We start from the raw sequence: 56,040 nt of genomic DNA, 5'->3' as shown, positions 1-56,040 counted from the left end.
GCACACCACCTTCCAGCATGCCTTGCAGCACCGGCGCGGTCATGAAAGAGTGACGGCCGTTGTTGATCATGTCTTCGTAAACCTTGGACTCGCGACGGCCCAGTGACGACGTACGTGCCTTTTCGGTGGCGATGTAGCTCGAAATCGGTGCAGCGCCGTCCAGGCGTTGCAATGCCAGCAGGTGACCACCGTCGTCCACGATGGCAATCGAAACCGCCCATTGGTGATTCTTGGCTTCCAGCTCGGCTGCGGCCAGTACCTTCTTCACATCATCTGCCGTCAGCACGGTTTTTTGCTGCATACCACTCTCCTCGAAGATCATTTCAGTGAGCCGGAAGTATAGCGCCACGGCCCTTGGCATGACCATGCCGCTACCGTCCTGGCACCTGCCCGCAAAAAGCAAAAGACCCGCTCAAGGCGGGTCCTTCGATGATTCACGGCGTTGCTGGATGCGGACGGCCGAAGCCCTCAGGGCCGCAGGCTAATGTCCAGCAAACTCAGGCTCCGTCGCTGAACTGGTCGCGGCGATCGCCAACCTTGGCGCCGTCGGTGAACGGATCCACCTTGCGTGCGCCGTCGGTGTACGGGTCAACCTTGCCAAGCTTGGCACCATCGGTGTAGGGATCAACCTTGCCGATCTTGGCGCCATCGGTGTAAGGGTCTGCCTTGGCGATACCGGCTGCGAAGGCGGAGGCGGAGAGTGCGGAGAGGGCGGTCAGGGCTGCGATCGCCACCAGGCTGTTTTTGATCTTCATGGGCGGATCCTCTTGGGAATTAGGTCGTGCTGGAGGGGCGCTGGATGATGAAGCATTGCGGAATCTTGTCATCACGGCGTCACAGCAGCAGTATAGGTGGAAACCCTAATAAGGATATGAGAGCCGGTTTGACCTGTTTCTTCAAATTTTTTGACCCCACCGATAACTATGGAACCTTGTCCGGATTGCCGCCTACAGTGTGCCTCCCAAGGCTGCGCCTGAAAAACAAAAGGGCCCCGCAGGGCCCCTTTCACCAACCTGCGCGAGGCAGGTCGTTCATGCTTATCGCCAGTGGCGTCCGTGTCCCGGGCCGTAGTAGCCCCGCCCATAATAGCCGCGGCCGTAGTAGCGCGGGCCGTAATAGCCTGGCCCTGGACCGTAGTAGACCGGCGCCGGCCGCACGATGACTGGCGGCGGTCCATAGTAGACAGGGGCAGGCGCCATGACCACGGGCGGCGCGGCGATATAGGCTGGCGGCGGATAGTACGCCGGGCCGCCGACCACGACGCCAGGCACCCCAATCGCCACGCCAACGCTCACATGGGCCATTGCCGCACCGGATGCCAGCGCCCCAAGCAAAGCGAGTCCTGCGAGCCACCAACGTTTCATGATCCTTGCCTCTTGCAATGCGTTATTCGATAAGAGGTATTGTAGGTTCCTGGGAAATTGCAGGTGAAACCGAGAACGTTACATTGTTACCAGGAGTAACAACCAGCACATAAACACGTTGCCTCCGCCCACTTGGCAGCCTACTGCGCAAATCCCGCGCGGAGCTTGCATCACCGCGCCCAACCGACCACAATATCGGGCTTGCCGTGCGGCCGTGGAGAAATTGGTAGACTCAGCAGACTTAAAATCTGCCGCCTTTACGGGCTTACGGGTTCGACCCCCGTCGGCCGCACCAGCACCACCCTCCCAGCATCCACGCTCCCCTGCTCCGGCCTTGCGCGCTCAGGCCACCGCCGCGCACAACAGCGCGCCGCCGCACACCAGGAACACAAACAGCAGGCCTGCCAGCACCAGAGGCTTGCGCCCGGCTCGCAGCAAGGTGCCGATGCGGGTGTGCAAGCCAATTGCGAGCATCGCGCAAGCCAGCAGCCAGTTATCGAAGGCCAGCAGGGCAGGCTTCCAGTCCTGGGGCACAAGGCCCGCCGAATGCACGGCCATCACCGCCACAAAACCCACCGCAAACCACGGGATCGCCTTCAGGATGGCACCCCACGGACGCCCGCCTGCCGCCTTCTCGCCCTTGCCGTCTTCCTCCAGCCCGATGCCGGCCTTCGGCCACAGCGCCAGCACCAGCAACAGCGGGCCCAACGCCAGCACGCGCACCATCTTGGTCACCACGGCGGCATCCGCGGTGGCATCGCTGACCATCTTGCCCGAGGCGATGACCTGTGCCACTTCGTGCAGCGTGGCGCCAGTGTAGATGCCAAATGTGCGCTCGCTGATGGCAAGGTGCCAGTGCTGCGTGGCCAGCTCAAACAGATAGGGATACAACAGCATGCCGGCCGTGCCGAACAGCACCACCGTGGCCACGGCCACGGCCGTCTGGCGATCGTCGGTGCGCACCACCGAAGCTACCGCGATGGCCGCCGCGGCGCCACATACGGCGCTGCCCGCGCTGACGAGAATGGCTTCCCGGCGGCTTAGTCCCAGCAGTGAAGAACCGATCCAGATCCCCAGCAGCATGGTCGCGACCAGCATGGCCAGCGGCACCAGCACACCTGCCAGGCCCAGGTCGGCGATAGCGCCAAAGGTGAGGCGCAGGCCATACAACGCCACGCCGAGGCGCAGCAGTTGCTGGCGCGCCAGCTGCATGCCCGGCGCAAGCGGGGTGAGCCAGCGTTGCGGCAGCGTATTGCCCGCCACCATGCCGGCGAACATGGCCAGCGTCAGCGCGCTCATGCCGAGGTGCGAGACCACCGGGTGCGCCGAGAACACCATGGCCAGCCAGGCGATGAAACCCAGCGGCACCAGCGTCAAGACCCGGGTCGGCCACGAAGGCGGTTCGGTGCCGAGATTGGCAACTGCGGACGATTGAATGGAAGACATGGCGGGGGTCCTGCCCGTAACGCCGGAGGGCTTCGGGGCGCATATTGAATATGTCCGAAGCGTACTTAGCAGGCAGAAATCTGTAAAACAGGTAATATCGCTATACATTACCTGCTTTACAGATATGACCCATCGCCCGCTCCGCCTGACCCTGCGCCAACTCTCCGTTTTCGTCGCGGTGGCGCAGCACGGCAGCACCGTGGCTGCAGCCGATGCGCTGGCCATGTCGCAATCCGCGGTCAGCGCCGCGCTGGCGGATCTGGAGGCCACGCTGGGCGGCGCCCTCTTTGACCGGGTCGCGCGCCGCCTGAGCATCAATGAGACCGGCCGGCTGTTTTTCCCGCGCGCGCTGTCGCTGCTGGACCAGGCACAGGAACTCGAGCGCTTCACCGTGCAACCCGGGGTGCAACTGCGCATTGCCGCCAGCAACACCATCGGCAGCTATATCCTGCCGGGCCTGCTCGCGGGTTTTCGACATGCACAGAGCGGGCCCTGCGCGCTCGACATGCGCATCGGCAACACGCGCGAGGTCCTGCAGGCGTTGCTGCATTTCGAAGCGGATATCGGGCTGATCGAAGGCACATGCCACGAGCGCGACCTGCGCAGCGCCCACTGGCGGGACGATGTGATGGTGGTGGTGGTCAGCCCGTCACACCCGCTGGCAAGCGACCCAGGCAATCTGGCCGCCTTGCGCGACGCCGACTGGGTCGTGCGCGAACCCGGCTCGGGCACGCGCGAGATCATCGAACAACGGCTGGCACCACTGCTGGGCGAGTTGCGCTTCGCGCTGGAACTGGGCAACTCCGAAGCGATCAAGCGTGCCGTGATGAGCGGCTATGGAGTGAGCTGCCTGTCGCTGCAGGTAGTAGACGACGAATTGCAGCGCGGCACACTGGTGGCGCTGCGCGATGGCCTGCCCGATGTGGTGAGACCACTGCACCTCGTGGTTCACCAGGACAAATACCCTACGCAGGGCCTGCTGGCTTTTACGGAGTATCTTCGCCGCGATGCCGCGGCGACCAGCCAGTGAGCTGCACAGGCCTCTGCATGCCCGCACTCATGCGGGTTGGGGATCCGCTTTGCCTGCATGCTTGGCGGTATAGCGATCGAGCAGGTGGAACAGCAGCGGGTTCAGCACGATGGACAGCAACGCGCCAGCCAGGATCAGGGCGTGGCCACGCTCGGGCAGGATCTTCAGATAGACGCCGAGACCCGCGAGGATGAAGGAGAACTCGCCGATCTGGGCCAGGCTGACCGCGATGGTCATGCCGGTACGGGTGGAATGCCCGAACACCCGAACGATGCAAAGCGCAGCGAGCGATTTGCCCACCACGATGATGAACAGCGTGGCCAGCACACCCCAGGGGTCGTTGATCAGCACCATCGGGTTGAACAGCATGCCGACCGAAACAAAGAACAGCACTGCGAATGCATCGCGCAGGGGCAGCGACTCCTCTGCCGCACGGTGACTGAACTCCGACTCCGCCAGCACCATGCCGGCAAAGAATGCACCGAGCGCAAACGACACGCCGAACAGCGAGTACGCGCCAAAAGCCACGCCGAGTGCCGTTGCCAACACCGCCAGACGGAACAGTTCGCGGCTCCCGGTCCAGACGATGCGCTCCAGCATCCAGGGAATAAAGCGACGGCCGATCACCAGCATCACCGCGACGAAGGCGGCCACCTTGCCCAGGGTAGCGAACACGGCGAACACGATGTCGCCCGAGTCCGGTGCGGCCGCGCCTGACGCCGTGGCGTCTGCGGACGGCGTGAGCAGGCCCGCCAGCGCCGGCAGCAGCACCAGCGTCAGCACCATGGCCAGGTCTTCCACGATCAGCCAGCCCACCGCGATCCGGCCCTGCGGCGACTCCACCAGTTCGCGCTCCTGCAAGGCCTTGAGCAACACCACGGTGCTAGCCACCGAAAGTGCCAGCCCGAAGACCAGGCCTGGCCCCCATTCCCAGCCAAAGCCCCAAGCCGCGCCCATCCCGAGCAAGGTAGCAATGCCGATCTGTACCACGGCCCCGGGAATGGCGATCGTTTTCACCGCCATCAGGTCTTTGAGCGAGAAATGCAAGCCAACCCCGAACATCAGCAAAATCACGCCAAGCTCCGCCAGTTCGGGCGCCAGCGCCTGGTCCGCGGTGTAGCCCGGCGTATACGGGCCAACCACGATGCCCGCGCACAAGTATCCGATCAGCGGCGGGAGCTTTAGCCGGTTGGCCAGCGCACCCAATATAAACGCCAGGACGAGACCGCCGACGATGGTGCTGATGAGCGGGGTAGCGTGATGCATGCGTTTTGGGTTCCTCGTGCTTGGCCATGGCGGCGGTGACTGGACAACCCGCCCGCCCCCAGCGGCCGTATGGCGGGGACCACAAGGCGACCTCTGGGCCGCGCTGCGGCGTTGAACGCCAGGCACAAACCGAGAGGTACCGCACTGATTGAGGGAAAACGGGAACGGGAGTTTTACGGCAGCCTGGAGGCGAAAAGCGCGGCATGAGTCCAAGCGGACGACGATGGCACGCTGTTCAGGTCGGATATCCCCTGAACGCCCCGTGAAGACTACAACATGGAATGTAACACGATCACCACAATGGCAAAGCGCGGAATCGGGGCAGGATGTGCCCCCATCCCCGCAGAAGTGCGCCGCCGCCCTGCCATCCCGCCGCCTTGAAATCCTACCGCCCGGCCAACTGGAACGTCGCTACGGTATCGCGCAGCTTGTCGGCCTGCTCTTCCAGCGATTGCGCAGCCGCTGCCGCCTGCTCCACCAAAGCTGCGTTCTGCTGCGTGACCTGATCCATCTGCCCGACGGCCTGGTTGATCTGCTCGATCCCGGTGCTCTGCTCGCTCGACGCCGCGGCAATCTCCCCGATGATGTCGGAGACGCGCCGCACAGCCTGGCGAATCTCGCTCATGGTCTTGCCCGCACCCTCGGCCTGCGCCGAGCCCTGGCGAACCGTGTCCACCGAGGCGTCGATCAAATCCTTGATCTCCTTCGCCGCGCTGGACGAACGCTGGGCCAGGCTGCGTACCTCGCCGGCCACGACCGCAAAACCGCGGCCCTGCTCGCCGGCGCGTGCGGCCTCGACCGCCGCATTGAGCGCGAGGATATTGGTCTGGAAGGCGATACCTTCGATCAAGGTCGTGATCTCCGCGATACGGGTGGAACTGGTGCTGATTGCACCCATGGTTTCCACCATCTGCTGCACGGCCGTGCTGCCCTGCTCCGCCACCTCGGCGGCATTGTCCGCCAGGCCGCTGGCCTGGCGCGCATTGTCGGCATTCTGGCGTACGGTCGTGGTCAACTCTTCCATGCTGGCGGCAGACTGCTCCAGCGATGCCGCCTGCTGCTCGGTACGCGTAGACAGATCTGCGTTGCCCGCCGCAATCTGATGGGCGGCCGTGCTGACCGAGTCGGTCGACGAGCGGACTTCACGCAGTGCCAACGCCACACGCTCCATCAACTGGTTGAAGGCAATCGCCGTGCGCCCGATCTCATCCTCATGGCACACCGAAGCACGGCGATCGAGGTCGAGCGACTCGCTCACATAGCGCAGGGTCTGCTCAATCTCGGCCAGGCTGTTGTGAATGCGGCGGTAGAGCGAATAGCCAAGCGTACCGGTGACCAGAAAGCCGCAGGCAATGATCGCCGAGAAGACTGTCAAGGCCAGTCCGTACGCCTTCCCGTTGGTCGCCACAACGTGCTCGCCCAGACCCGCGTTGTACGCCACGTGCTTGTTGATGGCGGAGTGCAGCGCCGAGACCGCGACAAAGAGCGAGCCCCCCATCAGCATGCCACGCGCACCTTCATCGTCGTTGGCGGCGAAGCGCTCCAGGAAGCGCTCCCGCTCCGCGCGATATTGCCTCGCCGCGGCGCGGTCCGCCTCCAGCATCTGGCGGTCGGTCTCATCGGAAATATCGCTGCGCTCGTAGGTTGCGACTGTGCTGTCGAAGATCTCGTCCGCCTTCGCCAAATTCTTCACGGCGTCCGAGCGGCCGATTGCATTCGGCGACAAGGCATAGCGGTAGAGCGACACGCGCATGGTGCTGACGGTGTCGCGCAGGTCGCTCAGCATGCGAACGCTGGTGAGTGTGTTGTCATTGAAGTAGGTAAAACGCTCCTGCGACTCGCGGAGTTGCCAGATGCCGCCGACTCCGACGGCAAGCATGGCAACCAGGGCCAGCGACAGGGTGCCTAACAGGCGTTGAGTGATGTTCATGGCGCAATGTCGGCGCGCGCGAGGGCGGCACCGATTCTCCAATAAAGGTGGACGATGAAATGACGCCCGTGGGTAACGAGAACGGGGTCAGGCAGTCTGTTTTGGAAGCGCGCTTGCAACAATCTCGGAATCCGGTGAGCCGTCTTTTGGACGACCCTCACATCCGCCTTTACGGCAGCCGCTGGAATAGCTGAAACAGAATTGGGAAATACAACAAAAATAAGCGACGATATTAGGACTTGTCCTAAAAATCGAAGAGGATGAACGACAAAAAAGCACCGAGACGGGCAATCTCGCGGAAATTTGAGGGGAAAAGGAGAAGGGGAAGGAGGAGGGAACTGCCGGCGCAAATGGCGCCGGTGATCGGATCGCCAGAAAGCAAAAAGCGCCACCGGTTAGGGTAGCGCTAAGTGCTTGAAAATACTGGAGGCGGGGGTCGGAATCGAACCGGCGTACACGGCTTTGCAGGCCGCTGCATGACCACTCTGCCACCCCGCCGGGTGACGGCTGCTGGATTGTAGCCGCATTCGCCAGACCCTGCCGGGCTGCGCTTGCGCACTACCATCACAAACAAAAAGGGAAGCGGTGCTTCCCTTTGGGATTGGAGCGGGAGACGAGGCTCGAACTCGCGACCTCAACCTTGGCAAGGTTGCGCTCTACCAACTGAGCTACTCCCGCATTGACTACTTTGACTACTCTGCGTGCCAACCTGGAACCACAAAACAAACAGTGTGGACTTCCAAATTTAACCGAAACCTGGAGCGGGAGACGAGGCTCGAACTCGCGACCTCAACCTTGGCAAGGTTGCGCTCTACCAACTGAGCTACTCCCGCAGGATCCTGCTAACTTCTTACTTAAAACACAGCTTCCGTGCCGATACAGCTCACATCTCGCTATATTCTTGCTGCTTTTCGCTTCGTTCGGTTTGTTTCGTCAGAAGCGAGAACAGGATTATTGCAAATCAGCGGCGTGGTCGTCAAGCATATTTTTCATCGAACCATCACTTTTGTGCGGTGGCCTCGCCACTCAGGCCACTGCGCTCGCGAATCTGCGGCCACGCCAGCTTCATGTAATAGAACATCGACCACAGAGTCAGCACCGCCGCCACGTAGATCAGCCATGCGCCCAGCACGGAAGCATCGACGATGCCGAACAGGCTATCGTTGAAGAGCAGCAGTGGGATCGCGATCATCTGGAAGGTGGTCTTGAGCTTGCCGAGGAAATTCACCGCGACGCTCTTCGACGCCCCGATCTGCGCCATCCACTCACGCAGCGCGGAGATGGTGATCTCCCGGCCAATGATCACCAGCGCGATCAGGTCGGCCACCCGGCCCAGCGCCAGCAGCGACAGCAGCGCGGCCGCCACCATCAGCTTGTCGGCAACAGGATCGAGAAAGGCGCCGAACGAAGACGTCTGGTTCCAGCGCCTGGCCAGGAAACCGTCCAGCCAGTCGGTGACCGCGGCCACGATGAAGAAACCGGCTGCCGTCATGTTCTTGGCATGCATGGGCAGCCATGCTTCAGGCAGGTAGTACACGCCCACCACGAGGGGAATCATGGCAACACGGAGCCAGGTCAGCAGGATCGGTATATTCAGCGGCATGGGGGCTCGGAACGAAACGACGGCAATGGGCAACGCCGAGATTGTCGCCTATTTCAACGATGGTCGAGCATTTCCTGCCACACGGGCGTCGGATTTGGCCGGATCAATGTAGCTGCCGATAGATTTCCTCGGCCAGCGCGTGCGAGATGCCATCGACGCTAGCCAGTTCGTCGATGCTGGCCGCGACCACCCCGCGCAAGCCGCCAAAGCGCGTGAGCAGCTTCTGCCGGCGGCGGGCGCCGACGCCCTCGATCTCCTCCAGCCGCGAGGTGTTGCGCACCTTGGCGCGGCGCGCGCGCATGCCAGTAATGGCAAAACGGTGCGCCTCGTCGCGAATCTGCGCCACCAGCATCAGCGCCGCACTGCCCTGCCCCAGCTCCAGCGAAGGACGGCCATCGGCGAAGATCAGCGTCTCCAGCCCGACCTTGCGGCCCTCGCCCTTGGCCACGCCGACCAACAGCCCGATATCGAGGCCAAGCTCCTCGAACACCTGGCGCGCAACCTCCACCTGGCCCTTGCCGCCATCGATCAGCACCACGTTCGGCACCAGCGCCAGCGCACCGGACGCCCCCGCCTCGCCGCCTTGCTCACCACCCTCGGGGACGGGCTCCTGCGCCTGCTCCAGCATCTCGACCAGCTTCTGGTAGCGGCGGGTCAGCACCTGACGCATGGCGGCGTAGTCGTCGCCAGGCGTGATGTCCTGGATGTTGTAGCGGCGGTACTCGGCGTTCTGCATCTCATGATGGTGGAAGACCACGCAAGACGCTTGCGTGGCCTCGCCAGCGGTGTGACTGATGTCGAAGCATTCGACCCGCAGCAAAGCGAGGTCTTCCATGTCGATGCCGATCGTCTCGGCCAGCGCCCGCGTGCGGGCCTGCTGGCTGCCTTGCTCAGCCAGGCGGCGCGACAGCGCCAGCTCGGCGCCTTTCTGCGCCATCTCGAGCCAGGACCGGCGCTGCCCCTGCGGCTGGCGCACCAGCGTGACCTTGCGCCCCGCCTGCATCGACAATGCCTCCAACAGGGCCTTGTCTGGCGGCAGGTGGCTCACCACCAGGATCGGCGGCACGGCCTGGTCCAGATAGTGCTGCGCCATGAAGGCGGACAACACCTCGGCCGCGATGCGCTCGACCGGTATGCCGGCTGGGCCGCCGGGCCCTGCCGCGCCTTCGCCACCTGACTCGCCCGGCTCGATCGGCGCGCTGGCACCGGCATCCTCATCCTGGTGCCCGACAATCATCGCGCCCTCTTCGACGTGCGCGGGGAAGTAGGCCTTGTCGCCAAGATGGCGGCCGCCGCGCACCATCGCCAGGTTGACGCACGCACGGCCACCCTCCACCGCTACCGCAAGCACGTCGATGTCGCTGGACTGCCCGACCTCCTCCACGGCCTGCCGCTTGAGCACGGTGGACAGCGCGCCGATCTGGTCGCGCACCGCCGCCGCCTGCTCGAACTCCAGCCGCCCGGCGTGCTCTTCCATCTTCGCCTGCAAGCCTTCGAGCACCTCGTTCTGACGGCCTTGCAGGAAGCGTGCCGCGTTGCTGACATCGCGCGTGTAATCCGCCTCGCTGATGGCGCCCACGCAAGGCCCGGTGCAGCGGTGGATCTGATGCAGCAGGCATGGCCGCGTGCGATTGGTAAAGACAGTGTCCTCGCAGGTACGCAACTGGAACACGCGCTGCAGGATCTGCATGCTCTCCCGCACAGCGCCAGCACTTGGGAAAGGCCCGAAATACTGATGCTTGCGGTCGGTGGCGCCGCGGTAGTAGGCCATGCGCGGGAAGCGATGGCTGGTCAGCTTGACGAACGGATACGACTTGTCGTCGCGGAACAGGATGTTGTAGCGCGGCGCCAGCGCCTTGATCAGGTTGTTCTCCAGCAGCAGCGCCTCGGCCTCGGTGCGCACCACCGTGGTATCGATGCGCACGATCTTGGCCACCATCATGGCAATGCGCGGCGACAGCAGCGTCTTGTTGAAGTAGCTGGAGACGCGCTTTTTCAGGTCGCGCGCCTTGCCCACGTAAAGGACATTGCCCTGGGCGTCGAAGTAGCGGTAGACCCCGGGCAGGCCGGGCAATTGCGCAATCACGGCCTTGGCGTCGAATGGCGCGTCCGACACAGGTTCGGCAGGGGCCGCCAAGGACGCCTTGGCCGGCTGCTCGGGCAACCCATCCGGCTGGGTGGAGGCGGACGCGCCCTGATCGTGGGTTTCAGGTTCCTGCTGGGACATCGGTAGCGAATTGACCGTGGGTTGGCTGGTGGCGCGCATGCCCGGCAGGGCCAAGGCGCAACAAGCTCTAAAATCGCAAGTTTAGAGCAAATCCTTGCGGAGTCCCGCCACCATGCCCACTCAGCCCGATCGCGCCATCCGCTCCTGGGACATCTTCTGCACCGTCATCGACAACTATGGCGATATCGGCGTTTGCTGGCGGCTGGCACGCCAACTGGCCCAGGAACACGGCCACGCCGTGCGCCTGTGGGTGGACGACCTGGCCAGCTTCGCGCGCCTTGCGCCAGGCCTCGACGTCACCGCACCAGAGCAAGTGCTTGCCGGCGTGACGATTCGCCCGTGGCGGCGCGCGGACCAGGAAAGCGCCGAGGAAAGCGCCGCGCGCTTCGCGGGGGTCACGCCGCACGATGCGGTGATCGAGTCCTTCGCCTGCGACCTGCCGGCCACATTCCTGGCCGCCATGGCTGCATGCGAGCCCAAGCCGGCCTGGATCAATCTCGAATACATGAGCGCCGAGCCCTGGGTCAGGGAACACCACGGCATGGCCTCGCCCCACCCGCGCCTGCCGCTGGTCAAGTATTTCTTCTTCCCCGGCTTCGAGCCCGGCACGGGCGGCCTGCTGCGCGAAGCCATGCTCGGCATGCAGCGCGAGCATCTGCGCACCAGCCCCGCGGCCCAAGTGGCGCTCTGGCATCGCCTTGGCTTCCAGCCCATCGACGGCGCCCTGAAAGTCAGCCTGTTCGCATATGCCAACGCTGCGTTGCCGGCGTTGCTCGCGCAATGGCGGGATGGCCCAGACCCCGTCCAGTGCCTGGTTCCAGCCGGCCTGGCGGCGCAACAGGCAAGCGAATGGTTCGGAGCGGCCGGTTGCATGCCCGGCAGCGCCTTCGAGCGCGGCAACCTGACCATGCAGGTGGTGCCCTTTGTGCGCCAGGAGCACTACGATGAACTGCTCTGGCTATGTGACCTGAACTTCGTGCGTGGCGAGGATTCGTTCGTGCGCGCGCAGTGGGCTGGCCGACCCTTTGTCTGGCATATCTACCCGCAATCCGACGCGGCGCACATGGTCAAGCTCGATGCCTTCCTGGCTTTGTTCCGGCATCGGCTGGAACAAAGCGGCCAGATTGAGGTTGCCAATGCACTTTCCACCTTCTGGCACAGCTGGAATAAGGATGGTGAATCACCTGACTGGTCGCGCCTGCGCGCCCATCTGCCCGTGCTGGGTGCCGCCACCGAGCAGTGGCAGCGCAGCCTGCAGCACCTTGGCGACCTGGCCGCAAATCTCGTGGCCTTCTGCGAAAATCGGGTAAAATAATGGGTTATTTTGATGGTGACCAGGCCGGAAGACGGAAACGCCCCGCGCAAGCTTGCGCGCAGTGTGTCGGCAGAGCGCCTTCGCCATACCGAATTCCGAGACATTCTTTTTCAGGAAATAGTTCAGATGAAAACCGCACAAGAACTCCGCGTCGGCAACGTATTCATGATCGGTACCGACCCGATGGTCGTGCAGAAGGCTGAGTACAACAAGTCGGGCCGCAACTCCGCCGTGGTCAAGATGAAGTACAAGAACCTGCTGACGGAAGCCCCGGGTGAATCCGTCTTCAAGGCTGACGACAAGTTTGAAGTCGTGATGCTGGAACGCCGCGAATGCACCTACTCGTACTTCGCCGACCCGATGTACGTGTTCATGGATACCGACTTCAACCAGTACGAAGTCGAGCAGGACAGCATGGGTGACTCGCTGAACTACCTCGAAGACGGCATGACCGTCGAAGTGGTGTTCTACAACGACAAGGCCATCTCGGTGGATATGCCGACCACGCTGGTCCGCGAGATCACCTACACCGAGCCGGCCGTCAAGGGCGATACCTCGTCGGGCAAGGTGCTCAAGGGCGCCAAGATCAACACCGGCTTCGAGCTGCAAGTGCCGCTGTTCTGCAGCATCGGCGACAAGATCGAAATCGACACCCGTACCGGCGAATACCGCAGCCGCGCAAACTAAGCGCAGCTGATTCGCCGTCATCCGCAGCGCGGGTGGCGCAATGGAAAAAGGGCAGCTTCGGCTGCCCTTTTCTATTCCCTGCCACTTGCCGGCCTTCGGCGCATGCAGCGTCAGGCAATCAAGCTGTGGCGCTTGAGCACGCCCATGGCGGCGGCGTACTCCGCCTCTTGCATCAGCTTGTTCCAGTCCAGCGGCTTGCGGCGGCCAAACAGGCGGCGGATACGGCGTTGCGAGGTCTTGCCGATACGCACATCGAGCTCATCCAGCAGCTGGTCGGCCCGCTCCGGATGGTTGCAGATCAGCACCATGTCGCATCCGGCGCCCAAGGCAGCACGCGCGGCCTCGGTCACCGTGCCTGCCACGCTGGCCCCTTCCATGCTCAGGTCATCGCTGAAGATCACGCCTTCGAAGCCCAACTGGGTACGCAGCACGTCCTGCAGCCAGTAGCGCGAGAAGCCGGCCGGGTGCGGGTCGACCTTGGGGTAGATCACGTGCGCCGGCATCACCGACGACAGCGTCATCCCCATCCACTCGTAAGGGCGCGCATCCTGCGAGAGGATCTCGTCAAGGCCGCGCTCGTCCACCGGTACGGCCACATGCGAATCCGCGGCCACAAAGCCGTGGCCCGGGAAGTGCTTGCCGCAATTGGCCATGCCGGCAAGCAGCAGGCCGTGGGTCAGGTGGTTGGCGAGCATGGTCACCACACGCGGGTCAGCATGGAAGGCGCGGTCGCCGATCACGGCGCTGAGCCCGTAGTCCAGGTCGAGCACGGGAGTGAAGCTCAGGTCGATATCGCAGGCGCGCAATTCGGCCGCCAGCACGTAGCCGCAGGCCACGGCCGCCTTGGTTGCCGCCAGCACATCCTGGTCCCACAACGCGCCAAGCCGGGCCATAGCCGGCAGGTGCGTGAAGCCATCGGTCTTGGCGCGCTGCACACGGCCACCCTCGTGATCGATGCAGATCAGCACATCGTCGCGCACGGTGCGGATCTCATGCGTCAGTGCCTGCAGTTGCGCGCGCGACTCGAAGTTGCGCGCGAACAGGATCACGCCGCCGGTCAGCGGGTGAGAGATGCGGCGGACATCGTCCGCATCGAGTTGCTTGCCTTTGACATCGAGTACAACCGGACCCGGCCGTTTACCGGAAATCTTCTTGATCATTTGAATTCTTCACTAGGCTGGGAGGCAAGCGGCAGGCTGACGCCAGCGCCGCCCGGCTCGGCAATCGCAAAAGCGACCGCATAATCGTGTTCGTCGCTGACACTGACCCGCACCACGAGGCCGCGCTCCCGCAGCCAGGCGTCGAGCTCGCCGTGGCAATGCGGATACGGCTCGCCGGAAGGCAGGTTCAGCAGTTCCATCGCGCGCCAGGTCATCGGCCAGCGCATGCCCAGGCCAATCGCCTTGGAGAAGGCCTCCTTGGCGGCGAAACGCGTGGCCAGGAAAGCGAGCCCGCGTTTTTCCGAGCGCGCCTTGCGGGCGTGGTACTTCTGGAGTTCCTGCGGACCGAGCACCTTCTCGGCAAACCGGCCGCGCGTGCGCTCCATCACGCCCTGCACGCGATCGATCTGGATGATGTCGGTGCCGATGCCGTAGATCACGCTGCGGCGTCCGGGCGCGGATAGGTGGTGCCCAGCCGCGCGGCGACCATGATGGCCTTCATCTCGCGCACGGCATTCTGCCAGCCGACAAAGACCGCGTGCGCGACGATGGCGTGGCCGATATTCAGTTCCTTGATGCCATGCAACGCGGCCACCGGCTGCACATTGGTGTAGTGCAGGCCGTGGCCGGCGTTGACCACCAGGCCAAGCCGCACGCCGGCATCGACGCCTTCGGCGACGCGGCGCAGCTCGGTAGCCTGCTCCTCGGCCGAATGCGCATCGGCGTAGCGCCCGGTGTGCAGTTCCACCACCGGCGCGCCGCAAGCGGCAGCGGCTTCGATCTGCTCGACCTGCGCATCGATGAACAGCGAGACGCGAATGCCCGCGTCGGCCAGTTGGCGGCAGGCGGCCTTGACCTGCTCGAAGCGCCCGGCTACGTCCAGGCCGCCTTCGGTGGTGACTTCCTCGCGCCGCTCGGGCACCAGGCAGACATCCTGCGGACGGATCCCGCAGGCGATGTCGAGCATTTCCTGGGTGATCGCGCACTCCAGGTTCATGCGCGTGGCCAGCAGCGAGCGCAGCGCGTGCACGTCAGCGTCGCGGATATGGCGGCGGTCTTCGCGCAGGTGCAGCGTGATCAGGTCGGCGCCGGCCTGCTCGGCCTGCAGCGCTGCCTGGATCGGATCGGGATAGACCGTGCCGCGCGCATTGCGCAGCGTGGCCACGTGGTCGATATTGACGCCAAGGTCGATGACGCCGGGATGCGCGTGGAAGATCATGCGGGTGGGCTCTAAAGGCTCGGAAACAAATCAGAGATAGTGCAGGTCGATCAAAATCTGGCGCGTCTTCAGCGGCGCGCCTTGCAAATAATAATGCAGCAGGAAGCGCATCAGGGCACGACTTTGCGTGACAGTTTGCGTACGGCTATAGTCGTCCTGCGACATGTCGAGCAGCGTCTGGCCGGAAACCACCGGCCAGGATGATGGATCGCTGGCCTGCGCGCGACGCACGCCCCGTTCGGGCTGGTAGACGTAGTCCAGCTCCGGCTCGACCGTCTCGCCGGAATTGGCGCACTCATCGAAAGCCACCGCAAAGCCGGTTTCCTGCAGCAGCACACGCTCGAATCCGCGCAGCACCAGTCCGGCCGGCTCGCCGTGCGAGAGCTGGGTCAGCGTGGCCATGTACTGGCGAAACAGGGTAACGTGGGCGTCTTCGCGGGCGCAAAAGCGCAACAGCAATTCGTTGAGATAAAAACCCGAGAGCAAGGCGTCGCTTGCCAGCGGCAGCATGCCGCCAACCCACTCCGCGCGCGTCAGCGTCTTGACCTCGCCGCGGCCGCTCCATGACAGCGAGATCGGCTGGAAATGCTGGAGTACCGGGCGCAGCGCCGAATGCGGCCGCTTGGCGCCCTTGGCCACCATGGCGACGCGCCCGTGGTCACGCGTGAACACGTCGAGGATCAGGCTGGTTTCGCGGTAAGGCCAGGCATGCAGCACGAAGCCGGGCTGGTTGGCGACGCGCAGCTCGGTACGCGCCGGCACAATGCGCAACGCGCGATCCATCATCGCGCGTTGCTCCGCCACTGCCATGCCAGGCACAGCATGGCTGCCCAGCAGTTCGGCGGCTTCTTCCACCACCGGGTCAATGCGGCGGGCCTTCAGGGCAGGCCCGCCCGCTCTATCACTCATAGCCGTAGGCGCGCAATCCAGCTTCGTTGTCGGCCCAGCCGCTCTTGACCTTGATGAACATCTCCAGGTAGACCTTGCCGTCGAACAGCTTCTCCATGTCGATGCGGGCCTCCGTGGAAATGGTCTTGAGCTTGGCACCCTTGTTGCCGATGATCATGGCCTTGTGCCCGTCGCGCTCGACCAGGATGGTGGCAAAGATGCGCCGCAGCCGGCCTTCGGTCTCGAATTTCTCGATGATGACCGTGCTGGTGTAGGGCAACTCGTCACCGGTCCAGCGGAACACCTTCTCGCGGATGATCTCCGAGGCCATGAAGCGCTCGCTGCGATCGGTCATGGAGTCGGCGTCGTACATCGGCTCGCCTTCCGGCAGGTAAGGCCGGATGATGGCGAGCAGGCGTTCGATGTGATCGTGCGTCTTGGCCGACATCGGCACCACTTCCGCGAACTGGAACTGGTGCCCCATCTTTTCCAGGAAGGGCATCATCACCTCAGCCCGGTCCGCGCCAAGGCGATCCAGCTTGTTGGTGACCAGCAGCACCGGCACTTTCTTGGGCAGCAGCGACAGCACCTTCTCGTCGTCGGCGCCGTAGTAGCCGGCCTCGACCACAAACAGCACCAGGTCCACCGACGACAGGGTCGAGGTAACGGCGCGGTTCAGCGAGCGGTTCAGCGCGCTGGCATGGCGGGTCTGGAAACCCGGCGTATCGACGAAGACGAACTGGGCGTCCTCGGTGGTCTGGATGCCAACGATGCGGTGGCGCGTGGTCTGCGCCTTGCGGGAGGTGATGCTGACCTTCTGGCCAACCAGCGCGTTCATCAGCGTGGACTTGCCGACGTTGGGACGCCCGACAATAGCCACGGTGCCGCAACGAAAGGCTGCGCTTGGGGTACCCGCGGCGTCTTGCTGCGGATTGGTAGATTCGGTCATTCCTTCAACCTGAGAGACAACTGGGGATCGGGCGGCACCGGCTGCTTGCGCGTCTTGCCGGTACGCTCGGCCCGGCTGCGCTTGAGCAACTGGGGCACGAGCTTTTGCACCTCGTCGAGCGCCAGCTTGGCGGCGGCTTGCTCGGCGGCACGGCGCGACGCGCCGGTACCGAACACCCGCACTTCCAGTTTAGGCACGGTGCACTCGACTTCAAACTGCTGATTATGCGCGGCGCCATGGGTGGCGATCACGTTATATTGCGGCAGGGCTATCTTGTGGCCTTGCAGATACTCCTGCAACAGCGTCTTGGCATCCTTGCCCAGCGTGCGCGGATCCACCTGCTCGAGGATGGGGATGTAGAGCTTGCGGATCAGCGTGCGCGCGCCTTCGAAGCCGGCATCGAGGAATACGGCGCCGACGATGGCTTCCAGCGCATCGGCAAGAATCGAAGGGCGGCGGAAACCGCCGCTCTTCAATTCGCCCTCACCCAGGCGCAGCGCCTCGGACAACTGCAGCATCTGGGCAATTTCATACAGCGCCTGCTGCTTGACCAGGTTGGCGCGCACGCGGGAGAGATCGCCTTCGTCGAGCTTGCTGAACATGCCGTACAGCATATCGGCCACGGCGCAGTTCAGCACCGAATCGCCCAGGAATTCCAGGCGCTCGTTGTGCAAGGCACTGTGGCTGCGGTGCGTCAGCGCCTGCTGCAGCAATTCTGGCTTGCTGAAGCGGTAGCCGAGGCGTTGCTGCAAGGCATCGAGGTTCATGTCAGTACTGCGTTCCCGAATAGGTAATCATAAGGCTCAGAGGCCCGTATAACGGCACCTCGTTACGGTAGGAAAAACCCACCGAGCGGATCGTGCCATTGTCGTCCTCGTGAATGTCCAGATCGTCGCTGCGCACAGCGGTGATACGGTCAATCTGTGCCTGCTTGGCGAAATAATCGGCCACTTCGCGCTTGTTGGATGCCTGTTGCTTGGCATAACTGATGGCGCGCTTGATCGAAAAATACTCCAGCAAGCTTGGGATCGCCCTGACCGCCGGGATCACGATGCCTCCGACGATCAAGATGACGATCAGCAAGCTGCCAAGGGAGAATCCGCGCACCTTATACCGCCCTGTCAGACGCGCCCTCCCCCTCTTTGAACCAACCTCCCGACGCGATTGATCCGACTGCTCGGCTTGTTCTGCCTGTTCTGCCAGTGCCGGTTGACCAGCCTGACCCTTCTGACCACTCTGACCCTGTTGACCCATGTTGCGCTTTCCCTCGCTTGATTGGAGTGATTTATTCGCGCCGCGGAAGGCTTACTTGAACGCCCCCACGCGTCCGATATTGCCGAGGTTCATCCAGATCAGGAATGCCCGGCCGACAATATTCTGATCGGGCACGAAGCCCCAATAACGTGAATCCAGGCTGTTGTCGCGGTTATCGCCCATCACAAAATAGTGACCTTGCGGCACCTTGCAGGTCAGCCCTTGCTGATTGTAAGTGCAGTTTTCGCGGAACGGAAAATCGGGGTCCGCGCCGGAGACAAACGGCGGCCGGTCGGCGTCGTTGAGGATACCGTGCTCCGGGCCGTCGGGCAGCTTCTCGCGGAAGTGCTTCGAATACGAAAGCCGTTCTTCATCCAGGTAATCGGGCAGCGGGCTGTAATCGGCGGCCTTGCCGTTGATGGTCAGGCGCTTGTTCTGGTAGCTCACCACATCGCCCGGCACGCCGATCACACGCTTGATGTAGTCGAGGGACTGATCCTTCGGGTAGCGGAACACCATCACGTCGCCGCGCTTCGGGTCGCCGACCGAGAGGATCTTCTTGTTCACCACCGGCAGCCTGATGCCGTAGTCGTACTTGTTGACCAGGATAAAGTCGCCGATCAGCAGCGTCGGGATCATCGAACCGGACGGGATCTTGAACGGCTCGACCACGAAAGAGCGCAGCACGAACACGGCCAGGATCACCGGGAAGAAGCTTGCCGAATACTCCAGCCACCAAGGCTGGCGCAGCTTTTCCTCGGCGAGGCGGCTACGCGACGTGTCGATCTCGCCAACGCCGTAGCGTCCCTGGAGATCAGCTTTGCGCGCATCGAACTCGGCCAGCGCGGACTGGGCGGAAAGCCGCCGCTGCTTCTCGAACACCAGTTTGTCGGCCACCCAGGCAATGCCCGTAATAACCACAAGCACAAAAAGGATCAGTGCAAAATTCATGTCGGCTAGATCGTCGTGTTGTTTTGATAGGGTCCGCGTCAACCACTGCCAGGAGCCTGCCGGCAGTGCCGGCGCGGCCCAGCCGGCTTACTTGTCGCCCACCTGCAGAATCGCGAGGAAGGCCTCCTGGGGAATCTCGACCGAACCCACCTGCTTCATGCGCTTCTTGCCTGCCTTCTGCTTCTCCAGCAGCTTCTTCTTGCGCGAGATATCGCCGCCGTAGCACTTGGCAAGCACGTTCTTGCGCAGCGCCTTAACGTTCTCGCGCGCGATGATGTTGACGCCGATGGTGGCCTGGATAGCTACGTCGTACATCTGGCGCGGGATGATCTCGCGCATCTTGGACACGACTTCGCGGCCACGGTACTGCGAGTTGGAGCGGTGCACGATCACGGACAAGGCATCGACCTTGTCGCCGTTGATCAGGATATCCACCTTGACCACGTCGGCGGCGCGATACTCCTTGAACTCGTAGTCCATCGAGGCGTAGCCGCGCGACACGGACTTCAGCCGGTCGAAGAAGTCCATGACGATTTCCGCCATCGGAATCTCATACGTAAGCTGCACCTGCTTGCCGTGATAGCTCATGTTGATCTGCGTGCCGCGCTTCTGCGTGCACAGCGTGATCACCGAGCCGACGTAGGCCTGCGGCATGTACAGGTTGACCGTGACAATGGGCTCGAGGATGTTCTCGATGCGGCTCGGGTCCGGCATCTTGGCCGGGTTCTCGACGATCAGCTTGGTCTTGTCGCGCATGTCGACCTCATACACCACCGTCGGTGCGGTGGTGATGAGGTCCATGTCGAATTCGCGCTCCAGGCGCTCCTGCACGATCTCCATGTGCAGCAGGCCCAGGAAGCCGCAGCGGAAGCCGAAGCCAAGCGCCTGCGACACCTCGGGCTCGTACTGCAGCGATGCATCGTTGAGCTTGAGCTTTTCCAGCGATTCGCGCAGCGCTTCGTACTGGTTGGCTTCCACCGGGTACAGGCCGGCGAACACCTGCGGCTTGACTTCCTTGAAACCAGGCAGCGGCTCGGCCGCCTTGCGCGCCATGGTGGTGATGGTGTCACCCACCTTGGCGGCCTTCAATTCCTTGATGCCGGCGATCACGAAGCCCACCTGCCCTGCCTGCAGCGATTCGCGCGGCAGCGACTTTGGCGAGAATACGCCGACCTGCTCGACCAGGTGCTGCGAGCCCGTGGCCATCAGCAGGACCTTGTCCTTGGGCTTGAGGGTGCCGTTGACCACGCGCACCAGCATCACCACACCCACGTAGTTATCGAACCACGAATCGATGATCAGGGCCTGCAGCGGGGCCGCGGGGTCGCCCTTGGGCGGCGGCACGCGGGCGATCATCGCCTCGATGACGTCCTGCACGCCGAGGCCGGTCTTGGCCGAGCAAGGTGTGGCGTCATGCGCGTCGATGCCGATCACTTCCTCGATCTCGCGGATCGCGTTTTCGGGATCGGCCGACGGCAGGTCGATCTTGTTCAATACCGGCACCACTTCCACGCCGAGTTCGATCGCGGTATAGCAGTTGGCGACGGTCTGCGCTTCCACGCCCTGCGATGCATCGACCACCAGCAGCGCGCCTTCGCAGGCGGACAACGAGCGGCTCACTTCATAGCTGAAGTCGACGTGTCCCGGGGTGTCGATGAGGTTGAGGTTGTAGATCTTGCCGTCACGCGCCTTGTAGCTCAGCGCGGCGGTCTGCGCCTTGATGGTGATGCCGCGCTCCTTCTCGATATCCATCGAGTCAAGCACCTGCGCTTCCATCTCGCGATCGGACAGGCCTCCGCAGAGTTGGATGATGCGGTCGGCCAGGGTCGATTTACCGTGGTCGATGTGGGCGATGATCGAGAAATTGCGGATATGGTCCATCTGATGCTCAGGGGTGCGCCGTTTCAGGTCACGATGTGCCCGCGTGGGCACGCCGGGCGGCGCAGCAATTATGAACGGCCTGGAACTGGCGCCCTGCGGGGCGCACGCCGATCCCGGCCGCAGGTTGGTGACGCAGACTTTGCGCCAAAGTGCGATTTTACCGTATTTTCAAGGACTTCCGTATTGCGAAATGGACCACGGCGCTGGCCCCGCAGCCAAACCAGGATTCGCCAGGCGCACTTATGTGCCATCTAACGTCCCATTTCCCACCCGTTAGCCGGCTCGCGGCCCTACATGTGCGGCCAACCACGCTCGCACCCGCTTTTCGTCGAGAAAGTAATGGCACAGCTCCACGTCCGGGCCGGCCGGGGAACCGGCCATCAGCACGGGCACCAGCTCGTCGAAACGGGCTATGGCCGCCGGATCGGCATCCACGTCCACCTCGTGCAAGACAAAGGAAAAATCGCGCCGGAGTGGCTCCAGCGCGATTTTCATGTCCTCGCACAGATGGCAGTAGGTCCTGCCATACAGTGTGAGATGGGCCATGACGGCGGCGCAGGTCAGCGCGAGGACATCGTGCCCGGCCTCAGAGTCAGCACCTGGGTGGCATCCCCGCGGCGCACGAACACCGCTGCGATCTTGGCTTTGTCGAGTCCCTTGACCAGTTCGTTGAACTGCTTAGGGCTGGTCACATCGCTGTCGCCCAGCCGCAGGATGATGTCGCCCTGGCGAATGCCGGCGCGCATCGCCGGACCATCCGCCTGCTCGACCTCAACCCCCGACTTGATCTTGAGCTCCTTGAGCTTTGCATCGGGAATCTCGTTGACGATCAAGCCAAGCGCATTGGGCTTGGCCGCCGGCGGAGTGCTATCGTCGCGCGAGCCATTGCCACGGGTTTTCACCTTCGCATCCGCATCCAGCTCGGCCACGGTGATGGACACCTCGCGCGTCGCGCCCTTGCGCCAGAGCTGCAGCGGAACACGCGTGCCCGGCTTGATGTCGCCAACCATGCGCGGCAGATCCGACGCCTTCTCGATGTCGCGGCCGTTAAACTTGAGGATGATGTCACCGGCCTCGATCCCCGCCTTCTCGGCGGGGCCGCCGGGCTCGACGCTGCCGACCAGCGCGCCCCGGGCACGGCCCAGGCCGAGCGAATCGGCAACTTCCTTGGTCACATCCCCGATTGCCACCGCGATGCGTCCGCGCGTGACCTTGCCGGTCGCCTTGAGCTGCTCGGTGACCCGCATGGCTTCGTCGATCGGGATGGCGAAGGAGATACCCATATAGCCGCCGCTGCGGCTGTAGATCTGCGAGTTGATGCCGATCACCTCGCCACGCAGGTTGATCAGCGGACCGCCAGAATTGCCGGGGTTGACCGCCACATCGGTCTGGATGAACGGCAGGTAGTCGCCGGTATCGCGCCCCTTGGCGGAGACAATGCCGGCAGTCACCGTGTTATCGAGACCAAAGGGGGAACCAATGGCCAGCACCCATTCGCCAGCGCGAACCTTGTCCGAATCGCCGAGCGTCAGCTTTGGCAGACCGGTCGCGTCGACCTTGAGCAAGGCGACATCGGTGCGCTTGTCCGAGCCGATCAGCTTGGCCTTGAATTCACGCTTGTCGGGCAGCGTGACGTAGATGGTTTCTGCATCGGCAACCACGTGGGCATTGGTCATCACATAACCATCCTGGCTGATGACAAAACCCGATCCCACGCCACGACTCTGCTCCTCGCCTTGCGGCGGCTGGCCACGGCGCGGGGCACCCGGCGGCGTAGGTGCACCTGGCATGGGCACGCCAAAGAAACGGCGGAAGAACTCTGCCATTTCGTCATCTTCCGTCCCACCCGGCGTGCCGCGCGCGCGCACGCGCTCGGTAGTACGGATGTTCACGACAGCCGGACCGGCCTTTTCCACCAGATCGGTGAAGTCGGGCAGGTTATAGGACGGCGCGGCGGCCTGCGCGTGACTCAGCTCCGCGACAAAGGGCGCAAAGGCGAGAATGGCAGCCATGAGCACGGTCCGAGCCAAGGCTGGAGATCTTGGTGACATCGTCGACTCCCGGGAAATCAGCGAAAAGAGGAAGAAAGCACAGGCAGCAGGGTTGCCGATCGGCGGCGGCCCACAGGCGGTGTTCACGCCTGCGGCAACGCCGCGATCCGGCCTAGTGGGCCTTCGGTGGTTTGTATTCTACCGCCGAGGCAAACTGCCTCACTGTGGCCGGCGGGACTTCGCCCACCACGGTGATCCAGAAATCGGCTACGCGGCGTACCACGACCTGCGTGGCACCCAGCGAGGCAACGCCTTCGCGGCGCACGCGCTGCTCGGAAACCGGCTCGATAAACACCGACAGGCCGGTCAAGCCATCGCTGTAGACGACCTGGAGCACTTCAAAGACATTGCCGCGCGGGTTGGCCTGCGGCGCGCGCAGTTCTCCCAGCGGGCGGCGAACTTCGCGGATCTTCAGGAACCCCTTGACCGGAACCGCGATGCTCCAGCCTTCATCGGCAATATTGGCCGGATGATTGGTCACCTCATAGTGAGTCCAGGAGCCGGAGTTCTTGATGGCCGTGAGAATGCGCTGCTTTTCCGATGGCACGCCGATATCGACTTGCGAGAAAGCAACCTGTTCCAGCACTTTGCCGCCCTCGCCCAGGGTCTGTGCACGCATCAGCAAGCCGGAATTCTTCTCCGCCCAAAGCCGCACGGCGTAGCGCGCTGCGTCATGCGGCTCGAGTGAAAAGACCTCGCACTCGACGCCAGCCACGCGCTCGCCCGGAAGCTTGCGCATATCGTAGATATCGAGCACATCGCTCTTGTTGGTGGCCAGCAGCGCCGGGAAACGATCCTTGGCCTCCTGCTTCTCCACCACCACCAGCTTGGCCTCGGGAATCAGGCTGTGGACGATGTCGTTCTGGCGCAGCACCTCGCGCGGCTTGCCGTCAAGGGTTTCAAGCCGTTCATACTCGTTGTTGACGAGATCGCTGTAGTGCTGGATACGCGATGCATGCATCACGCTGCCACGCTGATAAATCAGCGTGCCGACATAGTTCTCGCGCTGGGCCGCGCGATGGATCTTGTTGAGCCAGGCCGTTGCGTCGCGACGGGCCAGCGTATTGTCCGGCGGCTGCGCAGTTGCCGCAGCCGCAGTCAGACACAAGGCCAGAAAAAAGGACCTGCGAAGGGCCCTGATTCTGTGTGCGCCCGCTACGTTGGCGGGCGACCATCCTTTATGCATGTCCGGCATTATTCCTGCGAATTGTCCTGAGAGAAGTTTGCGCTGTTAGCCACCTGGCGCATGGTCGGCACTACCGCATCGGTGGCAACCGAGACGCGGTGAGCGCGAAGATATTCATCCAGACGGGGATCGCGGATCATCTGCGCGTTATCGGCGGAGACAGTCACGATGCCGCCAGCCTTGGGCGCTGCAGGTTGTTCGACACGCGCCACTACCGCATCCGGCGTGCCGAGATCGGCGGCGCCGCGCATCTGCGGCACGACCACCCAGCTGACGGCGGCCACTGCAGCGGCAATCGCGGTGCTCGGCATGACGCGCCGCACCCACGACGGCTTGAACAGCAGGCGATGAGCCGACGACGCCTTGGCGACGGCGGGCACCAGCACATGCGGCTCACTGTCCAGACGAGCGGAAAACCGGGAAAGAAAGTCATCGGTCGAGCCGGCATGCGTCAGTTCTTCCGAACGCAGGGCATCGCCAATCAATTGATAAGAGGCCCAACTCGCCATGCCTGCCTCACTTTTCGCAAGGTCCAGCACTGCGTTTACTTCGTGCGGCGCCAGCTCGCCATCCATCAGCACGGAGATTTGCTCCGCTGCTTCCACTTCATGAACCGACTGCTTATGAGCCTGACCCATTTCCCACCCCTAGAAAAACCATTGAACAACCGACAATCCCGTCTACTGCTTTGTCGTTTTTCGATGCAGGAATAGGCTGCAACGCTGGCCGCACGACATTTATTTACTGCTTACCACTCGATATCGCCACCTACTACCACCGCTTGCCCTCTGCTGTTCCCAGGAGCGGGCGCAATTTATCGGCAATCGCCTCGCGCGCCCGGAAGATGCGCGACCGGACTGTGCCGATCGGGCAACCCATGGCTTCCGCGATCTCCTCATAACTGAGGCCCTCGATCTCGCGAAGGGTGATGGCGGTGCGCAATTCCTCGGGCAGTGCTTCCATCGCGCGGTTGACCGTCTCGGCCACCTGGCGGGTATGAAGCATCGACTCCGGCGTATTGATATCTCTTAGTTGCTCACCGTCCGCAAAAGTTTCAGCCTCTTCGGCATCGATATCACTGGAGGCTTCCGGACGGCGTCCCTGGGTCGCCAGGTAGTTCTTCGCCGTGTTCACCGCGATCCGGTACAACCAGGTGTAGAACGCCGACTCGCCGCGAAATTGCGGCAATGCACGATACGCCTTGATAAAGGCGTCTTGTGCCACATCCTCCACTTCCGCGGAATCCCGCACCAAACGCGAAATGAGCCTGATGATCTTGCGGTGGTATTTCACCACCAACAATTCAAAGGCCCGCTTATCGCCCTGCTGGACGCGTTCAACGAGGAGCTGATCGGCTTCGCGTTCGCTCACGAATATTTCACCTGCAGTGTATCTCTTGGTATCGTCTTCACGACAAACGTTGTATTTTACCTACGTTGCGGGCCGCACGGTCAGTGCGTTGCAACGCATATTGTGAAGAATGGTTGAAATGGCCGCGCATCAGCCGGCCTCGCTGGCCGCCGGGTCTTCGCGGCGCGCAACCCGAATAGTGCGCCTCAGGGCGCGCAAAGCGCTGGCACCGGCAAATGCGCGATTGACCACCAGCACACGTGGCGGCTGTCCGGCTACCGGTTCCAGGGCCAGCACGAGCGCCAGCTCGCCTAGTTCCCAGCTGGATTCCACCCTCGCTATCACGCGGCTGCCGTCCGGCATATTGACCAGGATGCCAGGCCGGCCGGTACGGTCCCGCCCTGGCGCAAGGCCTCCGTAGGTACAGGCAGCGCCGCGCCAGAGCTTGGGCCAATGCCAGGCCAGCCAGCCGCACAACCCGGCCAGGCCAGCCACCAACAGCCACTGCGTTAAATCCCAGCCTTGCGCCGAGCGCCCCAGTTCCTGCACGCCTTGCCGGGCTAGCAACGCGAACGTTGCCAGCTCGCAGGCCAGGAACAGCACCAAGGCCCACCGCAAGGGATGGGCCCTGAGACGCAAAGGGGAAGCCACCCGGCGGCCGCCGGGTTCAGGCGCGACGGAAGACAAGCGTGCCGTTGGTGCCGCCGAAGCCGAAGTTGTTTTTCACCGCCACGTCGATCTTCAGGTCACGTGCCGTATTGGCCACGTAATCCAGGTCGCACTCGGGATCCTGGTTGAAGATGTTGATGGTCGGCGGCGACACCTGGTGGTGCAGCGCCAGCACGGTGAAGACCGACTCAAGCCCGCCCGCGCCACCCAGCAAGTGGCCAGTCATCGACTTGGTGGAGTTGACGGCCAGCTTGTAGGCGTGATCGCCAAAGGCCAGCTTGATCGCCTCGGTCTCGTTCTTGTCACCAAGCGGCGTCGAGGTGCCGTGCGCATTCAGGTAGCCGACTTCATCCGCATTGATGCCAGCATCCCTGAGGGCGTTGACCATGCAGCGGCGGGGGCCGTCCATATTGGGCGCGGTCATGTGGTAAGCATCGCCGCTCATGCCGAAGCCGATCAGCTCCGCATAGATCCTGGCACCACGCGCCTTGGCCGACTCGTATTCCTCGAGCATGACCACACCGGCGCCCTCGCCCAGCACGAAGCCATCGCGATCCTTGTCCCAGGGGCGGGAGGCGGCTGCGGGGTCATCGTTACGGGTCGACAGCGCACGCGCTGCGGCGAAACCGCCGATGCCCAGCGGCGAGACGGTAGATTCAGCGCCACCGGCCAGCATCACGTCTGCGTCCCCAGCCTGAATCAGGCGGGCCGCGAGGCCAATGCTGTGCAGACCGGTAGTGCAAGCCGTGACCGCGGCCAGGTTGGGGCCCTTGAGTCCATGGATGATGGACAGGTGGCCCGAGATCATGTTGATGATCGAGCCAGGCACGAAGAACGGGGAGATCCGGCGCGGACCGCGATTGGTCAGCTCCGCATGGGTATCCTCGATCATCGGCAGACCGCCGATGCCCGATCCGACCAGCACGCCAATGCGATCGGCATTGGCTTCGGTCACTTCGTAGCCGCTATCCTTCAGCGCCTGCGAACCCGCTGCGATGCCATAGTGGATAAAGGTATCCATATGGCGGGCTTCCTTGGCCGGGATGTAGTCCTCGGCGTTGAACCCCTTGACCTCGCCAGCGAAGTGCACGGCAAGCGCGGAATGATCGAATTTGGTGACGGTGGCAATGCCAGACTTGCCGGCAACCAGGTTGGCCCAGCCTTCGGCAACCGTGTTTCCGACCGGAGACACAAGGCCAAGCCCAGTGACGACGACGCGACGACGGCTCACTATGATTTCCTACGGGTACGTGAAGCAAAACCGGATTGGGAATCGATGCCGGCCAACGGCCAGCAACTGGCTGCACCGACACCGGCGCAACGCATCCAATTGTGCTTCTTCGAACAGACGAAAGCCACAGAAAACAACGCGGCGGACCCATAGGCCCACGCGCCTGCCTTCTGTGGCTCGGAATTCAGATACGACAGGCTTAAGCCTTGACGTGTGCAGTGGCGTAATCGATTGCCTGTTGCACGGTCGTGATCTTCTCGGCTTCCTCATCAGGAATTTCCATGCCGAATTCATCTTCCAACGCCATCACCAGCTCAACCGTGTCGAGCGAGTCAGCGCCCAGGTCGTTCACAAACGACGATTCGGTCTTGATGTCTGCCTCGGCCACGCCGAGTTGCTCTGCCACGATTTTCTTGACGCGTTGTTCGATATTGTCCATGTAACCCTCCAGGGAAGTTCGACAAAAAGTGGGCGCATTTTAGCAGGTTTGGGCCATAAAAATGCCCCCCGCCATCTATTGCAAGAACTGCGCCCGATCAGTTTTAAAAATAACCACTTCACACAGCTTCTGCCGGCTTCTCCCTCGAACCCGGCCGCTGCACAAGGTGATCAATTCATGTACATGCCACCATTCACATGGAGCGTTGTACCAGTGATGTAGGCCGCCTGCGGACCTGCCAGGAAGGCCACCGCATGTGCGATGTCTTCCGGCTGGCCGAGCCGGCCCAACGGGATCTGCGTCTTCAGTGCCGCATGCTGCTCTTCCGACAGAACCTTGGTCATGTCGGTATTGATAAAGCCCGGCGCCACGCAATTGACGGTGATGTTGCGGCTGCCGATCTCGCGCGCAAGCGCCCGGCTCATGCCTTCCACGCCGGCCTTGGCCGCCGCGTAGTTCATCTGGCCCGGGTTGCCGGTCGAGCCGACCACCGAGGTGATGTTGATGATACGGCCACCGCGGGCCTTCATCATCGGGCGCAGCACGGCGCGCGACAGGCGGAACACCGCCGTCATATTGGTCTCGATCACCGCGCTCCAGTCTTCGTCCTTCATGCGCATGGCGAGCTGGTCCTGGGTAATGCCGGCATTGTTCACCAGCACGCCCAGGCTGCCATGCGCCTTGACCAGTTCATCGATCAGCGCTTCCGACGCCGCCGCATCATTGACGTTGAGCACGGCGCCGCGGCCCTTGCCGCCAGCTGCCGCCAGGTATTCGCTGATGGCTGCTGCACCCGCCTCGCTGGTGGCGGTACCCACCACCGTGGCGCCCTGGGCAGCCAGTTCCAGTGCGATGGCGCGGCCAATGCCGCGCGATGCGCCGGTTACCAGCGCGACCTGGTTTTCCAGAAATTTTGTCATTGCGTTGGTCCTTGTTTACTTCAGCAGCGCCAGCGTGTCCTGCAGCGAGGCCGGATCGAAGATCGCTCCGCCCACCAGGCTGCCGTCGATGCGCTTGGTCATGCCGGCCAGCACCTTGCCGGGGCCGCACTCAATCACATGAGTCACGCCTTCAGCAGCGATCTTCTGCACGCACTCGACCCAGCGCACCGGGGCTGCGGCCTGGCGGACCAGCGCGTCCTTGATGGCTTGCGGGTCATTGACGATGGCCACATCGACGTTGTTCACCAGCGGAATCGACGGTGCGGAAAACACCATGCCGGCCATGCGCTCGCGCAGGCGGTCCGATGCGGGCTTGAGCAGCGACGAGTGGAACGGTGCCGACACCGGCAGCGGCAGCGCGCGCTTGGCGCCGCGTGCCTTGGCCATTTCGCAGGCCTTCTCCACGGCACCCTTGTTGCCAGCGATCACCACCTGCAACGGAGCGTTGAAGTTCACGGCCTCCACCACGCCGGCACCGGTCGCCGACGCTTCAGCGCAAGCGACGCGCACGTCATCGTCGGACAGCCCCAGGATGGCCGCCATGCCGCCCTCGCCAACCGGCACGGCTTCCTGCATGGCTTGTGCGCGGAAGCGCACCAGCGGCACCGCATCAGCGAAGGGGATCACTCCGGCTGCCACCAGCGCGGAATATTCACCCAGGCTGTGCCCCGCCACCACGGCCGGCGCCGGACCGCCGACGTCGAGCCAGGCGCGGTAGATGGCCACCGCGGCGGTCAGCATCACCGGTTGCGTGTTGGTGGTGAGGTTCAGGTCCTCGGCCGGGCCTTCGGCGATCAGTTGGCCCAGGTCCTGCCCAAGCGCAGCGGATGCCTCATCCAGCGTGGCACGAACTACCGCATTGCCGGCAAAGGCGTTGAGCATGCCAACTGCCTGCGAGCCTTGCCCTGGGAATACAAAGGAGAATTTCATCGCAATCGAATCGTAAAGATGAACAGCGCCGGGTCGGCGCAGCGGCATGGCACCGCCGCGCCGGCCCGAATATTACATGCGCAGCAGTACCGCGCCCCAGGTGAAGCCGCCGCCCACGCCTTCCATCAGCACGTGATGCCCTGCGCCGATGCGGCCATCGCGCACCGCCACGTCGAGCGCCAGCGGGATCGAGGCAGCCGAGGTGTTGCCGTGCTCATGCACCGTAGCCACCATGCGCTCGGCGGGCAGGCCAAGCTTCCTGGCCGTACTTTGCATGATGCGTATATTGGCCTGGTGCGGGATCAGCCAGTCGACCTTTTCCGCCGGGAACTGCGCGCCCGCGAGTGCTTCTCGCGCGACCTTGTCGAGCACGGTGACCGCCAGCTTGAACACAGCCTGGCCATCCATGTGCAGGAAGGGGTTGCCGGTGATATTGCCGCCCGAGACGTTGCCCGGCACGCACAGGATATCCACGTGGCTGCCATCGGAGTGCATCGCCGACGACAGGATGCCGGGCTCCTCGGAGGCCGACAGCACGACTGCGCCGGCACCGTCGCCGAACAGCACGCAGGTGGTGCGGTCGTTGAAATCCAGGATGCGGGAAAACACTTCCGAGCCAATCACCAGCGCATTGCGGTGTGAACCGCTGCGGATGAATTTCTCGGCGGTGGCCAGCGCATAGACAAAGCCGGAGCACACCGCTTGCAGGTCGAACGCCGCGCAGTTGTTGGTGATGCCAAGCTTCTGCTGCACGAGACAGGCGGTGCTGGGGAAGACGAAATCGGGCGTGGAAGTGGCAACGATGATCAGGTCGATGCTCTGGCGATCGATGCCGGCAGCCTCCAGCGCGCGCTCCGCTGCCTTGACGGCGAGGTCGCTGCTGGTGACATCCGGCTCGGCCCAATGGCGGGCCGAGATGCCACTGCGCGAAAAGATCCATTCGTCGCTGGTCTCGATGCCCTTCTCAGCCAGTTGCGCCGCGATATCTTGGTTAGTGACGCGCCGCGGAGGCAAATAGCTCCCGGTCCCGATGATTTTTGCGTAGCTTGTCATGTAATGTCGGATCGATCGTCTGGCCACGGGTCGTCGCCCGCGGCATCTACATCAAGACCTCAGGCGGCGTGCGGGCTTGGACTGGAATCCTCGGCGCCTGACTGCGGGCCGGTAGCCGGAGTGCTGTTACCTGACTTGTTGGCGAAGGCCTGAATGGTGCGTTCGATCACACCATTCCTGGCCGCATCATACCCGCGTTTGATAGCCCACTCAAAAGCGTGCGCATCGGCGGAACCATGACTTTTGACGACCAACCCGCGCAGGCCGAGCAGGGAGGCGCCGTTGTAGCGCGCCGGGTCCAGGCGCCGGGACAATCGCTTGAGCACCGGCAAAGCCAGGACCGCCAGCAGCTTGGTGAACCACGAACGCGTGAATTCTTCCTTGATCATGTTGGCGATCATCTTGGCCAGCCCTTCGCTGCTCTTTAGCGCGACGTTGCCGACGAAGCCATCGCACACCACGATATCGGTGGTGCCCTTGAAAATGTCGTTGCCTTCCACGTTGCCGTAGAAGTTGAGTTCCGAAGCGCGCAGCAGCTCACCCGCGCGCTTGACCACATCATTGCCCTTGATCACTTCTTCGCCAATGTTAAGCAGGCCGACGCTCGGGCGGTCTTTGTGATCCACCACGGCAACCATGGCCTCTGCCATGCGCGCGAACTGCAGCAGGTGCTCGGGCTCGCAGTCGGCATTGGCACCGAGGTCGAGCACCGTGGTACCCCAGCCCTGCTCATTGGGAATGGTGGTAGCGATAGCCGGCCGCTCGATGCCTTCGAGCGTTTTCAGCACATAGCGCGACACCGCCATCAGGGCGCCGGTATTGCCTGCCGAGATGCATGCGCCAGCCAGCCCCTCCTTCACCTGGGTCACCGCCACGCGCATCGAGGAATCCTTCTTCCTGCGCAGCGCCACTTCAACGGGGTCATCCATGGTGATGACTTCGGACGCGGTCACAATGCGCACGCGCGGATGGTCGAGCGCGTGCAGCTTCTTGAGCTGCGGCTCGATGCTGTCCCGCAAGCCGACCAGCACCACTTCGGCGTCGCTATGGCTTGAGAGAAAACTGATCGCCGCCGGTACGGTCACGGAGACACCGTGATCGCCACCCATGCAGTCGATAGCTAGTTTGATCGTCATTGTTTCCTGGTGCAGAAGCGCTGGTCGGCGTGACTTGAAATCCTGGCTCCCGAGCCGGGCAGGCATGACCCTGACCAGCCGGTGGCAACCCGACGGCACTCCCGGAGCGCTCCAAGGCGAGATCTGGCGCCGCCCTCGCCACCGCGCATGGCATCTAGCCATGCACTCAGCTTGAGCCGGCGGCGCAAATCGGCCCGATGGAAGCCTGCGCTACGGTTTGCGCTGCGAGCGCGCAACAAAAAAGCGGCAACGATTTTGCCGCTTTTTTGTTCTTGACCTACCAACGTGCGCGTACGAGACGCAAAGTCACGCCGAACGATCTGTCAGTCGTTCTTGGTCTTGATGACCTTGCGGCCACGATAGTAGCCGTTCGGGCTCACGTGGTGACGCAGGTGGGTTTCGCCTGTGGTCGGCTCCACTGCCAGCGCTGCCGTGGTCAGGTGGTCGTGCGAGCGATGCATGCCGCGCTTGGAGGGCGACTTCTTGTTCTGTTGAACTGCCATGATGACTCCTTCGAGAATTTTTCAATGGTAACACACGCATCCCGCACGAGGCGTAGCCGGGCCCGGCCGGATGCTGATCCTGGTGCCTTCGAACGTTGCCAGATGCCGGCGAACCGGCTTCAGTGCTTCGTTTTCAGGCCGGCCAGCGCCGCAAAGGGCGAAGGCCGTTTTTCTTCTTCCGGCAGAACCTCTGGTTCAGGTTCCGCCTGTCCGTCCACCCCGGTCACGAGGCTTTCGTGCACCGTGGGGCAAACGTCATGCTTGGGCGCCACCGGCAAAGCCAGCAGCACTTCATCTTCAATCAGCGTCAGCAGGTCAAAGCGCTTGGAGCCAACAATCACATCGAGCTCGTCGTCATCCATGGGCGCCGCATCGGCATCCGCCTCGCTGGCGACCACCTCGAAACACATGTCCGTGGCGATCGGCTGCTCGTAGACCTGCAGGCAGCGCTGGCAATCCAGCCAGACCCGGCCATTCACGGCCAGCTCAATGAACAGGCGCTCCACCGCGGGCTTGCCGGGCTCGTTCGCTTCTTCCTCGACAAAGCCGGAAAGCGCGTAGCTGAACACCTCGTCCGGCGCCGACGCTGGCGCTTGCGCCGCAGTCTCGGCTATGATGCGCGGCAAATCGCGTGCAGCAACTTCGCCGGTGGCGTCGTCGCCGGCGCGGCAAAACGCAAAGAGATCGAGCGCGCGCAGGTCAATCGGCTGGGTCATGTCTTATCGTGCCGTCATGCCGGGAGGCATCCCGGAGGATCGCGGCTTCGACGCATTTTTTACGTACACCTGACATATACCTGTATACGCACCGTCGAAACGTGACTCGGAAGCTACACAACACCGGAAAAAACACGGTATTGCGCCGGACTTGCTTGGCTAAACGCGAGATTATACGTCGATTCTGCTGCCGCGGTCAAAATTTTGGAAGACGGCCATTCGTCGCTTTCCCTTTTCGCTCAATTACTTATGCTGCAAACTTCTCGCCCCACCCTGATCCTGGGTTCCAGCTCACGTTATCGCCGCGAATTGCTGGAGCGCCTGCGCATTCCTTTCGAGGTGGCCATTCCCGACATTGACGAAACCCCACAGCCAGGCGAAAGCCCCGAGGCCACCGCGCTGCGGCTCTCCCACGCCAAGGCACAGGCCATTGCCGAGCAGCATCCCGGCACCCTGGTCATCGGCTCCGACCAGGTCGCCACGCTGGACGGCAGGCAGATCGGCAAGCCCGGCTCCCATGAAAAGGCCCTGGCGCAATTGCAGTGGATGCGCGGCCGTACCGTCACTTTTCACTCCGCGTTGTGCCTGCTTGACAGTCGTAACGGCGAGGTTCAGCTGGCTGATATCCAGACGCGCGCGACTTTCCGCGACCTTCCCGACCAGGAACTGGATGCCTACCTGCGCATCGAGCGCCCTTATGATGTCGCGGGCAGCGCCAAATCCGAAGGATTGGGCATCGCCCTGCTCTCGCATATGGAGTCCGACGATCCCACCGCGCTGGTAGGCCTGCCCCTGATCGCGCTGACCAATATGCTGCGCCAGGCCGGCTACCCTTTCTTCCAGGACTAAGGGCTTCGCCCACCCTGCGCCAAGCCACAGAAGACAAATGAGAATCCAAGCATGAGCGGCACCCTGTACCTGATCCCCAACACCTTGGGCAAACGCGACGAGTTCGACCCGCTCGCGGATGTCATTCCGGCTGGCGTGCAGCAAATCACGGCCAGCCTGGACTACCTCGTAGCGGAAAATGCCAAGACGGCACGCGCCTTCCTGAAGAAACTCAGTGAAACCTGCCCGCTGGCCAAGCCAATCCAGCAGATCGAGATCCGCGAACTCAACGTCAATACGCGCGAAGGCGAACTGGCCGCCCTGCTGGCACCGATCCGCGAAGGGCGCGACGGCGGCTTGCTATCGGAAGCCGGCGTGCCGGCGGTGGCCGATCCCGGCGCCAACCTGGTGCGCCTGGCTCACACCAAGGGCGTGCGCGTGCGCCCGCTGGTGGGTCCGAGCTCGATTCTGCTGGCCGTGATGGCGTCCGGCCTCAATGGCCAGAGCTTTGCGTTCAACGGCTACCTGCCGGTGGATGCCGGCGAGCGCGCCAAGCGCCTGCGTGAGCTGGAGCAGCTATCGCGCAAAGCGCGCCAGACCCAGGTCTGGATCGAGACGCCGTACCGCAATGGCCCCTTGCTGGAAGCCATGCGCCAGCATTGCGCAGGCACCAGCCTGTTGTCGATCGCGGTAGACCTGACCTTGCCAAGCGAGACGATCGTCACGCTGCCCATCTCCGATTGGCGCCCGGAGCGGCTGGCACTGAACAAGCGCCCGGCCATTTTCTCCTTGCTGGCAGCCTGAGCGACGGTCGGCAAACGAGGAAGCAAACGAAAAATGGGGCGTTTTCGCCCCATCCCGAGTCCAGCTCGGCCGGCTTAATGCATGGCCTGCACGCGCGTGCCGAACAGCATGGTCTTCATCGCCGCCGCGCCCATCGCCGCGCCGAAACGCTTGGCTACCCGCTCCGCAATATTCTCCTTGACGGTGTAGTCGACGATGTCCTCTGCCTTGAAGAGATCCCGCGCCACGTAGTCCGCGTTACCCAGGCCGTCGGCCAAGCCCAGTTCAACGCTGCGCTCGCCGGACCAGAACAAGCCGGAGAACAGGTCCGGATCGTCTTTCAGGCGGTCACCTCGGCCTTCCTTGACCACGTCGATGAACTGCTGGTGGATCTGCTTGAGCATGGTTTCGGCGTATTGCTTCTGCCGCGGCACCTGCGGGGAGAACGGGTCGAGCATGCCCTTGTTGGCGCCGGAGGTATAAAGCCGGCGCTCGACGCCCAGCTTGTCCATGAGCCCGGTGAAGCCAAAGCCGTCCATCAGCACGCCGATCGAGCCGACGATGCTAGCCTTGTCGACATAGATCTTGTCGGCCGCCGCCGCCACGTAATAGCCGCCCGAGGCGCAGATCTCCTCCACCACCACGTAGAACGGCTTGGCGGGATAAAGCGTCCGCAGGCGCCGGATCTCGTCATTGATCATGCCGGCCTGTACCGGCGAGCCGCCGGGCGAGTTGATCTTGAGGATAATCCCCGCGGCATTGGTATCGGCAAACGCGGCTTGCAGGGCTGCGTTGATCGATTCAGCGCTGGCCGGCGTCCCGGCAGCAATCTCGCCGTCGAGCGACACCATTGCCGTATGGCGACCGCTCGTGGCAATGGTGCCGTCGCCCTTGAAGTCGAAAACGGCGAAGAAAATCAGCGCTAGCAGGGCGAGCCCGGCGAAGCGGAAGAAAATCCGCCAGCGGCGCGCCGCGCGCTGCTCGCGCAGCGTCGCCATCAGCACCTTCTCCAGCACATCTCGCTCCCAGCCTGTCCCCGTGGGGACCGGGCCGACGTCACGACCGGCCATGCGCGCCTTGCGCTGGCCGGCTTCTTTCTGCGAAGCAGCATCTCCGGCGCGCAACTCTTGCTCCAGCGGGTAATCGGCCTGCGAAGCGGTTTCCAGCCGGTCATCCCCCGCCCCGGGCGCCCCCGCGCTGGCCGAAGCCACCGGTTCCTGCGCCTTGCCGGATTCGTCCTGCGGCGGTTTTTGCTGTTCAGTCATGCAGTTGGCTCTTGATTATGAATAGATAGGCGGGCCGGGGCACCGGACCTGCCGGCTGCCCGCTAGCCCGCGGATGCTTCGTATGGCCTTTCCGGCAGCCAGTACACATTGCCGTCGCGCTCTTCGACACGCAGCTTGGACAATGAAGCGCCCCGGCAGGGCCCGCCCACGCACAAGCCACTGTCCGGCGCATAAACCGCGCCATGTGTGGCGCACATCAAGTATAGGCCCGAGGACTCGAAAAACTGTCCCTCCTGCCAATCGAGCTCCATCGGCACATGCGCGCACTGGTTCAGGTAGCCGTGGACAGCCCCCTCGAAGCGCACGACAAACGCACTCACGGGGCGCCCACCCACTTCGACCACAAAACGTACCCCGGCGCCGCCGTCAGCCAGGTCCTCGGCTGCGCACAGGTGACGCTCGCCAGTCACCCCCTGGCCCGTTGCGTCAAGCATGCGCCAGCAGCCAGTCTTTCAGCTCAGCGATGGACGACGCGCAATGCAGCGGCGCCATCGCGCGCAGGGCGTCCGCGGGATGCGCGCCGTAGCCTACGCCGATGCCCGCCGCGCCGGCATTGGCCGCCATCTGCAGGTCATGGGTGGTATCGCCGATCATCACCGTGCGCTCCATGTCCTGCCCCAGTTCGCGGGTCAACTCTTGCAGCATGGCCGGGTGGGGCTTGGAAAAGGTCTCGTCGGCGCAACGCGTGCCGTCGAACAGGCGTACGAGCCCAGTTGCTTCCAGGGCGCGCTGCAGGCCGACGCGGGTCTTGCCCGTCGCCACGCCGAGGAAATAATGCTCGGCGCGCAGGGCTTCCAGCATCTCGCGCACCCCGTCGAACAGCACCAGTTCGGCGTCGCGGGTCAGGAAGTGGAAACGGTAGCGCTCGGCCAGCCGGGGATAGTCGGCGGGGTCGAGCGTGGGCACGGCGTACGACAGCGCATCCTTGAGCCCCAGCCCGATTACGTGGCTGGCGGCGCTGTCGTCGGGCACCGGCAAGCCGAGGTCGCGGCTGGCCAGCTGGATGCATTTGGCGATGGTCGGGGTGGAATCCATCAGGGTTCCATCCCAGTCGAACACGATCAGGTCGAAGCGTTGCCTGGCCATGATTATCCTTGTTAGCGCCTTAGTCAGCGGCGCGCAGGTTACGAGCTTGCTGCAGGAACGCTTCGCACTCCGGCGGCATGGGTGCAACGACAGTGGTGATTTCTCCACTTATCGGATGCGTAAATGTCAGGCTGTGCGCGTGCAGGAACATGCGCTTGAGCCCAGGATTGGCGCCGCTGCGGGCCAGCGCCTTGTTGAGGGCGTAATCGCCGTATTTCTCGTCGCCCAGGATCGGGAAGCCAGAATGCGCCAGATGGACCCGGATCTGGTGGGTCCGCCCTGTCTTCAACTCGGCCTCGAGCAAGGTGTAGCCCGGCATGACCTCGAGCCGGTTGAACACGGTATGCGAGGCAATGCCATCTTCCTGCACCCGCACGCGGCGCTCGCCTTCCGGGGTGGTGTACTTATATAGGGGGAATTTCACGTGCTGCCGGGCATTCTCGAAATGCCCCGCCACACAGGCGAAGTAGCGCTTGTCCAGCGCACTGCCGCGCATCTGCTCATGCAGGTTCACCAGCGCGGTACGCTTCTTCGCCAGCACCAGCAGGCCGGAGGTCTCGCGGTCGAGACGGTGCACAAGCTCAAGGAACCTGGCCTGCGGGCGGGCGCGCCGCAATTGCTCGATCACGCCGAATGCTACGCCGGAGCCGCCATGCACGGCCACGCCGGCAGGCTTGTTGATCACCAGCAGGTATTCATCCTCGAAGACGACCGGAAAGCTGGCCGGCGGCACGAACTTGCCGGCATCGGGTGCCGAAGCCGCCACACGCATAGGTGGAATCCGCACCACGTCGCCCAGCTGCAGGCGATAGGTGGCGTCGACCCGCCCCTTGTTCACACGCACCTCACCCGACCTCAGGATGCGGTAGACATGGCTCTTGGGCACCCCTTTCGAGAGCTTCAGGAGGAAGTTGTCGATGCGCTGGCCATCGGCTTCGTCGCCAATCGTTACGTACGCCACCTGGGGCCCGGCCGCGGCGGGCCGCACCTCTTTTTCAATTTGATGGCGTAACTCATTCATTTTCAATATAATTTCCTCGCTGTTCCGGCCAAAGACCGGCAGCGCAAGTCAGGTGTAGGCGATTCGTCGTATTTTACACTTCGGGTTGCCGCCAACCCTGCCAGCCTCCCGCTTCTTTGCGTACCACGCGAGCCCGGGGCTGGTAAATGGCAGCAAAAACGCAGCACGCACGGTATCGCCCGCGCAGGAAGTCGCCCAAAGGCAACTTCGGCGCTGACGGCGGTCACGTGGGAGTAGTGTTCAGGTAGAACAGAATTTGATAGTGGGTGCCCACCCGGCATCCACTCTGGTGAGAGAAGTCCCGCCCGCACCGGGAAACGGTGCCGCCGGCATGCTTCCAACGCCGCCTGACTGGTTATACCGGCGCCCGGTCGCAGAACTCCAAGAAGCAGTAGGTGCGCCCGCCAGGAGATGTCAGGAAGCGAAGCAGCATTGCCGTGACGACAAACTTGCTCTTTGACGCGTCTAGCCCTTCCGCGGCCGGCCGCGGTGCGATGGCGCCTCTTTACGCCCGCACTGCCGCCATGCCAGCCGGAAACCCGCTGGGTCGCTGCGCAAAGCAGCACACCGGCGTTCTCTCCGACCATGCGGACGGCGCTTTCGACGTCGTTACCTCTCTTTCACCCGTGCCCAGCCGGCCGCGCTCATTTGCGCGACGGCGCTTTCGGCAATTCTCGCGCCCTCACTCGCTCCCTCGCGTGCTCCACGGAACGAACGCCGCGGGCACCGCATGCCGGTGCAATCCGCGGCATTGAGTGAGGTAATGCGATGAAACGCATGCTTTTCAACGCGACGCAGCAAGAGGAACTGCGCGTCGCCATCGTCGATGGTCAGAAGCTGATTGACATCGACATCGAAGCCGCCGGGCGCGAACAGCGCAAGGGCAACATCTACAAGGGTGTCATCACCCGGATCGAGCCCTCGCTGGAAGCCTGCTTCGTCAACTACGGCGAAGAACGCCACGGCTTCCTGCCCTTCAAGGAAGTAGCACGCGCCTTTTTCAAGGAAGGCGTGGACGTGCGCAACGCGCGCATCCAGGACGCGTTGCATGAAGGCCAGGAACTGATCGTCCAGGTAGAAAAGGAAGAGCGCGGCAACAAGGGCGCGGCGCTGACCACCTTTATCTCGCTGGCCGGCCGCTATCTGGTGTTGATGCCCAACAACCCGCGCGGCGGCGGCGTATCGCGCCGCATCGAGGGCGAGGACCGCCAGGAACTGCGCGAGACCATGGGCCAGCTGGCCGTGCCCGAGGGCATGAGCATCATCGCCCGCACCGCCGGCATCGGCCGCTCGGCCGAAGAACTCCAGTGGGATCTGAACTACCTGCTGCAACTGTGGAAGGCCATCGACGGCGCCGCCGGCGACAACAAGGCCCCGCTGCTGATCTATCTCGAGTCCAGCTTGGTGATTCGCGCCATCCGCGATTATTTCCAGCCGGATATCGGCGAGATCCTGATCGACACCGACGAAATCTACGAGCAGGCCCGCGCCTTCATGAGCGTGGTCATGCCCGACAACATGAACCGCGTGAAGAAGTACCGGGACGACGTCCCCCTCTTCTCGCGCTTCCAGATCGAGCACCAGATCGAGTCGGCTTATTCGCGCATGGTGATGCTGCCCTCGGGCGGCGCCATCGTGATCGACCATACCGAAGCCCTGGTGTCGGTGGACGTGAACTCGGCCCGCGCCACCAAGGGCGCCGACATCGAGGAAACCGCGCTGCGCACCAACCTCGAAGCCGCCGACGAAATCGCCCGCCAGCTGCGCCTGCGCGACCTGGGCGGCCTGATCGTGATCGACTTCATCGACATGGAAGCCAGCAAGGCCCAGAAGGACGTGGAAACGCGCCTGAAGGATGCCCTGCGCCATGACCGTGCCCGGGTGCAGATGGGCAAGATCAGCCGCTTCGGCCTGATGGAGCTGTCGCGCCAGCGCCTGCGCCCGTCGCTGTCGGAAGGCTCGCACATCACTTGCCCGCGCTGCAACGGCACCGGCCATATCCGGGATACCGAATCCTCCGCCCTGCAGGTCCTGCGCATCATCCAGGAAGAAGGGATGAAGGAAAACACCGCTGCCATCCACTGCCAGGTGCCGGTGGAAGTCGCCGCGTTCCTGCTCAACGAGAAGCGCCAGGACATCAACCTGATCGAGATGCGCTTCAAGGTCAACGTGCTGCTGATCCCCAACAAGCACCTGGAGACCCCGCACTACAAGCTGGAGCGCCTGCGTCACGACGACCCGCGCCTGGAAGACAGCATGGCCAGCTACAAGATGGCCGAGGCTGCCGCCAAGGAACTGGAAGCCGACACCAGCTACAGCAGCCGCAAGAAGGAAGATGCCAAGCCGCGCCAGGAAGCTGCCGTCAAGGGCATCACCCCGGAACAGCCGGCGCCCGTCTCCGTGCCGCGCGCCGAGCGCGCCCCGCGCCCGGAAGCCGCGGCGGCAGCCGCACGTCCGGTGCCGGCTACCCAGCCGGTGGTCGGTGGTGGTTTTATCGGCTGGCTGAAGAACCTGTTCGGCGCCAAGCCCGCAGCGCCCGCCGTCGAGCCGGCCAAGCCGGTTGACGCGGAGCAACGCAGCGCTGAGAACCGTCGCGAACGCGGCCAACGTGGCGAACGCGGTGAAGGCCGTGGCCAGCGTGGCGAACGCGGTGGCGAGCGCGGCGGCGAACGTGGCGACCGCCAGGGCCGTGGCCAGCGCGGCGAGCGCGCACCCCAGGAACGTGGCGAGCGCGCGGACCGCGGCGAACAGCGCGCGGAGCGTGGCGAGCGCGTCGAAGCGCGCGGTGAACGTGCTGAACGTGGCGAACAACGCGGCGAGCGCAACAGCCGCGCCCCGCGCCAGGCCGCACTGGAAGTCCAGCCGGCACGCCAGCCCGAAGGCGCACCGGCCGAGCGTACGGAAGGCCGTGGCGAAGGCCGCCGCGACCGCAACCAGGAACGCCGCGAGCGCCAGCGCGACCGCCAGCGTGAACGAGGCGACGCGCCGCGCGAAGGCGAAGCCACCGAAGGCCTGGCTGCCGAAGCCGTAGCCGCGACCGCCGCAGCTGTCGTGGCAGCGCCGGCCGTAGCCGCAGCGGTTGCCTCGCACGATGACGCCGACAACGCACGCACCGACCTGCCGGAAGGCACGGAAGGCACAGAGAACGGTGAAGGCGAAGAACGCCGCCGCCGCAATCGCCGTGGCCGCAACCGCTATCGCCGCGAACGCGACGACGGCGCCCAGGCAACCGAAGGCGCGGAAAGCGCTGAAGGCGAGTACACGGCGGAAGTGCGCGAAAGCACCCAGGCCGCCGCCCCGGCTGTGGTCGCCCAAGCGCCTGCGATCGAAGCCGCTGCCGTGCCGGTTGCCGAAGCCGCGCCGAGCGCTCCGGCTTACCAGCCCGCCGAAGCTGCCGTGGTGACGCAACAGCCCGTGGCACTGCCGGCGGAGCCGGTGTTCGTGCAGGCCGCGCCGATCTCGGCGCCGGTCGCTGCGCCGATCATCGAAACGGTTGCCGAGCCGGTGGCTGAAACGGTGGTTGAGACGATCGCAGCAAGCCCGGCCGCCTATCAGCCAGCACCGGCTCCGGTTGTGGCTGAAGCTGTCGTGGAAGCCCCTGCTGTCGTGGCGCCTACCGTTGAAGTGCCGGCCGCTGCCCCGGTGGCAACGGTAGCCCCGGTGGCGGTCGAAAGCCTGCAGCCGATGCTGGCCTCGGCTGGCCTGGAGTGGGTCAACACCGACACCAGCAAGCTGCGCGCTGCGCAGGAAGCGGCTGCCAGCATCCCGCCGGCACCGCGCGTCGTGCGGGAGCGCAAGCCCCTGCCGCCGCTGCCTGAAGGTCCGATGATCCTGGTCGAAACCGGTGGCGATACCGCTGGGACGCCGCAGAAGTAAGCGGCACCCTCGCGGGTAGCAAGAAAAGGGACGGCGATGCCGTCCCTTTTTCATGTCTGCGGGCTTTGTCCCGGGTGATGCCGGCGGTACCATGCCCGGCTCGGCTAGAATGACAAATAGATGGCACCCGAAAGATGGTGCCCGGAACGGGCGATGCTGCCCCATGCAATCGCGCCAGAACCGCCCGTCACCCGCACTGCCACGCCCCCAGGCCATGACCGAATCCGTCATTCCCATTTTCGACCTGCGCGATCATCGCTACCGCTCGATGACGCCAAGCATTCCGGCCGTGCTCACCGCACCGTCCGGGCTGGTTGCCGACACGCGCGGCCGGCCGCTCCATGATCTGCGCATTTCGGTCACGGATCGCTGCAATTTCCGCTGCGTCTACTGCATGCCCAAAGAGGTGTTCGACAAGGACTACACCTTCCTGCCCCATTCTGAGTTGCTGAGCTTCGAGGAAATCGAGCGCGCGGCTCGCCTCTTCGTTGCGCACGGGGTCGAGAAGATCCGCCTCACCGGCGGCGAGCCGCTGCTGCGCAAGAACATCGAGAAGCTGGTGGAAATGCTGGCGCGCATCGACACGGTGTCCGGCAAACCACTGGACCTCACCCTCACCACCAACGCCTCGCTGCTGGCCCGCAAGGCGCGCGCGCTACGCGATGCAGGCCTGACGCGGGTGAGCGTGAGCCTGGACGCCATCGACGACGCCACCTTCCGCCGCATGAACGATGTCGACTTCGCGGTGCGCGACGTGCTGGACGGCATCGAGACCGCCCAGGCGGCCGGCCTGGCGCCGATCAAGGTCAACATGGTGGTCAAGCGCGGCACCAACGACGGGGAGATCGTGCCGATGGCGGCACATTTCCGCGGCAGTGGCATCATCATGCGCTTTATCGAGTTCATGGACGTGGGCGCGAGCAACCACTGGCAGATGGACCAGGTGCTGCCCTCGGCCGAAGTGGTGCGCCGCATCCACGAAGCCTTCCCGCTGGAAGCCATCCCAGCCAACTACAGCGGCGAGACCGCCGAGCGCTGGCGCTACCGCGACGGCGCCGGCGAGATCGGCGTGATCTCCAGCGTGACCCACGCCTTCTGCGGCGACTGCAGCCGCATCCGCCTGTCGACCGAAGGCCGGCTCTACCTGTGCCTGTTCGCCACCGAAGGCTACGACCTGCGCGCGCTGCTGCGCGGCGAGCACAGCGACCTGGAAATCTCGAACGCCATTGCCGGGGTCTGGCAAGGGCGCACCGATCACTACTCCGAACAGCGCAGCGACCCCGCGGTGCGGCAGGCGCGTGCCGAGAACAAGATCGAGATGTCCTATATTGGCGGCTGACCACAGCTGCCCCGCCCAACCCATCACCCTATCCTCCCATCCCCCGATGATTTCTCGCGAAGACATTACCGGCCTGATCCTGGCCGGCGGCAGGGGCAGCCGCATGGGCGGCACCGACAAGGGCCTGCAGCCGTTTCGTGGCGCGCCCATGGCAATGCATACGTTGATGCGCCTGTCCGCGCAGACCGGCGGCATGCTGATCAACGCCAACCGCAACCTGGCCGCATATGAGTCCTTCGGCGTGCCGGTGGTCACCGATTCGGTGCCGGACTTCGCTGGGCCCCTGGCTGGCATGCTGGCCGGGCTGGAACAGTGCCAGACGGGCTGGATGCTGAGCGCGCCCTGCGACTCGCCTTTCCTGCCATCCGACCTGGCCGCGCGCCTGGCGAGCGCGATCGACGCGCAAGGCGCCGAGATGGCCATTCCCGTCACCATCGACGCGGATGGCCGCCGGCAGGTCCAGCCGGTGTTTTGCCTGATGCCGGTCACGGCGCTCGACGGCCTGGTGGCTTTCCTCAACGGCGGCGGCCGCAAGATCGAAACCTGGGCCGCCTCGCACCGCCTGGCCGAAGTGCTGTTCGAAGACGCCGGCGCCTTCGCCAATATCAATACCCTGGATGAGTTGCGCACGCTGGAAACGCGCTGACAACCCAAGCCAGGCCGCTGCCCCGGGAACGGTCCATGCCATCACTACAATCCGTCATTTCCTGCCTGTCCGACTACGATCCCGGTGCATTGCCGGTGGCGCAGGCCAACCAGATCATCGGCGAGGTGGTCGAGCCTGTGAGGGGCACCGAGCAGGTCGCCCTGCGCACCGCGCTCGACCGCGTGCTGGCCGAAGACGTCATCTCCATGCTGGACGTGCCTGCGCACGACAACTCCGCCATGGACGGCTATGCGTTCGCCAGCAGCGAGTTGGCCGCGGGCGGCAACGTGACCCTGGCTGTGGTCGGCAGCGCCTTCGCCGGCGCTGCCTGCGAGCAAGCGGTTGCGCGCGGGCAGACAGCGCGCATCATGACGGGCGCCATCATGCCGGCCGGCTGCGACACCGTGATTCCACAGGAATTCGTCGCCGTCGAGGGCGAGCTGATTCGCTTTGATGCCAAGGTGGTAAGGGCCGGCGACAACCGTCGCCTGCGGGGTGAAGACCTCGCCATCGGCCAGCCGGCACTGGCCGCCGGGCGCATCCTGCAGCCGGCCGACCTCGGGCTGCTGGCGTCGCTGGGCGTGGCCGAAGTCAAGGTGCGGCGCCGCCTGCGCGTGGCGTTCTTCTCCACCGGGGACGAACTGCGCTCCATTGGCGAGCCGCTCGATGCGGGCTGCGTCTACGACTCAAACCGCTACACGCTGCACGGCATGCTGCGGCGGCTGAACGTGGACCTGATCGACATGGGCGTGGTGCACGATGATCCCGCCGCGCTCGAAGCGGCGTTCCGCAGCGCGTGCGAAAACGCCGACGCGGTCATCACCTCGGGCGGTGTCTCGGTGGGAGAAGCCGACTACACCAAGCAGATCATGGCCCAGCTTGGCGATGTGACCTTCTGGAAGATCGCCATGCGCCCCGGCCGGCCCATGGCCTTCGGCCGCATCGCTTCCCACGGCCGCGAAGCGCTGCTGTTCGGCCTGCCGGGCAACCCCGTGGCGGTAATGGTGACGTTCTATCATTTCGTGCGGGCTGCCCTGCACCGCCAGATGGGCGCCAAGGTGGCGCCCCTGCCTCTGATGCGCGTGCGCAGCGCCCAGGCGATCCGCAAGAAACCTGGCCGCACCGAGTACCAGCGCGGCATCCTGGCACCTGCCCCGGAGGGCGGCTGGCAGGTTAGCATCACCGGGCAGCAGGGCTCGGGCGTGCTGCGCTCGATGAGCGAGGCCAATTGCTTCATCGTGCTCGGGCACGAACAGGGCATGGTCGCCGCCGGCGACGAGGTTGAAGTCATGCTGTTCGACGGGCTGATGTGAGCGCTGGCAGAAAGCCCGCCACGGTACGCCGGCTGCACCTTTGTGTCGTTTTTGCGCAGCAGTTTTGCCGGGGTTTAGCAAGCAGATCGGCGGTTTTCCGTACCCCGCGAGTGCCGGACTATGCGCCGCCTCCCCCATTGGATACACTTGCGCAACATTACTTTGCTTACTGCCCAAGCTGTCATGAATCAGGAGATTGCGTACCTCCACCCGGTCAAAACCGCCCGCGCGCTCGTGCTCGTGTACCTGTGCTTTTCGGTACCCATCGTCTCGCTGGGTCTGTTCGTGGCCTTTATCCGCTATGGCGACCTGCCCGGCATCACCGTCTTCACGGCACTGATTCTCAATGCGCTGATCGGTTTCGGCCTGCTGTGGCTGGCCTGCAAGGCCTACAACTGGGTGGCAGCGCGTTTCGGCGGCATCGAGGTGACAATCCGCGACTTGTCCTGAAGCCGCCAGCAGCCGAAATGTAAAAAGCGCATCGAATCGATGCGCTTTTTTTTGCCCAGCGTTCTTTGCCCCCTCAACCGCCTGCGGTCTCGTCATCCACCACAGCGGCCAGGCCAAGCAGTTCCTGCGCGTTCTCGCCCGGCAGCGCTTCCACGGTGCGCAGCTTGCGCTCCATCTGGCGCGTACGCACCTCGGCCTGCTCGATGTTGCGGGCTGCGCGTTCCAGCGTGTCGCGGGTCTTGGCCAGCACATCGCCGAACTTGCCGAACTCGGTCTTGACTGCGCCCAGCACCTCCCAGACTTCGCTTGAGCGGCGCTCCAGCGCCAGGGTGCGAAACCCCATCTGCAAACTGTTAAGCAACGCGGCCAGCGTGGTCGGCCCGGCTACCGTGACGCGGAAATTGCGTTGCAGCAGGTCGGCCAGCCCCGGGCGCCGCAAGACTTCGGCATACAACCCCTCGGTGGGGAGAAAGAGGATGGCGAAGTCCGTGGTCGCCGGCGGCGACACATACTTCTCGGAGATCGTCTGGGCCTCGCGCTTGATCGCGGCTTCCAGTTCGCGCCCGGCCAGCGCCACGCCATCGACATCGCCGCGCTCCTGCGCGTCGAGCAGGCGCTCGTACTGTTCCTTCGGGAACTTGGCATCAATGGGCAGCCACACCTGCCCGCCGGCAGCGTCCTTGCCCGGCAGGCGAATCGCAAACTCCACGCGCGCACCAGTATTGCGCACCGTCTCCACGTTCTTGGCGTACTGCTCGGCGGTTAGCACCTGCTCTAGCAGCATCTCCAGCTGGACTTCGCCCCATGTCCCGCGCGACTTGACGTTGGTCAGCACCCGCTTGAGGTCGCCCACGCCCTGGGCCAGCGCCTGCATTTCGCCAAGGCCCCGGTGCACCTGCTCGAGCCGGTCCGAGACCAGCTTGAAGGACGCGCCCAGCCGCTGCTCCAGCGTGGCGTGCAGCTTCTCGTCGACGGTGCGGCGCATCTCCTCGAGCTTGGCCGCGTTGTTGACCTCGATCTCCTTGAGCCGTTGCTCAAGCGTGGCGCGCACTTCGCCCAGGCGGCGCTCGTTGCCCTCGGACATCTGCGCCAGTTGCTGCTGCAGCCCGTCGCCAAACCGGCGCAACGCGCTGCCTTGCTCGTCGCGCGCCTGCTGGCCTTGTTGCAGCAGGTTCTGCCGGACCTGCTCGAGCTGCTGGGCGTTGGACTCGGTCAGTTTGGCAAGCTGCTGCGCGAACATATCGATCTGGTTGTTCTGCAGCGTGGCGATGCTGGTGAGCTGCGAGGATAGAGCCTGCTGGAAACGCATCATCTGCTGGCCGGCTTCGCCACGGCCGACGCGCGCGCTCTCAGTCACCTCGGTGCGCAGCTCACGCTCCAGGCGCTCATTGCCGCGCGCGCCTTCGGCGCGCAGATCGGCGAGCTGGCGCAGCAGCTCCGGGCCGGCACCGTCCTGTGCCACGCGGGGTCGCAGCAGCAACACGACCAGCAGCAGCACGGCTGCCAGTGCAAGGGCCAGGGTCAACAGGGAAATCAACGTCATAAATAGGTTGGCAGGTGTTGGCAGCGAGAGGATCAGCGGCGGCGCGCCATCACTTCGGGATTGATCACCGAAGGCGGCTGCCCCGCCTGCGGCCCCACGCCGAGCACGGCGATCAGGTTGTCAGCGGCCAGATCCGCCATGGCGCGGCGGGTCTTCTCCGAAGCGCTGGCGATATGCGGGGTCAGCACCACGTTGGGCACCGTCAGCAGGTCGGGATGGACCTGTGGCTCTCCCTCGAATACGTCGAGCCCGGCAGCAAAGATGCGCCGTTCGCACAGCGCCCGGGCCAGCGCAGCGTCGTCGACCACGCCGCCGCGCGCCAGGTTGACCAGCGTGGCCGACGGCTTCATCTGCGCCAGCTCGGCGGCGCCGATACTGTGATGGCTCTGCGCGCTATACGGCAGCACCAGCAGCAAATGATCGGACTGTGCGAGCAGCTCGGCCTTGCTGACATAGCGCGCGTTCAGCGCGCGCTCGGTGTCCTCGGGCAATCGGCTGCGGTTGTGATAGAGCACCGACATGCCAAACCCCGCAGCGCGGCGTGCCAGGGCCTGGCCGATGCGGCCCATGCCAAGGATGCCGAGCGTGCTGCGGTACAGGTCCATGCCAAGGAACATGTCGTAGCTCCACCGCTCCCACTTGCCAGCACGCAGCCAGTGCTCGGACTCCGTAACGCGGCGCGCGGTCGCCATCAGCAAGGCCCAGCCAAAATCGGCCGTGGTCTCGGTCAGCACATCGGGCGTATTGGTGGCCACAATCCCGGCGGCGGTCAGCGCCGGCACATCGAGGTTGTTGTACCCTACCGCCATGTTGCAGACCGCGCGCAAGGCCGGCAGCCCGGCTACCAGGCCGGCATCGATGCGGTCCGCGGCATTGGCCAGCACACCGGCCTTGCCAGCGAGGCGCGCCTTGAGCGCGGCGCCATCCAGCGCTACGTCCGGCTGGTTGTCGTCGACGTCGAAGTACTGCGCGAGCCGGTCGATCACTTCGGGAAAGACGGCGCGGGTCACGAGAACGGAAGGCTTGGTCATGCTCACTCTCACACGCGGAAGAAGATAAAGGTCATCACCAGGAACAGCGGCACCAGCACGCAGATCGACCACAGCATGTAGCCGAAGAAGCTGGGCATGCGCACGCCGCGGCTTTCGGCAATTGCCTTGACCATCAGGTTGGGCGCGTTGCCGATATAGGTATTGGCGCCCATGAACACGGCGCCGGCCGAGATGGCCGCGAGCGTTGAGGCATCGCGCGTCATCAGCGTAGCGGGATCGCCGCCCGCGGTGTTGAAGAACACCAGGTAGGTCGGCGCATTGTCCAGGAAAGACGAAAGAATGCCCGTGGCCCAGAAATACATGCTGTCGATGGGCTGGCCGCCGCTATCGCTGACCATGCGGATCACGCTCGCGAAGGCGCCGTCGGTGCCGGCCTTGAGCATGGCGATCACGGGAATGATGGTGAGGAAGATGCCGGCGAACAGCTTGCCGACTTCCAGGATCGGTTCCCAGTTGAATTCGTTGCCCGTGCGCGCCGTGCCCGGCGTGATCACCAAGGACACGAGCGCCACTACCACCAGCAACACATCGCGCACCGCCGCCGGCAGGCCGACCATGGTGCCCATCACGTTGAATTCGATACCGGGCTTCCACAGCCCGCTCATCAGCACCAGGCCCACCACCGCCAGCAGCAGCACGAAATTACGCTTGCCTTCGATGCGGATGCCCGCGGAATCGGGCGTGGGATCCGCTGCCTGCGGCAACTCTTCTTCCTTGTTCAGGTAGTAGTGGCGATCGACGAAATAGAAAATCACCAGCAGCGCGATGCAGATGAACAGCGTCTCGGGCAGGATGTTGCGCAGGGTCCAAAAAAAATCCACGCCTTTCAGGAAACCCAGGAACAGCGGCGGATCGCCCAGCGGCGTCAGCGCGCCACCCGCATTGGCTGCCAGGAAAATAAAGAACACCACCACGTGCGCCACATGCCTGCGGTTGTCGTTGGCGCGCAGCAGCGGCCGGATCAGCAGCATGGCGGCGCCGGTGGTGCCCATCAGGCTGGCCAGCACCGTGCCGAGCGCAAGCAGGCCGGTATTCAGGCCCGGCGTGCCATGCAGGTTGCCACGCACGCAGATGCCGCCGGCCACGATATAGAGTGCGGCGATCAGCGCGATAAAGGGGATGTACTCCGACAGCAGCGCGTGCACGGCATTGGCGGCGGCGGCATGCATGCCGAAGGCCTGCGCGAACGGTACCAGGAACAGCACTGCCCAGGCTGCGATGATCTTGCCGTAGTGGTGATGCCAGAAGCGCGGCGCGATCAACGGGAACAGCGCGATCGACAGCAAGGTGCCGGCGAAGGGCAACGCCCACATTGGCGACAGCGTGGCGCCATCGAGATCGGCGGCATGAGCCAGGCTCGGCGCCAGCGTGAACAGCAGGGTGAACAACAGCGGGGCCAGCAGGGACAGCAGTGCGGGGGCACGTCGCATCGGGCGGGATCTCCTTGTATCGGATTGCGTCACCCGGGCCTGATGGCGGCCGCGAGCGGAGAAAGCGCACGAGCCCGAGTGGCCCGGCAAGCAGGCCGCAGGCGCGCGGCGAGACCCTCAAGTGTAAAGCAATCGCCGCGCGGCTCCATCAATTCCGGACGCCCCGGACTGCCGCGCTCAGTCCTGCTCGACGAGGATCACGTGCACGCGGTATGGGCCGTGCGCGCCGAGCACAATGGTCTGCTCGATGTCGCCGGTGCGCGAGGGACCGCTGATGGTATTGGTGGCACGGGGCAGCTCCCCGCGCTCGCTGCGCACCAGCGCGAAGGCGTCTTCCAGGCCATCGACGATGCGCGAGGCCGGCACCACCGCGATATGCGTCTCCGGCAGCAGCGCCGCCGAAGCGAAGGTCTGCGGGCCGGACAGCAGCATCAGCGAGCCGGTCTCGGCGATCACGCAAAAGCAGCCCGTGATGCCGACCATGTCGCCATGGTCGTGATCGGCCTGCGCATCGCGGATGGGCGGGCGGCACTCCACGGTCAAGCCCTGCCCTTGCCAGTCCAGTGCCGCCAGGGTGTCCCAGGCCACGGCGCGGCGCGCCAGGCCAAGGCTGTCCAGGTAGCGCGCGGCCGCGGCCGGCACGTCTGCCATCGTGGCCACCCGCTCCACCGTGGAGGCCATTTTCTGCGCCTGTTCGTGGAAGGCCTGGATCCGGTCCACCGGCGCCGGCGGGCGGGGCCCGGCGGGATGGCGCGCGAGATAGTCGGCCACCGCCGCGCGCTCGCCGTTGCTCACCCCGGGCGCGCGGCCCTGGGCGGCGCGGATGCGGGCAAAGATGCGATCGCGGGCGGAGGTGGTGTCCATGAGTCGATTTCCGGAGGTTGGAGGCTTGGTGGCTTCGTGACTTAGTGGCTTAGCGGCTTAGGGATCTGGGGGCTGCAGCAACGGCGCGCCTGCATCAAACTCGAACCCTACGCCGGCGCCTTGATGCCGAACACCTGCCGCAGGTACGCCAGGTAGGCGGGATCGTCGCACATGGTCTTCTCGGGCGTGTCCGACAGCTTGGCCACTGGCTGGCCATTGCAGCGGGTCATCTTGATGACGATCTGCAGCGGCGTGTAGCCAAGATCGTTGGTCAGGTTGGTGCCCACGCCGAAGGCAAGCCGGCAGCGCCCGCCAAAGCGCTCGTACAGCTCGATCACGCGCGGGATATCGAGGCTGTCGCTGAAGATCAGCGTCTTGCCCAGCGGGTCGACGCGGCCGGCGGCGTAGTGCGCCAGCATACGTTCGCCCCAGGCGATGGGGTCGCCGGAATCGTGCCGCACGCCGTCGAACAGCTTGCAGAAGTACAGGTCGAAATCGCGCAGGAAGGCGTCGAAGCCATAGGTGTCGGACAAGGCAATGCCGAGGTCGCCCCGGTATTCCTTGGCCCAGACTTCCAGCGCGAACACCTGCGAATCGCGCAGCCGCGGCCCCAGGGCCTGGCAGGCCTGCAGATATTCATGCGCCATGGTGCCGAGCGGAACCAGGTTATGCGTGCGCGCGAAATGCACATTGCTGCTGCCGGCCAGTTGCGGGCCGAGTACCCGGCGCATGGTCCGCAACACCTCTTCCTGCCAGTCGCGCGAAAAGCGGCGACGCGACCCGTAGTCGGCAATCACGCAGTCCGCGTGGGCAGGCATCTTCAGCAAGGCCAGTTTGTCTTCCAGGCGCTTGCGCCCCTCGCTCCAGTCAGGTTGCGGTTGGGTGCGGCGGAAATAGACCTCGTTGACAATGGCCAGCAACGGCACCTCGAACAGGATGGTATGCAGCCACGGCCCGCGAATGGTGATCTCGATCTCGCCGCTGCCGGGAGCGGCGGGCGCGATCGTCACGTATTTCTCGTTGAGGTGGAACAGGCCGAGGAAGTCGACGAAATCGCTCTTGATAAAGCGTAGCTCGCGCAGGTATTGCAGCTCGTCCGGCGTAAAGCGGACCTGGCAGAGCTGCGCCACTTCTTCGCGGATCTCGTCCACGTAGGGCGTCAGATCGACCCCCGCGTTACGGCATTTGAAGCGGTATTCGACCTGTGCCGCCGGGAAGTGATGCAGCACCACCTGCATCATGGTGAACTTGTACAGGTCGGTGTCGAGCAATGAGGTAATGATCATGTCGGGCCAAACGGCAGTGCCGGGTCAGAGCGCCATGCTACCCGAAAGCGCGGCGCTCAAGCTATGAAGCCGCATCGGCCACGCCGGCCTCATGCGCCATCGAGGAAAGGATCAGGCTGGCGGCCCCGCGCGCTGCCGCGCAGGCACCACAGGACCTGCCCGCGATAGCCAGGGCAGCCAACCAGCGTGGCCTGCGCCCGGGGCACTTCGGCGGGCAGCGGCTCGGCGAAGGTTGCCGAACGGGCCGTGATGCGCTCCTGGTAGACCCGCTGCGTGCCGCGACGGAACACCAGCACCTGCACCGGCGCGCCGCGCTCGGGCTGCAGGCTCGCATCGCATGGCAGGAAGCCGGCCTGGCCGCAGTTGGCCATGCCCTCGCCCGCCGCCTCGACCACCACGCCGAAATCATCCCACTCAAAGAGCGCCAGCGCACTCAGGGATACCGGCCTGTCGCTCATCATGCGCCAGGCCATCAGGCGGGCCACCACGCTGTCCGGCGGTCCGGCCTTGGCCAGCGTCTGCGCATGCGCGGCTGGCATGGCCAGCGCCGCCAGGCATAGCAAGGCACTCGCCGCCCGGCTGAAACGGCAGTTGCGCGGCGACTCCCGGACTGGTCTTGGCATGGAGCACTCCTCACTCGGTTGGGCACGCGGCAATACCGCGCAGGCAAGCTCAGGCAGCATACAACGGCAACGCCGCACCGGCCAGAAAAGCACATCGGCAGGCGTGACACCAGCTGCCTTGGATCAAATGCACATAAAGAAATAAGAAAACTATCTGATCTGGCTATATAGAGCGACTACCCTAGCGTTATGGCTCAGCTACAATATCGGTCTTTGATAGGCCACGGCCTTCGCTCGCGCCGCGTATGGTGAACCCGGTGAACTCTGGGTTGGGCCCGCACCGGCGTGACGAGCAAGGCACAACAGGCCAAATCCATTCCCATCGAAGCCGATCCCGTTTTTCTGGAACCGAAATGACTCACGTTGTCACCGAATCCTGCATCCGTTGCCGCTATACCGACTGCGTTGACGTGTGTCCGGTCGATTGTTTCCGCGAAGGCCCCAACTTCCTCGCCATCGACCCGGATGAGTGTATCGATTGCGCGGTGTGCGTGGCGGAATGCCCGGTCAACGCGATCTACGCCGAGGAAGACGTGCCGGGCGACCAGCAACAGTTCATCGACCTGAACGCCGAGCTGGCACGCAACTGGCCCTCCATCACCAAGACCAAGGCCCCGCTGGCCGAAGCCGAGGAATGGAAGGACACGGCCGAGAAGCTGCAGTACCTGCAACGCTGATACCTGCAACACCAAAAGACAGGTCAGAAAGCCGTCCCCACCCACGCGCTTTCCCGTAATGCCGGGCACGCCTGTGCCCACAACGTATCAGGACGAATATGGACTTGAGCATCCCTAACCCCGTCGCCGACGCCACCAACCACGTTGCCGCCGGCAACGCTGGCGGCGGTCACCCGCTGGAAATCGACGCGCTGATCGTCGGTGCCGGTCCGGTCGGACTCTTCCAGGTCTTCGAACTGGGCCTGCTCGAAATCAAGGCGCACGTGATCGACTCCCTCAAGGTGGTTGGCGGCCAGTGCGTGGAGCTCTATCCGGACAAGCCCATCTACGACATCCCGGCCGTGCCCATCTGCACCGGCCAGGAACTGACGGACAACCTGCTCAAGCAGATCGAGCCGTTCGAGCCGACCTTCCACCTGGGCCAGGAAGTGGCCGTGGTGGAGCGCCGCGAAGATGGCCGCTTCTTCGTCGAAACCTCGCTCGGCACCCGCTTCATCACCAAGACCATTTTCATCGCCGCCGGCGTGGGTTCATTCCAGCCGCGCACGGTCAAGGTGGACGGCATCGACAAGTTCGACGGCAAACAGCTGTTCTACCGCGTCAAGGATCCGAGCCGCTTCCACGGCCGCAACCTGGTCGTGGTCGGTGGTGGCGACTCCGCGCTCGACTGGACGCTGGACCTGGTCGGCAAGGCCGAATCGGTGGTGATGATCCATCGCCGCGACGGCTTCCGCGCCGCGCCGGCATCGGTCGCCAAGATGAAGGACTTGTGCGAGCAGATGGAGATGCAGTTCCTGGTGGGCCAAATCAGCGGCTACGAGGAAAAGGACGGCCTGCTCACAGAGATCAAGGTGACGGGCGCCGACGGCGTGACCCGCCGCCTGCCGCTCGACGACCTGCTGGTGTTCTTCGGCCTGTCGCCCAAGCTGGGCCCGATCGCCGAATGGGGCCTGGACCTGGAGCGCAAGCAGGTCAGGGTGGACACGGAGAAGTTCGAGACCAACATCCCGGGCATCTTCGCGGTGGGTGACATCAACACCTACCCCGGCAAGAAGAAGCTGATCCTCTCGGGCTTCCATGAAGCCGCGCTGGCCGCTTTCGGCGCCGCGCCCTACATCTTCCCCGAGAAGAAGATCCACATGCAGTACACGACCACCTCGCCAAAGCTGCACAAGATCCTCGGTGTCGATTCGCCGGTGTTCGACTGAGCCTGGCGCGCCTGACTCAGCGCGTGGAGCAAAAAATCGCCCTTCGGGGCGATTTTTTTATGGCAAGGACCTGAAAGACCTTCTATAATGCGGCCCTGCCTCGGAACATCGGGGCGGAACCAGAAGTTCCGCAGTACCGGCAGTGAGAAATTACAGCGCAGGTGTTGACGGATAAACGAGAAACTGGTTAAAATCCTCTTCTCAGCTGTTCCCTGATAGCTCAGTTGGTAGAGCGACGGACTGTTAATCCGCAGGTCGCTGGTTCGAGCCCAGCTCGGGGAGCCAAAGAATGTGAAGGGCCCGCAAGAAATTGCGGGCCTTTTCCATTTGTGCGCCGCCAATTGTGCATCGGGATCGGACTTGTTCGATGCATCGTGCTTTGGCATCGTAACGCCGCGCCCAGCCGCGGAACCGCTGCGGGTCCAAGCCCCGCAGCCACATCCCGCCCATCCAACCTCCCCCTACTCGATCACAATGCCGTTCTGCTTGACCAGCCGCGCCCAGCGCGTCAGCTCGGTTTGCAGGAATTGCCCGAAGGCCTGCGGACCGCTGCCGACCGGCACCACGCCAAGATCCAGCAGCCGGGCATGAACCTTGGGATCGTTGACCGCGGCCTGCACGGCCGCTGCCAGCCGCTCCACCACCTGCGGCGGCGTGCCCTTGGGCACGAAGAAACCATTCCACTCCAGCACGTCGAAGCCCGCCAGCCCGCTTTCCACCAACGTCGGCACGTCGGGCAATGCCGGCATGCGCTTGGCGGAAGTCACCGCCAGCGCCCGCAGCTTGCCGGCCTTCACATAGGGCAAGCCCGACGCCGCGTTGGCGAAGTAGGCATCGACCTGCCCGCCCATCACGTCGGTCAGCGCTGGCGCGCCGCCTTTGTATGGCACATGCAGCAGGTCGACCTTGGCCTGGCTCTTGAGCAGTTCCCCAACCATGTGCGCGGGGCTGCCGGGACCGTACGACGCATAGGTTGTCTTGCCGGGATGCTGACGTGCGTAGCCGAGGAACTCGCCAACTGTCTTGTAGGGGGCGTTGGGCGGCACCACCAGGATATTGGGCGCCGTGACCGCCAGCGAGACCGGCAGGAAATCCTTGGCCGCATCGAACGGCAGCTTGCGCAGCGCCGGATTGACAACGAACGTGGACGCGTCGTACAGCACCACATAGCCATCGGCCGGCGCCTGCGCGACCGCCGCGGCGCCGATGGTGCCGCTGGCGCCCGGCTTGTTGTCGATCACCACCTGCTGCTTGAGCAGCACGCTCATCTGGGCTGTGATGACGCGCGCCGCGTTGTCCGCGCCGCCGCCCGCCGAATAAGGCACCACGACGCGAATCGGCCTGGAGGGATAGC

At 64.0% G+C, this 56,040-nt stretch carries 54 protein-coding genes and 5 tRNA genes (2 of these 59 cut by a window edge); 14 read left to right on the top strand and 45 right to left on the bottom strand.

Annotated elements, in window-relative coordinates; translation table 11 throughout:
* From AC1DQR_RS26480 to AC1DQR_RS26470, 3 genes are all read right to left on the bottom strand, one after another.
* Window positions 1-301, bottom strand: the 5' portion of a protein-coding gene (locus tag AC1DQR_RS26480; protein ID WP_006158644.1) for a heme-binding protein. 107 nt of this gene lie to the left of the window's left edge; 301 of the gene's 408 nt are visible here — the first part of the coding sequence; its start codon is at window positions 299-301; its stop codon lies beyond the left edge, outside the window.
* Between the two features lie 196 nt (window positions 302-497).
* A complete protein-coding gene (locus AC1DQR_RS26475; protein ID WP_006158643.1) occupies window positions 498-755 on the bottom strand; it encodes a hypothetical protein in 258 nt (85 codons plus the stop codon).
* 282 nt (window positions 756-1,037) lie between these two features.
* Window positions 1,038-1,364, bottom strand: a complete 327-nt coding sequence (locus AC1DQR_RS26470; protein ID WP_043347826.1) for a hypothetical protein — start codon at window positions 1,362-1,364, stop codon at window positions 1,038-1,040.
* Between the two features lie 208 nt (window positions 1,365-1,572).
* Between AC1DQR_RS26470 and AC1DQR_RS26465 the strand changes: the two genes are divergently transcribed.
* Window positions 1,573-1,659 (top strand) — tRNA-Leu (locus AC1DQR_RS26465).
* A 47-nt stretch (window positions 1,660-1,706) separates the two neighbouring features.
* On the opposite strand, the gene AC1DQR_RS26460 is transcribed toward AC1DQR_RS26465, so the two are convergent.
* A complete protein-coding gene (locus AC1DQR_RS26460) occupies window positions 1,707-2,810 on the bottom strand; it encodes a YeiH family protein (RefSeq protein ID WP_477134053.1) in 1,104 nt (367 codons plus the stop codon).
* A 124-nt stretch (window positions 2,811-2,934) separates the two neighbouring features.
* Between AC1DQR_RS26460 and AC1DQR_RS26455 the strand changes: the two genes are divergently transcribed.
* Window positions 2,935-3,840, top strand: coding sequence for a LysR family transcriptional regulator (locus tag AC1DQR_RS26455; RefSeq protein ID WP_477134052.1), 906 nt, complete (start codon window positions 2,935-2,937; stop codon window positions 3,838-3,840).
* A 27-nt stretch (window positions 3,841-3,867) separates the two neighbouring features.
* Here AC1DQR_RS26455 and AC1DQR_RS26450 read toward each other — a convergent pair whose 3' ends face one another.
* The 7 genes from AC1DQR_RS26450 to uvrC all read right to left on the bottom strand — a co-directional run bounded on the left by AC1DQR_RS26450 (window position 3,868) and on the right by uvrC (window position 10,866).
* A complete protein-coding gene (locus tag AC1DQR_RS26450; protein ID WP_416049169.1) occupies window positions 3,868-5,106 on the bottom strand; it encodes a cation:proton antiporter domain-containing protein in 1,239 nt (412 codons plus the stop codon).
* Between the two features lie 385 nt (window positions 5,107-5,491).
* Window positions 5,492-7,036: a methyl-accepting chemotaxis protein gene (locus AC1DQR_RS26445; RefSeq protein WP_477134051.1), complete on the bottom strand. Its 1,545-nt coding sequence runs from the start codon at window positions 7,034-7,036 to the stop codon at window positions 5,492-5,494.
* Between the two features lie 424 nt (window positions 7,037-7,460).
* Window positions 7,461-7,534 (bottom strand) — tRNA-Cys (locus AC1DQR_RS26440).
* Window positions 7,535-7,638: 104 nt separating this feature from the next.
* Window positions 7,639-7,714, bottom strand: a tRNA-Gly gene (locus AC1DQR_RS26435).
* 79 nt (window positions 7,715-7,793) lie between these two features.
* Window positions 7,794-7,869 (bottom strand) — tRNA-Gly (locus tag AC1DQR_RS26430).
* A 167-nt stretch (window positions 7,870-8,036) separates the two neighbouring features.
* Complete coding sequence (pgsA, locus tag AC1DQR_RS26425) at window positions 8,037-8,639, bottom strand: CDP-diacylglycerol--glycerol-3-phosphate 3-phosphatidyltransferase (protein WP_043347835.1); 603 nt, start codon at window positions 8,637-8,639, stop codon at window positions 8,037-8,039.
* A gap of 103 nt (window positions 8,640-8,742) precedes the next feature.
* A complete protein-coding gene (gene uvrC, locus AC1DQR_RS26420; protein WP_416050360.1) occupies window positions 8,743-10,866 on the bottom strand; it encodes an excinuclease ABC subunit UvrC in 2,124 nt (707 codons plus the stop codon).
* Window positions 10,867-10,978: 112 nt separating this feature from the next.
* On the opposite strand from uvrC, the gene earP reads away from it, so the two are divergent.
* Together earP and efp are read left to right on the top strand one after the other, a co-directional pair.
* Window positions 10,979-12,181 (top strand): elongation factor P maturation arginine rhamnosyltransferase EarP, encoded by a 1,203-nt coding sequence (earP, locus tag AC1DQR_RS26415; RefSeq protein ID WP_416049171.1) that lies wholly within the window; start codon window positions 10,979-10,981, stop codon window positions 12,179-12,181.
* Window positions 12,182-12,307: 126 nt separating this feature from the next.
* Entirely contained in the window at window positions 12,308-12,868 is a 561-nt protein-coding gene (gene efp / locus AC1DQR_RS26410; RefSeq protein ID WP_043347839.1) for an elongation factor P, read from the top strand.
* Window positions 12,869-12,978: 110 nt separating this feature from the next.
* Here the strand turns inward: efp and nagZ are convergent, their stop codons facing one another.
* The 23 genes from nagZ to AC1DQR_RS26295 all read right to left on the bottom strand — a co-directional run bounded on the left by nagZ (window position 12,979) and on the right by AC1DQR_RS26295 (window position 33,375).
* Complete coding sequence (gene nagZ / locus AC1DQR_RS26405; RefSeq protein WP_416049172.1) at window positions 12,979-14,028, bottom strand: beta-N-acetylhexosaminidase; 1,050 nt, start codon at window positions 14,026-14,028, stop codon at window positions 12,979-12,981.
* Entirely contained in the window at window positions 14,025-14,468 is a 444-nt protein-coding gene (gene acpS / locus AC1DQR_RS26400) for a holo-ACP synthase (RefSeq protein ID WP_416049173.1), read from the bottom strand. The genes nagZ and acpS overlap by 4 nt, the downstream gene beginning before the upstream one ends.
* A complete protein-coding gene (pdxJ, locus tag AC1DQR_RS26395; protein ID WP_477134050.1) occupies window positions 14,465-15,247 on the bottom strand; it encodes a pyridoxine 5'-phosphate synthase in 783 nt (260 codons plus the stop codon). Before pdxJ ends, acpS begins: the two co-directional genes overlap by 4 nt.
* 30 nt (window positions 15,248-15,277) lie before the next feature.
* Window positions 15,278-16,156: a DNA repair protein RecO gene (gene recO, locus AC1DQR_RS26390; RefSeq protein WP_416049174.1), complete on the bottom strand. Its 879-nt coding sequence runs from the start codon at window positions 16,154-16,156 to the stop codon at window positions 15,278-15,280.
* Entirely contained in the window at window positions 16,149-17,084 is a 936-nt protein-coding gene (gene era / locus AC1DQR_RS26385) for a GTPase Era (RefSeq protein WP_174425095.1), read from the bottom strand. The genes recO and era overlap by 8 nt, the downstream gene beginning before the upstream one ends.
* Window positions 17,081-17,851: a ribonuclease III gene (gene rnc, locus AC1DQR_RS26380; protein ID WP_020205117.1), complete on the bottom strand. Its 771-nt coding sequence runs from the start codon at window positions 17,849-17,851 to the stop codon at window positions 17,081-17,083. Before rnc ends, era begins: the two co-directional genes overlap by 4 nt.
* Window position 17,852: 1 nt before the next feature.
* A complete protein-coding gene (locus AC1DQR_RS26375) occupies window positions 17,853-18,167 on the bottom strand; it encodes a DUF4845 domain-containing protein (RefSeq protein WP_477134061.1) in 315 nt (104 codons plus the stop codon).
* Window positions 18,168-18,389: 222 nt separating this feature from the next.
* Window positions 18,390-19,289 carry a signal peptidase I gene (gene lepB, locus AC1DQR_RS26370; RefSeq protein ID WP_174425133.1) on the bottom strand — a complete coding sequence of 300 codons (900 nt, stop codon included), beginning with the start codon at window positions 19,287-19,289 and terminating at the stop codon, window positions 18,390-18,392.
* Window positions 19,290-19,376: 87 nt separating this feature from the next.
* Window positions 19,377-21,170, bottom strand: coding sequence for a translation elongation factor 4 (lepA, locus tag AC1DQR_RS26365; RefSeq protein ID WP_150983163.1), 1,794 nt, complete (start codon window positions 21,168-21,170; stop codon window positions 19,377-19,379).
* A gap of 273 nt (window positions 21,171-21,443) precedes the next feature.
* Window positions 21,444-21,716 carry a glutaredoxin family protein gene (locus tag AC1DQR_RS26360; protein WP_416049176.1) on the bottom strand — a complete coding sequence of 91 codons (273 nt, stop codon included), beginning with the start codon at window positions 21,714-21,716 and terminating at the stop codon, window positions 21,444-21,446.
* Window positions 21,717-21,730: 14 nt separating this feature from the next.
* The gene (locus tag AC1DQR_RS26355; RefSeq protein WP_416049177.1) at window positions 21,731-23,182 is read right to left on the bottom strand and encodes a DegQ family serine endoprotease; all 1,452 of its coding nucleotides are present in this window, start codon (window positions 23,180-23,182) and stop codon (window positions 21,731-21,733) included.
* A gap of 151 nt (window positions 23,183-23,333) precedes the next feature.
* On the bottom strand, window positions 23,334-24,407 hold the full coding sequence (locus tag AC1DQR_RS26350; RefSeq protein WP_174425092.1) for a MucB/RseB C-terminal domain-containing protein: 1,074 nt from the start codon (window positions 24,405-24,407) through the stop codon (window positions 23,334-23,336).
* A gap of 8 nt (window positions 24,408-24,415) precedes the next feature.
* Entirely contained in the window at window positions 24,416-25,045 is a 630-nt protein-coding gene (locus AC1DQR_RS26345) for a sigma-E factor negative regulatory protein (RefSeq protein ID WP_416049178.1), read from the bottom strand.
* A 133-nt stretch (window positions 25,046-25,178) separates the two neighbouring features.
* Window positions 25,179-25,778 carry an RNA polymerase sigma factor RpoE gene (gene rpoE, locus AC1DQR_RS26340; protein WP_006158605.1) on the bottom strand — a complete coding sequence of 200 codons (600 nt, stop codon included), beginning with the start codon at window positions 25,776-25,778 and terminating at the stop codon, window positions 25,179-25,181.
* Between the two features lie 129 nt (window positions 25,779-25,907).
* A complete protein-coding gene (locus tag AC1DQR_RS26335; RefSeq protein ID WP_416049180.1) occupies window positions 25,908-26,375 on the bottom strand; it encodes a hypothetical protein in 468 nt (155 codons plus the stop codon).
* A gap of 49 nt (window positions 26,376-26,424) precedes the next feature.
* Window positions 26,425-27,657: a beta-ketoacyl-ACP synthase II gene (gene fabF, locus AC1DQR_RS26330; protein WP_416049181.1), complete on the bottom strand. Its 1,233-nt coding sequence runs from the start codon at window positions 27,655-27,657 to the stop codon at window positions 26,425-26,427.
* A 199-nt stretch (window positions 27,658-27,856) separates the two neighbouring features.
* Window positions 27,857-28,096 carry an acyl carrier protein gene (gene acpP, locus AC1DQR_RS26325; RefSeq protein ID WP_009522116.1) on the bottom strand — a complete coding sequence of 80 codons (240 nt, stop codon included), beginning with the start codon at window positions 28,094-28,096 and terminating at the stop codon, window positions 27,857-27,859.
* Between the two features lie 170 nt (window positions 28,097-28,266).
* On the bottom strand, window positions 28,267-29,016 hold the full coding sequence (fabG, locus tag AC1DQR_RS26320) for a 3-oxoacyl-ACP reductase FabG (protein ID WP_416049182.1): 750 nt from the start codon (window positions 29,014-29,016) through the stop codon (window positions 28,267-28,269).
* Between the two features lie 15 nt (window positions 29,017-29,031).
* Entirely contained in the window at window positions 29,032-29,967 is a 936-nt protein-coding gene (gene fabD, locus AC1DQR_RS26315; protein ID WP_416049183.1) for an ACP S-malonyltransferase, read from the bottom strand.
* A gap of 72 nt (window positions 29,968-30,039) precedes the next feature.
* Complete coding sequence (locus tag AC1DQR_RS26310) at window positions 30,040-31,020, bottom strand: beta-ketoacyl-ACP synthase III (protein ID WP_150983156.1); 981 nt, start codon at window positions 31,018-31,020, stop codon at window positions 30,040-30,042.
* 59 nt (window positions 31,021-31,079) lie between these two features.
* A complete protein-coding gene (gene plsX, locus AC1DQR_RS26305; protein WP_416049184.1) occupies window positions 31,080-32,156 on the bottom strand; it encodes a phosphate acyltransferase PlsX in 1,077 nt (358 codons plus the stop codon).
* Window positions 32,157-32,479: 323 nt separating this feature from the next.
* Window positions 32,480-32,659: a 50S ribosomal protein L32 gene (gene rpmF / locus AC1DQR_RS26300; RefSeq protein WP_006158597.1), complete on the bottom strand. Its 180-nt coding sequence runs from the start codon at window positions 32,657-32,659 to the stop codon at window positions 32,480-32,482.
* 119 nt (window positions 32,660-32,778) lie between these two features.
* Window positions 32,779-33,375 (bottom strand): YceD family protein, encoded by a 597-nt coding sequence (locus AC1DQR_RS26295; protein ID WP_416049185.1) that lies wholly within the window; start codon window positions 33,373-33,375, stop codon window positions 32,779-32,781.
* A gap of 249 nt (window positions 33,376-33,624) precedes the next feature.
* On the opposite strand from AC1DQR_RS26295, the gene AC1DQR_RS26290 reads away from it, so the two are divergent.
* Both AC1DQR_RS26290 and AC1DQR_RS26285 read left to right on the top strand, forming a co-directional pair.
* Window positions 33,625-34,224, top strand: a complete 600-nt coding sequence (locus AC1DQR_RS26290) for a Maf-like protein (protein ID WP_416049186.1) — start codon at window positions 33,625-33,627, stop codon at window positions 34,222-34,224.
* Window positions 34,225-34,275: 51 nt separating this feature from the next.
* Window positions 34,276-35,007: an SAM-dependent methyltransferase gene (locus AC1DQR_RS26285; protein ID WP_174425087.1), complete on the top strand. Its 732-nt coding sequence runs from the start codon at window positions 34,276-34,278 to the stop codon at window positions 35,005-35,007.
* Between the two features lie 74 nt (window positions 35,008-35,081).
* On the opposite strand, the gene AC1DQR_RS26280 is transcribed toward AC1DQR_RS26285, so the two are convergent.
* From AC1DQR_RS26280 to AC1DQR_RS26265, 4 genes are all read right to left on the bottom strand, one after another.
* Complete coding sequence (locus tag AC1DQR_RS26280) at window positions 35,082-36,251, bottom strand: S49 family peptidase (protein WP_416049187.1); 1,170 nt, start codon at window positions 36,249-36,251, stop codon at window positions 35,082-35,084.
* A 62-nt stretch (window positions 36,252-36,313) separates the two neighbouring features.
* The gene (locus AC1DQR_RS26275) at window positions 36,314-36,706 is read right to left on the bottom strand and encodes a Rieske (2Fe-2S) protein (protein WP_477134049.1); all 393 of its coding nucleotides are present in this window, start codon (window positions 36,704-36,706) and stop codon (window positions 36,314-36,316) included.
* Window positions 36,699-37,358 (bottom strand): HAD-IA family hydrolase, encoded by a 660-nt coding sequence (locus AC1DQR_RS26270; protein ID WP_416049189.1) that lies wholly within the window; start codon window positions 37,356-37,358, stop codon window positions 36,699-36,701. The genes AC1DQR_RS26275 and AC1DQR_RS26270 overlap by 8 nt, the downstream gene beginning before the upstream one ends.
* Window positions 37,359-37,377: 19 nt before the next feature.
* Window positions 37,378-38,379: an RluA family pseudouridine synthase gene (locus AC1DQR_RS26265; protein WP_150983149.1), complete on the bottom strand. Its 1,002-nt coding sequence runs from the start codon at window positions 38,377-38,379 to the stop codon at window positions 37,378-37,380.
* A gap of 768 nt (window positions 38,380-39,147) precedes the next feature.
* Here AC1DQR_RS26265 and AC1DQR_RS26260 point away from each other — a divergent pair.
* The 5 genes from AC1DQR_RS26260 (at window position 39,148) to AC1DQR_RS26240 (ending at window position 46,003) form a co-directional block, all read left to right on the top strand.
* Window positions 39,148-42,255 carry an Rne/Rng family ribonuclease gene (locus AC1DQR_RS26260; protein ID WP_416049190.1) on the top strand — a complete coding sequence of 1,036 codons (3,108 nt, stop codon included), beginning with the start codon at window positions 39,148-39,150 and terminating at the stop codon, window positions 42,253-42,255.
* A gap of 214 nt (window positions 42,256-42,469) precedes the next feature.
* Entirely contained in the window at window positions 42,470-43,594 is a 1,125-nt protein-coding gene (gene moaA, locus AC1DQR_RS26255; protein WP_477134048.1) for a GTP 3',8-cyclase MoaA, read from the top strand.
* A 46-nt stretch (window positions 43,595-43,640) separates the two neighbouring features.
* Entirely contained in the window at window positions 43,641-44,240 is a 600-nt protein-coding gene (gene mobA / locus AC1DQR_RS26250) for a molybdenum cofactor guanylyltransferase MobA (protein WP_416049192.1), read from the top strand.
* 35 nt (window positions 44,241-44,275) lie between these two features.
* Entirely contained in the window at window positions 44,276-45,553 is a 1,278-nt protein-coding gene (gene moeA / locus AC1DQR_RS26245) for a molybdopterin molybdotransferase MoeA (RefSeq protein WP_416049193.1), read from the top strand.
* 183 nt (window positions 45,554-45,736) lie between these two features.
* The gene (locus AC1DQR_RS26240; protein ID WP_006158586.1) at window positions 45,737-46,003 is read left to right on the top strand and encodes a hypothetical protein; all 267 of its coding nucleotides are present in this window, start codon (window positions 45,737-45,739) and stop codon (window positions 46,001-46,003) included.
* A 73-nt stretch (window positions 46,004-46,076) separates the two neighbouring features.
* Here the strand turns inward: AC1DQR_RS26240 and AC1DQR_RS26235 are convergent, their stop codons facing one another.
* From AC1DQR_RS26235 to AC1DQR_RS26210, 6 genes are all read right to left on the bottom strand, one after another.
* Window positions 46,077-47,546, bottom strand: coding sequence for a DNA recombination protein RmuC (locus AC1DQR_RS26235; RefSeq protein ID WP_416049194.1), 1,470 nt, complete (start codon window positions 47,544-47,546; stop codon window positions 46,077-46,079).
* A gap of 32 nt (window positions 47,547-47,578) precedes the next feature.
* On the bottom strand, window positions 47,579-48,577 hold the full coding sequence (locus tag AC1DQR_RS26230; protein WP_416049195.1) for a 2-hydroxyacid dehydrogenase: 999 nt from the start codon (window positions 48,575-48,577) through the stop codon (window positions 47,579-47,581).
* Window positions 48,578-48,585: 8 nt separating this feature from the next.
* Complete coding sequence (locus AC1DQR_RS26225) at window positions 48,586-50,028, bottom strand: sodium:proton antiporter (protein WP_416049196.1); 1,443 nt, start codon at window positions 50,026-50,028, stop codon at window positions 48,586-48,588.
* 177 nt (window positions 50,029-50,205) lie between these two features.
* Window positions 50,206-50,892, bottom strand: a complete 687-nt coding sequence (locus AC1DQR_RS26220; protein WP_416049197.1) for a LutC/YkgG family protein — start codon at window positions 50,890-50,892, stop codon at window positions 50,206-50,208.
* A gap of 107 nt (window positions 50,893-50,999) precedes the next feature.
* Window positions 51,000-52,178 carry a nicotinate phosphoribosyltransferase gene (gene pncB / locus AC1DQR_RS26215; protein WP_477134047.1) on the bottom strand — a complete coding sequence of 393 codons (1,179 nt, stop codon included), beginning with the start codon at window positions 52,176-52,178 and terminating at the stop codon, window positions 51,000-51,002.
* Between the two features lie 89 nt (window positions 52,179-52,267).
* Window positions 52,268-52,801, bottom strand: coding sequence for a hypothetical protein (locus AC1DQR_RS26210; RefSeq protein WP_253929945.1), 534 nt, complete (start codon window positions 52,799-52,801; stop codon window positions 52,268-52,270).
* Window positions 52,802-53,154: 353 nt separating this feature from the next.
* Between AC1DQR_RS26210 and fdxA the strand changes: the two genes are divergently transcribed.
* The 3 genes from fdxA to AC1DQR_RS26195 all read left to right on the top strand — a co-directional run bounded on the left by fdxA (window position 53,155) and on the right by AC1DQR_RS26195 (window position 54,971).
* Window positions 53,155-53,478 (top strand): ferredoxin FdxA, encoded by a 324-nt coding sequence (gene fdxA, locus AC1DQR_RS26205; protein WP_043347955.1) that lies wholly within the window; start codon window positions 53,155-53,157, stop codon window positions 53,476-53,478.
* Window positions 53,479-53,576: 98 nt separating this feature from the next.
* Window positions 53,577-54,686 (top strand): NAD(P)/FAD-dependent oxidoreductase, encoded by a 1,110-nt coding sequence (locus AC1DQR_RS26200; RefSeq protein ID WP_416049199.1) that lies wholly within the window; start codon window positions 53,577-53,579, stop codon window positions 54,684-54,686.
* A 209-nt stretch (window positions 54,687-54,895) separates the two neighbouring features.
* Window positions 54,896-54,971 (top strand) — tRNA-Asn (locus AC1DQR_RS26195).
* Between the two features lie 176 nt (window positions 54,972-55,147).
* Here AC1DQR_RS26195 and AC1DQR_RS26190 read toward each other — a convergent pair.
* A protein-coding gene (locus AC1DQR_RS26190) for a tripartite tricarboxylate transporter substrate binding protein (RefSeq protein ID WP_416049200.1) crosses the window boundary here: on the bottom strand, window positions 55,148-56,040 show its 3' portion. Its footprint extends 193 nt past the window's final position; 893 of the gene's 1,086 nt are visible here — the last part of the coding sequence; its start codon lies beyond the right edge, outside the window; the stop codon is at window positions 55,148-55,150.

It is taken from the genome of Cupriavidus sp. 05L411, assembly GCF_056398045.1.
Note: the sequence above shows the minus strand (reverse complement) of the source record. Positions and strands in the feature narration are given on the sequence as shown.

Bases quoted from the DNA above. Each gene is read 5' to 3' on its own strand.
- AC1DQR_RS26475 (WP_006158643.1), bottom strand. From the start codon at position 755: ATGAAGATCAAAAACAGCCTGGTGGCGATCGCAGCCCTGACCGCCCTC.
- AC1DQR_RS26470 (WP_043347826.1), bottom strand. From the start codon at position 1,364: ATGAAACGTTGGTGGCTCGCAGGACTCGCTTTGCTTGGGGCGCTGGCA.
- AC1DQR_RS26460 (WP_477134053.1), bottom strand. From the start codon at position 2,810: ATGTCTTCCATTCAATCGTCCGCAGTTGCCAATCTCGGCACCGAACCG.
- AC1DQR_RS26455 (WP_477134052.1), top strand. From the start codon at position 2,935: ATGACCCATCGCCCGCTCCGCCTGACCCTGCGCCAACTCTCCGTTTTC.
- AC1DQR_RS26450 (WP_416049169.1), bottom strand. From the start codon at position 5,106: ATGCATCACGCTACCCCGCTCATCAGCACCATCGTCGGCGGTCTCGTC.
- AC1DQR_RS26445 (WP_477134051.1), bottom strand. From the start codon at position 7,036: ATGAACATCACTCAACGCCTGTTAGGCACCCTGTCGCTGGCCCTGGTT.
- pgsA (WP_043347835.1), bottom strand. From the start codon at position 8,639: ATGCCGCTGAATATACCGATCCTGCTGACCTGGCTCCGTGTTGCCATG.
- uvrC (WP_416050360.1), bottom strand. From the start codon at position 10,866: ATGTCCCAGCAGGAACCTGAAACCCACGATCAGGGCGCGTCCGCCTCC.
- earP (WP_416049171.1), top strand. From the start codon at position 10,979: ATGCCCACTCAGCCCGATCGCGCCATCCGCTCCTGGGACATCTTCTGC.
- efp (WP_043347839.1), top strand. From the start codon at position 12,308: ATGAAAACCGCACAAGAACTCCGCGTCGGCAACGTATTCATGATCGGT.
- nagZ (WP_416049172.1), bottom strand. From the start codon at position 14,028: ATGATCAAGAAGATTTCCGGTAAACGGCCGGGTCCGGTTGTACTCGAT.
- pdxJ (WP_477134050.1), bottom strand. From the start codon at position 15,247: ATGATCTTCCACGCGCATCCCGGCGTCATCGACCTTGGCGTCAATATC.
- recO (WP_416049174.1), bottom strand. From the start codon at position 16,156: ATGAGTGATAGAGCGGGCGGGCCTGCCCTGAAGGCCCGCCGCATTGAC.
- era (WP_174425095.1), bottom strand. From the start codon at position 17,084: ATGACCGAATCTACCAATCCGCAGCAAGACGCCGCGGGTACCCCAAGC.
- rnc (WP_020205117.1), bottom strand. From the start codon at position 17,851: ATGAACCTCGATGCCTTGCAGCAACGCCTCGGCTACCGCTTCAGCAAG.
- lepB (WP_174425133.1), bottom strand. From the start codon at position 19,289: ATGAATTTTGCACTGATCCTTTTTGTGCTTGTGGTTATTACGGGCATT.
- lepA (WP_150983163.1), bottom strand. From the start codon at position 21,170: ATGGACCATATCCGCAATTTCTCGATCATCGCCCACATCGACCACGGT.
- AC1DQR_RS26360 (WP_416049176.1), bottom strand. From the start codon at position 21,716: ATGGCCCATCTCACACTGTATGGCAGGACCTACTGCCATCTGTGCGAG.
- AC1DQR_RS26355 (WP_416049177.1), bottom strand. From the start codon at position 23,182: ATGGCTGCCATTCTCGCCTTTGCGCCCTTTGTCGCGGAGCTGAGTCAC.
- AC1DQR_RS26350 (WP_174425092.1), bottom strand. From the start codon at position 24,407: ATGCATAAAGGATGGTCGCCCGCCAACGTAGCGGGCGCACACAGAATC.
- AC1DQR_RS26345 (WP_416049178.1), bottom strand. From the start codon at position 25,045: ATGGGTCAGGCTCATAAGCAGTCGGTTCATGAAGTGGAAGCAGCGGAG.
- acpP (WP_009522116.1), bottom strand. From the start codon at position 28,096: ATGGACAATATCGAACAACGCGTCAAGAAAATCGTGGCAGAGCAACTC.
- fabG (WP_416049182.1), bottom strand. From the start codon at position 29,016: ATGACAAAATTTCTGGAAAACCAGGTCGCGCTGGTAACCGGCGCATCG.
- fabD (WP_416049183.1), bottom strand. From the start codon at position 29,967: ATGAAATTCTCCTTTGTATTCCCAGGGCAAGGCTCGCAGGCAGTTGGC.
- AC1DQR_RS26310 (WP_150983156.1), bottom strand. From the start codon at position 31,020: ATGACAAGCTACGCAAAAATCATCGGGACCGGGAGCTATTTGCCTCCG.
- plsX (WP_416049184.1), bottom strand. From the start codon at position 32,156: ATGACGATCAAACTAGCTATCGACTGCATGGGTGGCGATCACGGTGTC.
- rpmF (WP_006158597.1), bottom strand. From the start codon at position 32,659: ATGGCAGTTCAACAGAACAAGAAGTCGCCCTCCAAGCGCGGCATGCAT.
- AC1DQR_RS26295 (WP_416049185.1), bottom strand. From the start codon at position 33,375: ATGACCCAGCCGATTGACCTGCGCGCGCTCGATCTCTTTGCGTTTTGC.
- AC1DQR_RS26290 (WP_416049186.1), top strand. From the start codon at position 33,625: ATGCTGCAAACTTCTCGCCCCACCCTGATCCTGGGTTCCAGCTCACGT.
- AC1DQR_RS26285 (WP_174425087.1), top strand. From the start codon at position 34,276: ATGAGCGGCACCCTGTACCTGATCCCCAACACCTTGGGCAAACGCGAC.
- AC1DQR_RS26280 (WP_416049187.1), bottom strand. From the start codon at position 36,251: ATGACTGAACAGCAAAAACCGCCGCAGGACGAATCCGGCAAGGCGCAG.
- AC1DQR_RS26275 (WP_477134049.1), bottom strand. From the start codon at position 36,706: ATGCTTGACGCAACGGGCCAGGGGGTGACTGGCGAGCGTCACCTGTGC.
- AC1DQR_RS26270 (WP_416049189.1), bottom strand. From the start codon at position 37,358: ATGGCCAGGCAACGCTTCGACCTGATCGTGTTCGACTGGGATGGAACC.
- AC1DQR_RS26265 (WP_150983149.1), bottom strand. From the start codon at position 38,379: ATGAATGAGTTACGCCATCAAATTGAAAAAGAGGTGCGGCCCGCCGCG.
- AC1DQR_RS26260 (WP_416049190.1), top strand. From the start codon at position 39,148: ATGAAACGCATGCTTTTCAACGCGACGCAGCAAGAGGAACTGCGCGTC.
- moaA (WP_477134048.1), top strand. From the start codon at position 42,470: ATGACCGAATCCGTCATTCCCATTTTCGACCTGCGCGATCATCGCTAC.
- mobA (WP_416049192.1), top strand. From the start codon at position 43,641: ATGATTTCTCGCGAAGACATTACCGGCCTGATCCTGGCCGGCGGCAGG.
- moeA (WP_416049193.1), top strand. From the start codon at position 44,276: ATGCCATCACTACAATCCGTCATTTCCTGCCTGTCCGACTACGATCCC.
- AC1DQR_RS26240 (WP_006158586.1), top strand. From the start codon at position 45,737: ATGAATCAGGAGATTGCGTACCTCCACCCGGTCAAAACCGCCCGCGCG.
- AC1DQR_RS26235 (WP_416049194.1), bottom strand. From the start codon at position 47,546: ATGACGTTGATTTCCCTGTTGACCCTGGCCCTTGCACTGGCAGCCGTG.
- AC1DQR_RS26230 (WP_416049195.1), bottom strand. From the start codon at position 48,577: ATGACCAAGCCTTCCGTTCTCGTGACCCGCGCCGTCTTTCCCGAAGTG.
- AC1DQR_RS26225 (WP_416049196.1), bottom strand. From the start codon at position 50,028: ATGCGACGTGCCCCCGCACTGCTGTCCCTGCTGGCCCCGCTGTTGTTC.
- AC1DQR_RS26220 (WP_416049197.1), bottom strand. From the start codon at position 50,892: ATGGACACCACCTCCGCCCGCGATCGCATCTTTGCCCGCATCCGCGCC.
- pncB (WP_477134047.1), bottom strand. From the start codon at position 52,178: ATGATCATTACCTCATTGCTCGACACCGACCTGTACAAGTTCACCATG.
- AC1DQR_RS26210 (WP_253929945.1), bottom strand. From the start codon at position 52,801: ATGCCAAGACCAGTCCGGGAGTCGCCGCGCAACTGCCGTTTCAGCCGG.
- fdxA (WP_043347955.1), top strand. From the start codon at position 53,155: ATGACTCACGTTGTCACCGAATCCTGCATCCGTTGCCGCTATACCGAC.
- AC1DQR_RS26200 (WP_416049199.1), top strand. From the start codon at position 53,577: ATGGACTTGAGCATCCCTAACCCCGTCGCCGACGCCACCAACCACGTT.